Origin of the sequence: Sphingomonas sp. NY01 (genome assembly GCF_038809135.1) — a bacterium.
Classification (GTDB): Bacteria; Pseudomonadota; Alphaproteobacteria; order Sphingomonadales; family Sphingomonadaceae; genus Sphingomonas; species Sphingomonas carotinifaciens.
In genome coordinates this window covers 380,001-435,213 of the sequence record NZ_CP101722.1, presented here as the reverse complement: position 1 = coordinate 435,213, position 55,213 = coordinate 380,001, and the positions used below count along the sequence as shown (strand labels likewise).

Annotated in this window: 56 protein-coding genes, 2 tRNA genes, 2 rRNA genes, 1 pseudogene and 1 riboswitch (2 of these 62 only partly in view); of the genes and pseudogenes, 34 read left to right on the top strand and 27 right to left on the bottom strand. The window is 67.8% G+C overall.

Going from position 1 to position 55,213, the window contains the following annotated elements; genetic code table 11:
• The 9 genes from NPJ82_RS02210 to NPJ82_RS02170 all read left to right on the top strand — a co-directional run.
• Positions 1–1,016, top strand: partial view of an NAD(P)-dependent alcohol dehydrogenase gene (locus NPJ82_RS02210; protein ID WP_342658202.1) — the 3' portion only. Its footprint begins 46 nt before the window's first position; only the last 1,016 of its 1,062 coding nucleotides appear in the window; the start codon falls outside the window, past its left edge; it ends in the stop codon at positions 1,014–1,016.
• A gap of 194 nt (positions 1,017–1,210) precedes the next feature.
• The gene (locus NPJ82_RS02205; protein ID WP_342658201.1) at positions 1,211–2,110 is read left to right on the top strand and encodes a heme o synthase; all 900 of its coding nucleotides are present in this window, start codon (positions 1,211–1,213) and stop codon (positions 2,108–2,110) included.
• Positions 2,107–2,241, top strand: coding sequence for a hypothetical protein (locus NPJ82_RS02200; RefSeq protein WP_260173155.1), 135 nt, complete (start codon positions 2,107–2,109; stop codon positions 2,239–2,241). Before NPJ82_RS02205 ends, NPJ82_RS02200 begins: the two co-directional genes overlap by 4 nt.
• Complete coding sequence (locus tag NPJ82_RS02195) at positions 2,241–2,780, top strand: cytochrome c oxidase assembly protein (protein WP_112381855.1); 540 nt, start codon at positions 2,241–2,243, stop codon at positions 2,778–2,780. Before NPJ82_RS02200 ends, NPJ82_RS02195 begins: the two co-directional genes overlap by 1 nt.
• 54 nt (positions 2,781–2,834) lie before the next feature.
• Positions 2,835–3,746: a cytochrome c oxidase subunit 3 gene (locus NPJ82_RS02190; RefSeq protein WP_149682321.1), complete on the top strand. Its 912-nt coding sequence runs from the start codon at positions 2,835–2,837 to the stop codon at positions 3,744–3,746.
• Positions 3,739–4,125 (top strand): DUF983 domain-containing protein, encoded by a 387-nt coding sequence (locus NPJ82_RS02185; RefSeq protein WP_342658200.1) that lies wholly within the window; start codon positions 3,739–3,741, stop codon positions 4,123–4,125. The genes NPJ82_RS02190 and NPJ82_RS02185 overlap by 8 nt, the downstream gene beginning before the upstream one ends.
• Positions 4,125–4,736 (top strand): SURF1 family cytochrome oxidase biogenesis protein, encoded by a 612-nt coding sequence (locus NPJ82_RS02180; RefSeq protein ID WP_342658199.1) that lies wholly within the window; start codon positions 4,125–4,127, stop codon positions 4,734–4,736. The genes NPJ82_RS02185 and NPJ82_RS02180 overlap by 1 nt, the downstream gene beginning before the upstream one ends.
• An 11-nt stretch (positions 4,737–4,747) precedes the next feature.
• Positions 4,748–6,142, top strand: a complete 1,395-nt coding sequence (gene thrC, locus NPJ82_RS02175) for a threonine synthase (RefSeq protein WP_342658198.1) — start codon at positions 4,748–4,750, stop codon at positions 6,140–6,142.
• The gene (locus NPJ82_RS02170; RefSeq protein WP_112381850.1) at positions 6,139–7,008 is read left to right on the top strand and encodes a class I SAM-dependent methyltransferase; all 870 of its coding nucleotides are present in this window, start codon (positions 6,139–6,141) and stop codon (positions 7,006–7,008) included. The genes thrC and NPJ82_RS02170 overlap by 4 nt, the downstream gene beginning before the upstream one ends.
• A 160-nt stretch (positions 7,009–7,168) precedes the next feature.
• Here NPJ82_RS02170 and NPJ82_RS02165 read toward each other — a convergent pair whose 3' ends face one another.
• Genes NPJ82_RS02165 through NPJ82_RS02155 form a run of 3 tightly spaced genes read right to left on the bottom strand, consistent with a single transcriptional unit; the run spans position 7,169 to position 8,795 of the window.
• The gene (locus tag NPJ82_RS02165; protein WP_342658197.1) at positions 7,169–7,804 is read right to left on the bottom strand and encodes a heme exporter protein CcmB; all 636 of its coding nucleotides are present in this window, start codon (positions 7,802–7,804) and stop codon (positions 7,169–7,171) included.
• Entirely contained in the window at positions 7,801–8,382 is a 582-nt protein-coding gene (gene ccmA / locus NPJ82_RS02160; protein WP_342658947.1) for a heme ABC exporter ATP-binding protein CcmA, read from the bottom strand. The genes NPJ82_RS02165 and ccmA overlap by 4 nt, the downstream gene beginning before the upstream one ends.
• The gene (locus tag NPJ82_RS02155) at positions 8,382–8,795 is read right to left on the bottom strand and encodes a metallopeptidase family protein (RefSeq protein WP_112381847.1); all 414 of its coding nucleotides are present in this window, start codon (positions 8,793–8,795) and stop codon (positions 8,382–8,384) included. The genes ccmA and NPJ82_RS02155 overlap by 1 nt, the downstream gene beginning before the upstream one ends.
• A 55-nt stretch (positions 8,796–8,850) precedes the next feature.
• On the opposite strand from NPJ82_RS02155, the gene NPJ82_RS02150 reads away from it, so the two are divergent.
• Positions 8,851–9,144 carry a 4a-hydroxytetrahydrobiopterin dehydratase gene (locus tag NPJ82_RS02150; protein ID WP_149682328.1) on the top strand — a complete coding sequence of 98 codons (294 nt, stop codon included), beginning with the start codon at positions 8,851–8,853 and terminating at the stop codon, positions 9,142–9,144.
• Between the two features lie 214 nt (positions 9,145–9,358).
• Here the strand turns inward: NPJ82_RS02150 and NPJ82_RS02145 are convergent, their stop codons facing one another.
• Positions 9,359–10,123, bottom strand: a complete 765-nt coding sequence (locus NPJ82_RS02145) for an SDR family oxidoreductase (protein WP_342658196.1) — start codon at positions 10,121–10,123, stop codon at positions 9,359–9,361.
• Positions 10,124–10,191: 68 nt separating this feature from the next.
• Between NPJ82_RS02145 and NPJ82_RS02140 the strand changes: the two genes are divergently transcribed.
• Positions 10,192–10,947 carry an ATP-binding cassette domain-containing protein gene (locus NPJ82_RS02140; protein ID WP_342658195.1) on the top strand — a complete coding sequence of 252 codons (756 nt, stop codon included), beginning with the start codon at positions 10,192–10,194 and terminating at the stop codon, positions 10,945–10,947.
• Positions 10,944–12,530, top strand: coding sequence for an ABC transporter permease/substrate-binding protein (locus NPJ82_RS02135; protein WP_342658194.1), 1,587 nt, complete (start codon positions 10,944–10,946; stop codon positions 12,528–12,530). The genes NPJ82_RS02140 and NPJ82_RS02135 overlap by 4 nt, the downstream gene beginning before the upstream one ends.
• Here the strand turns inward: NPJ82_RS02135 and NPJ82_RS02130 are convergent.
• The 4 genes from NPJ82_RS02130 to NPJ82_RS02115 all read right to left on the bottom strand — a co-directional run bounded on the left by NPJ82_RS02130 (position 12,473) and on the right by NPJ82_RS02115 (position 18,955).
• Complete coding sequence (locus NPJ82_RS02130; RefSeq protein WP_342658193.1) at positions 12,473–15,298, bottom strand: TonB-dependent receptor; 2,826 nt, start codon at positions 15,296–15,298, stop codon at positions 12,473–12,475. The two genes, NPJ82_RS02135 and NPJ82_RS02130, sit on opposite strands and share 58 nt — an antisense overlap.
• Before the next feature lie 105 nt (positions 15,299–15,403).
• A complete protein-coding gene (locus NPJ82_RS02125) occupies positions 15,404–15,772 on the bottom strand; it encodes a ModE family transcriptional regulator (protein WP_342658946.1) in 369 nt (122 codons plus the stop codon).
• Between the two features lie 5 nt (positions 15,773–15,777).
• On the bottom strand, positions 15,778–16,593 hold the full coding sequence (locus tag NPJ82_RS02120) for a ferredoxin--NADP reductase (protein WP_342658192.1): 816 nt from the start codon (positions 16,591–16,593) through the stop codon (positions 15,778–15,780).
• A gap of 64 nt (positions 16,594–16,657) precedes the next feature.
• Positions 16,658–18,955: a TonB-dependent siderophore receptor gene (locus NPJ82_RS02115; RefSeq protein WP_342658191.1), complete on the bottom strand. Its 2,298-nt coding sequence runs from the start codon at positions 18,953–18,955 to the stop codon at positions 16,658–16,660.
• Between the two features lie 83 nt (positions 18,956–19,038).
• On the opposite strand from NPJ82_RS02115, the gene NPJ82_RS02110 reads away from it, so the two are divergent.
• Both NPJ82_RS02110 and NPJ82_RS02105 read left to right on the top strand, forming a co-directional pair.
• The gene (locus tag NPJ82_RS02110) at positions 19,039–19,350 is read left to right on the top strand and encodes a hypothetical protein (RefSeq protein ID WP_342658190.1); all 312 of its coding nucleotides are present in this window, start codon (positions 19,039–19,041) and stop codon (positions 19,348–19,350) included.
• Positions 19,347–21,284, top strand: coding sequence for a PepSY-associated TM helix domain-containing protein (locus NPJ82_RS02105; RefSeq protein ID WP_342658189.1), 1,938 nt, complete (start codon positions 19,347–19,349; stop codon positions 21,282–21,284). The genes NPJ82_RS02110 and NPJ82_RS02105 overlap by 4 nt, the downstream gene beginning before the upstream one ends.
• Here the strand turns inward: NPJ82_RS02105 and NPJ82_RS02100 are convergent.
• Positions 21,196–22,143 carry a glutaminase gene (locus tag NPJ82_RS02100; RefSeq protein WP_342658188.1) on the bottom strand — a complete coding sequence of 316 codons (948 nt, stop codon included), beginning with the start codon at positions 22,141–22,143 and terminating at the stop codon, positions 21,196–21,198. The genes NPJ82_RS02105 and NPJ82_RS02100 overlap by 89 nt on opposite strands.
• Positions 22,144–22,395: 252 nt before the next feature.
• Here NPJ82_RS02100 and NPJ82_RS02095 point away from each other — a divergent pair, with 252 nt between their 5' ends.
• The 6 genes from NPJ82_RS02095 to NPJ82_RS02070 all read left to right on the top strand — a co-directional run bounded on the left by NPJ82_RS02095 (position 22,396) and on the right by NPJ82_RS02070 (position 27,933).
• On the top strand, positions 22,396–24,123 hold the full coding sequence (locus NPJ82_RS02095; protein WP_342658187.1) for a type I secretion system permease/ATPase: 1,728 nt from the start codon (positions 22,396–22,398) through the stop codon (positions 24,121–24,123).
• Positions 24,116–25,444, top strand: coding sequence for an HlyD family type I secretion periplasmic adaptor subunit (locus tag NPJ82_RS02090; protein ID WP_342658186.1), 1,329 nt, complete (start codon positions 24,116–24,118; stop codon positions 25,442–25,444). Before NPJ82_RS02095 ends, NPJ82_RS02090 begins: the two co-directional genes overlap by 8 nt.
• 27 nt (positions 25,445–25,471) lie before the next feature.
• The gene (locus tag NPJ82_RS02085; RefSeq protein ID WP_342658185.1) at positions 25,472–26,026 is read left to right on the top strand and encodes a GNAT family N-acetyltransferase; all 555 of its coding nucleotides are present in this window, start codon (positions 25,472–25,474) and stop codon (positions 26,024–26,026) included.
• A 34-nt stretch (positions 26,027–26,060) separates the two neighbouring features.
• A complete protein-coding gene (locus NPJ82_RS02080) occupies positions 26,061–26,987 on the top strand; it encodes a cation transporter (RefSeq protein ID WP_112381833.1) in 927 nt (308 codons plus the stop codon).
• A 70-nt stretch (positions 26,988–27,057) separates the two neighbouring features.
• Entirely contained in the window at positions 27,058–27,510 is a 453-nt protein-coding gene (locus NPJ82_RS02075; RefSeq protein WP_342658184.1) for a hypothetical protein, read from the top strand.
• Positions 27,511–27,609: 99 nt separating this feature from the next.
• Positions 27,610–27,933 carry a hypothetical protein gene (locus NPJ82_RS02070; RefSeq protein ID WP_342658183.1) on the top strand — a complete coding sequence of 108 codons (324 nt, stop codon included), beginning with the start codon at positions 27,610–27,612 and terminating at the stop codon, positions 27,931–27,933.
• 29 nt (positions 27,934–27,962) lie between these two features.
• Here the strand turns inward: NPJ82_RS02070 and NPJ82_RS02065 are convergent, their stop codons facing one another.
• On the bottom strand, positions 27,963–28,250 hold the full coding sequence (locus NPJ82_RS02065; protein WP_112381830.1) for a hypothetical protein: 288 nt from the start codon (positions 28,248–28,250) through the stop codon (positions 27,963–27,965).
• 111 nt (positions 28,251–28,361) lie between these two features.
• On the opposite strand from NPJ82_RS02065, the gene NPJ82_RS02060 reads away from it, so the two are divergent.
• The 4 genes from NPJ82_RS02060 (at position 28,362) to thiC (ending at position 32,615) form a co-directional block, all read left to right on the top strand.
• Positions 28,362–29,174, top strand: coding sequence for a sterol desaturase family protein (locus tag NPJ82_RS02060; RefSeq protein WP_342658945.1), 813 nt, complete (start codon positions 28,362–28,364; stop codon positions 29,172–29,174).
• Entirely contained in the window at positions 29,083–29,517 is a 435-nt protein-coding gene (locus tag NPJ82_RS02055) for a DUF2141 domain-containing protein (protein ID WP_162843977.1), read from the top strand. Before NPJ82_RS02060 ends, NPJ82_RS02055 begins: the two co-directional genes overlap by 92 nt.
• Before the next feature lie 71 nt (positions 29,518–29,588).
• A complete protein-coding gene (locus tag NPJ82_RS02050; protein WP_211368579.1) occupies positions 29,589–30,476 on the top strand; it encodes a MipA/OmpV family protein in 888 nt (295 codons plus the stop codon).
• Positions 30,477–30,549: 73 nt separating this feature from the next.
• Positions 30,550–30,660: riboswitch (TPP riboswitch) on the top strand.
• A 41-nt stretch (positions 30,661–30,701) separates the two neighbouring features.
• Complete coding sequence (thiC, locus tag NPJ82_RS02045) at positions 30,702–32,615, top strand: phosphomethylpyrimidine synthase ThiC (RefSeq protein ID WP_342658182.1); 1,914 nt, start codon at positions 30,702–30,704, stop codon at positions 32,613–32,615.
• 354 nt (positions 32,616–32,969) lie between these two features.
• On the opposite strand, the gene NPJ82_RS02040 is transcribed toward thiC, so the two are convergent.
• The gene (locus NPJ82_RS02040; RefSeq protein WP_342658181.1) at positions 32,970–33,200 is read right to left on the bottom strand and encodes a type II toxin-antitoxin system Phd/YefM family antitoxin; all 231 of its coding nucleotides are present in this window, start codon (positions 33,198–33,200) and stop codon (positions 32,970–32,972) included.
• Positions 33,201–33,239: 39 nt separating this feature from the next.
• Positions 33,240–33,557, bottom strand: coding sequence for an alkylphosphonate utilization protein (locus NPJ82_RS02035; protein ID WP_342658180.1), 318 nt, complete (start codon positions 33,555–33,557; stop codon positions 33,240–33,242).
• Between the two features lie 136 nt (positions 33,558–33,693).
• Between NPJ82_RS02035 and NPJ82_RS02030 the strand changes: the two genes are divergently transcribed.
• On the top strand, positions 33,694–34,338 hold the full coding sequence (locus NPJ82_RS02030; protein WP_112384235.1) for a hypothetical protein: 645 nt from the start codon (positions 33,694–33,696) through the stop codon (positions 34,336–34,338).
• 58 nt (positions 34,339–34,396) lie between these two features.
• On the opposite strand, the gene ung is transcribed toward NPJ82_RS02030, so the two are convergent.
• Complete coding sequence (gene ung / locus NPJ82_RS02025) at positions 34,397–35,035, bottom strand: uracil-DNA glycosylase (protein ID WP_342658944.1); 639 nt, start codon at positions 35,033–35,035, stop codon at positions 34,397–34,399.
• A 158-nt stretch (positions 35,036–35,193) separates the two neighbouring features.
• On the opposite strand from ung, the gene NPJ82_RS02020 reads away from it, so the two are divergent.
• Both NPJ82_RS02020 and NPJ82_RS02015 read left to right on the top strand, forming a co-directional pair.
• Positions 35,194–35,583 (top strand): hypothetical protein, encoded by a 390-nt coding sequence (locus NPJ82_RS02020; protein ID WP_149682347.1) that lies wholly within the window; start codon positions 35,194–35,196, stop codon positions 35,581–35,583.
• Positions 35,584–35,646: 63 nt separating this feature from the next.
• On the top strand, positions 35,647–36,162 hold the full coding sequence (locus NPJ82_RS02015; protein ID WP_112384238.1) for a ferritin-like domain-containing protein: 516 nt from the start codon (positions 35,647–35,649) through the stop codon (positions 36,160–36,162).
• Between the two features lie 24 nt (positions 36,163–36,186).
• On the opposite strand, the gene NPJ82_RS02010 is transcribed toward NPJ82_RS02015, so the two are convergent.
• On the bottom strand, positions 36,187–36,603 hold the full coding sequence (locus tag NPJ82_RS02010; RefSeq protein WP_342658179.1) for a DUF1810 domain-containing protein: 417 nt from the start codon (positions 36,601–36,603) through the stop codon (positions 36,187–36,189).
• Between the two features lie 68 nt (positions 36,604–36,671).
• Here NPJ82_RS02010 and NPJ82_RS02005 point away from each other — a divergent pair, with 68 nt between their 5' ends.
• On the top strand, positions 36,672–37,205 hold the full coding sequence (locus NPJ82_RS02005) for a hypothetical protein (RefSeq protein ID WP_342658178.1): 534 nt from the start codon (positions 36,672–36,674) through the stop codon (positions 37,203–37,205).
• Positions 37,206–37,220: 15 nt separating this feature from the next.
• Here the strand turns inward: NPJ82_RS02005 and egtD are convergent, their stop codons facing one another.
• The 5 genes and pseudogenes from egtD to gluQRS all read right to left on the bottom strand — a co-directional run bounded on the left by egtD (position 37,221) and on the right by gluQRS (position 41,153).
• Complete coding sequence (gene egtD / locus NPJ82_RS02000; protein WP_342658177.1) at positions 37,221–38,198, bottom strand: L-histidine N(alpha)-methyltransferase; 978 nt, start codon at positions 38,196–38,198, stop codon at positions 37,221–37,223.
• A gap of 1 nt (position 38,199) precedes the next feature.
• Entirely contained in the window at positions 38,200–39,465 is a 1,266-nt protein-coding gene (gene egtB, locus NPJ82_RS01995) for an ergothioneine biosynthesis protein EgtB (RefSeq protein WP_342658176.1), read from the bottom strand.
• Between the two features lie 40 nt (positions 39,466–39,505).
• Positions 39,506–40,066, bottom strand: coding sequence for a cob(I)yrinic acid a,c-diamide adenosyltransferase (locus NPJ82_RS01990; RefSeq protein WP_342658943.1), 561 nt, complete (start codon positions 40,064–40,066; stop codon positions 39,506–39,508).
• Positions 40,067–40,070: 4 nt separating this feature from the next.
• Entirely contained in the window at positions 40,071–40,298 is a 228-nt protein-coding gene (locus NPJ82_RS01985) for a twin transmembrane helix small protein (protein ID WP_112384244.1), read from the bottom strand.
• Positions 40,299–40,308: 10 nt separating this feature from the next.
• Positions 40,309–41,153: pseudogene (gene gluQRS, locus NPJ82_RS01980) on the bottom strand (tRNA glutamyl-Q(34) synthetase GluQRS).
• Positions 41,154–41,248: 95 nt separating this feature from the next.
• Here gluQRS and NPJ82_RS01975 point away from each other — a divergent pair.
• From NPJ82_RS01975 to ppc, 3 genes are all read left to right on the top strand, one after another.
• Positions 41,249–41,815 carry an HNH endonuclease gene (locus NPJ82_RS01975; RefSeq protein WP_112384255.1) on the top strand — a complete coding sequence of 189 codons (567 nt, stop codon included), beginning with the start codon at positions 41,249–41,251 and terminating at the stop codon, positions 41,813–41,815.
• 22 nt (positions 41,816–41,837) lie between these two features.
• The gene (locus NPJ82_RS01970; RefSeq protein WP_112384246.1) at positions 41,838–42,263 is read left to right on the top strand and encodes a hypothetical protein; all 426 of its coding nucleotides are present in this window, start codon (positions 41,838–41,840) and stop codon (positions 42,261–42,263) included.
• Between the two features lie 91 nt (positions 42,264–42,354).
• Entirely contained in the window at positions 42,355–45,030 is a 2,676-nt protein-coding gene (ppc, locus tag NPJ82_RS01965) for a phosphoenolpyruvate carboxylase (protein WP_342658175.1), read from the top strand.
• A 106-nt stretch (positions 45,031–45,136) separates the two neighbouring features.
• Here ppc and NPJ82_RS01960 read toward each other — a convergent pair whose 3' ends face one another.
• From NPJ82_RS01960 to NPJ82_RS01945, 4 genes are read right to left on the bottom strand one after another with little or no spacing between them, the layout of a single operon-like run.
• On the bottom strand, positions 45,137–45,631 hold the full coding sequence (locus tag NPJ82_RS01960; protein ID WP_342658174.1) for a methylated-DNA--[protein]-cysteine S-methyltransferase: 495 nt from the start codon (positions 45,629–45,631) through the stop codon (positions 45,137–45,139).
• Between the two features lie 49 nt (positions 45,632–45,680).
• The gene (locus NPJ82_RS01955) at positions 45,681–46,076 is read right to left on the bottom strand and encodes an acyl-CoA thioesterase (RefSeq protein WP_112384250.1); all 396 of its coding nucleotides are present in this window, start codon (positions 46,074–46,076) and stop codon (positions 45,681–45,683) included.
• The gene (locus tag NPJ82_RS01950; RefSeq protein ID WP_267351373.1) at positions 46,073–46,669 is read right to left on the bottom strand and encodes a DedA family protein; all 597 of its coding nucleotides are present in this window, start codon (positions 46,667–46,669) and stop codon (positions 46,073–46,075) included. Before NPJ82_RS01950 ends, NPJ82_RS01955 begins: the two co-directional genes overlap by 4 nt.
• A complete protein-coding gene (locus NPJ82_RS01945) occupies positions 46,645–48,705 on the bottom strand; it encodes a S9 family peptidase (protein WP_267351372.1) in 2,061 nt (686 codons plus the stop codon). Before NPJ82_RS01945 ends, NPJ82_RS01950 begins: the two co-directional genes overlap by 25 nt.
• Positions 48,706–48,834: 129 nt before the next feature.
• On the opposite strand from NPJ82_RS01945, the gene NPJ82_RS01940 reads away from it, so the two are divergent.
• Complete coding sequence (locus tag NPJ82_RS01940) at positions 48,835–50,628, top strand: aminopeptidase P family protein (protein ID WP_342658173.1); 1,794 nt, start codon at positions 48,835–48,837, stop codon at positions 50,626–50,628.
• 247 nt (positions 50,629–50,875) lie between these two features.
• Positions 50,876–50,950: transfer RNA gene (locus tag NPJ82_RS01935), tRNA-Thr, on the top strand.
• 208 nt (positions 50,951–51,158) lie between these two features.
• Here NPJ82_RS01935 and NPJ82_RS01930 read toward each other — a convergent pair.
• Positions 51,159–51,533: a helix-turn-helix domain-containing protein gene (locus NPJ82_RS01930; protein WP_342658172.1), complete on the bottom strand. Its 375-nt coding sequence runs from the start codon at positions 51,531–51,533 to the stop codon at positions 51,159–51,161.
• Positions 51,534–51,613: 80 nt separating this feature from the next.
• Between NPJ82_RS01930 and NPJ82_RS01925 the strand changes: the two genes are divergently transcribed.
• Positions 51,614–52,348 carry an SDR family oxidoreductase gene (locus NPJ82_RS01925; protein WP_342658171.1) on the top strand — a complete coding sequence of 245 codons (735 nt, stop codon included), beginning with the start codon at positions 51,614–51,616 and terminating at the stop codon, positions 52,346–52,348.
• A 58-nt stretch (positions 52,349–52,406) separates the two neighbouring features.
• Here NPJ82_RS01925 and NPJ82_RS01920 read toward each other — a convergent pair.
• The 3 genes from NPJ82_RS01920 to NPJ82_RS01910 form a co-directional block, all read right to left on the bottom strand.
• Positions 52,407–52,483: transfer RNA gene (locus NPJ82_RS01920), tRNA-Met, on the bottom strand.
• Positions 52,484–52,566: 83 nt separating this feature from the next.
• Positions 52,567–52,681, bottom strand: a 5S ribosomal RNA gene (gene rrf / locus NPJ82_RS01915).
• A 127-nt stretch (positions 52,682–52,808) separates the two neighbouring features.
• Positions 52,809–55,213: ribosomal RNA gene (locus tag NPJ82_RS01910) — 23S ribosomal RNA — on the bottom strand (it continues 419 nt past the right edge of the window).

Here is a 55,213-nt window from a genome sequence, read left to right as displayed (position 1 = left end):
CGCTTGCCCCCTTCTCGTTTGAGCGCCGCGACCCCGACGCCAAGGACGTCGCGATCGACATCCTGTTCTGCGGCGTCTGCCACTCGGACCTCCACACCGCCCGCGCCGAGTGGGAGGGCACGCTGTTCCCCTGCGTTCCGGGTCACGAGATCGTCGGCCGCGTCACCGCGGTCGGCAGCGACGTCACCAAGTTCAAGGTCGGCGATATCGCGGGCGTTGGCTGCATGGTCGACAGTTGTGGCCACTGCGCCTCGTGCAACGACGGCGAGGAGCAATATTGCGAGGGCACCGGTTTCGTCGGCACCTATAACGGCCCCGATCCCGTACTCGGCGGCCACACCTTTGGCGGCTATTCCGACCATATCGTGGTCGATGAGGGCTTCGTGCTGAAGGTCGGCCACGATGAAAAGGATCTCGCCGCGGTTGCGCCGCTGCTGTGCGCCGGGATCACCACCTACTCGCCGCTCAAGCACTGGAAGGTCGGCCCCGGCCAGAAGGTCGGCATCGTCGGGCTCGGCGGGCTCGGCCATATGGGCGTAAAGATCGCCGCGGCGATGGGGGCGGAGGTCTATGTCTTCTCCACTTCGCCGAACAAGCGCGACGACGCCCGGCGGCTCGGTGCCAAGGAGCTGATCGTGTCCAAGGACGCCGACCAGATGGCCGAACATGCCAACAGCTTTGACTTCATCCTGAACACGGTTGCCGCCTCCCATGATCTCGACCAGTTCCTCGGCCTGCTCAAGCGCGACGGCACGATGACGCTGGTCGGCGTGCCGGAAACGCCGCACCCCTCGCCCTCGGTCGGCAACCTCGTCTTCCGCCGCCGCGCCCTGGCCGGCTCGCTGATCGGCGGCATCGCCGAGACGCAGGAGATGCTCGACTTCTGCCAGGCCCATGGCCTGACCGCGGATATCGAGATGATCGACATGCAGGACATCGAGACGGCCTATGACCGCATGCAGAAGAGCGACGTGAAGTACCGCTTCGTCATCGACATGGCATCGTTGAAGAACTGACCCAAACCCCTCTCCCCCACGGGGGAGCATCAGGTGAACGGCGCCCCGCGTTGTTCGGCCCATGCCGGGCGCATGGGCGACCTGATGCTGGAGGGGCCCGCTGCCGCAAGGCAGGGAGAGGGTTGAGGGGGAGCCCCGCCGCGCCGCGGGACGCTTCCCCCGCCCCCCCGCACCGGGTATAGCCGGTGCCGACGATGACCCCGACCCAGCCCCTCCTGCCCCCCGCCGACTGGCGCGACTTCCTCGCGCTGACGAAGCCGCGCGTGCTGACGCTGGTCGTCTTCACCGGGCTGTGCGGCCTGCTCGCCGCGCCGATCATGCCCGATCCGGTGATCGGCTTCACCGCGATCCTGTGCATCGCGCTCGGCGCCGGCGCGGCCGGCACGCTGAACCAGTGGTACGAGGCGGACCTTGATGCCATGATGCGCCGCACCGCGCAGCGCCCCCTGCCCGCAGGCCGCATGGATCGTCAGTCGGCGTTGCATTTCGGCGTCGGGCTCGGCGCGTTCTCGGTCATCCTGATGGGGCTGGCGGTGAACTATACCGCCGCGGCGATCCTTGTCGTCTCGATCCTGTTCTACGTCCTCATCTACACCGTCTGGCTGAAGCGGCGGACGCCGCAGAACATCGTCATCGGCGGCGCCGCCGGTGCCTTCCCGCCGCTGATCGGCTGGGCGGCGGCGACCGGGCATGTCGCGCTCCTCCCCTTTCTGATGTTCCTGCTCGTCTTTTTGTGGACGCCGCCGCATTTCTGGGCGCTCGCGCTGTTCGTGAAGACCGATTACGCCAATGCCGGCGTGCCCATGCTCCCCGTCGTCGCGGGCGAGGTGGTGACGCGGCGCCAGATCGGTCTGTACACCATTCCCATGGCCGCCGCCGCGGTGCTGCCCTGGCCGCTGGGCCTGACCGGCGCGATCTATGGCGGCGTCGCCACCGTCGGCACCGCGCTGTTCGCCTGGTATGCGCTGATCGTCGCCACGCGCCGCACGCAGGCGGACGATGCGATGAAGCCGGAAAAGCGGCTGTTCAAATATTCGATCCTCTATCTTTTCCTCCTTTTCGGCGCGCTGGTCGCCGACCGGTGGCTGGCATGACCCCTGACGATCCCGATCTGATCCGCAAGCGTCGCCAGGGGCGCTCGCTCGTCATGGCGCTGCTGCTTGGCGCGCTTGTCATCCTGATCTTCTTCGTCACCCTGTCGAAGATCCGGGCGGGGATGCACTGATGCGCCTTTCCCGTCAGGCACGTACGGTCGTCTTCGCGGTGCTGGGCGTGGTGTTCATGACGGGCCTCGCCTGGGGCAGCGTGCCGCTCTACCGCCTGTTCTGCCAGGTCACCGGTTTCCAGGGCACCACCCAGCGCGGCGACGAGGCTCCCGGCAGCGTGCACCACAAGATCCGCGTCGATTTCGACGCCAATGTCAGCCCGCATCTGCCCTGGAGCTTCAAGCCCGAGAATCCCAGCGAGACGATCGACATCGGCGCGCGCGACATGGTGTTCTTCACCGCCACCAACCGTTCGGACAAGCCGGTGACGGGCACCGCCACCTTCAACGTCACGCCGATGCAGGCGGGCAAATATTTCACCAAGATCCAGTGCTTCTGCTTCACGCAACAGACGCTGAAACCGCACGAAACCGTGCGCATGCCGGTGATCTTCTTTGTCGATCCCAAGATCCTTTCGGACCCGGATGCGCAGGGCGTGGAAACCATCACGCTTTCCTACACATTTTACCCGGTGGATTCGGGCGCGCGCACAAGCTAGCATCGCCACCAGAACAGAAGCGACGATACCGCTACAGACAGGGATTGAGGAACCATGGCCGGCGCCAAGAACCACGATTATCACATCCTGCCTCCCAGCCCCTGGCCGCTCGCGAGTTCCTTCTCGGCGCTGCTGATGGCGGCGGGTGCGATCATGTGGATGCACGAGGCACCGGGCGGCGGCTGGGCATTCCTGGCCGGCCTCGCCGCGGTGCTGTTCTGCATGGGCTCCTGGTGGGCCGATGTGGTGCGCGAGGCGCATGCCGGCGACCATACCCCCATCGTCCAGCTGCATTTCCGCTACGGCATGATCCTGTTCATCGCCTCCGAAGTCATGTTCTTCGTCGGCTGGTTCTGGGCATTTTTCGACTTCTCGCTGTTTCCCACCGCAATGAGCTTCGTCGACGGCCAGGTGGAACGCGCCACCGAGGGCGCCGCCGCCATCGCCGCGCAGTGGCCGCCCCAGGGGCTGGAGGTCATCAACGCCTTTGAACTGCCGCTGCTCAACACGCTGATCCTGCTGACCAGCGGCACCACCGTCACCTGGGCGCACCATGCGCTGATTCACAACCAGCGCGGTGGCGAGAAGCGCGGCCTGTGGGGCATGCTCGGCGTCGGCGACCGCGACGGCGTGCTCAAGGGTCTGTGGCTGACGGTCGCGCTCGGCGTGATCTTCTCGTCGATCCAGGCCTATGAATACATGCACGCGCCCTTCCCGTTCAAGGGGATCAACTACGGCGCCGCCTTCTTCATGGCGACGGGTTTCCACGGCTTCCACGTCCTGGTCGGCACCATCTTCCTGATCGTCTGCCTGATCCGCGCCTATCGCGGCGACTTCACCCCGCGCCAGCATTTCGGGTTCGAGGCGGCGGCCTGGTACTGGCATTTCGTCGACGTCGTCTGGCTGTTCCTGTTCGTCACCATCTATGTCTGGGGTGGCTGGGGCGCGCCCGTCCACGGTGGCTGATGATGTCGAACCGCCCGGCCCGTCCCTTGGCGCGGTCGGGCTGAAGGGCCTGTGCCCGCGCTGCGGCGCGCCCACGCTGTTTGCCGGCTGGGCGCGTTTCGCCGATCGTTGCGGCCGATGCGGGCTGGACTATGAACAGTTCAACGTCGGCGATGGCCCGGCGGCCTTTCTCACCCTCATCATCGGCACGATCATCACCGCGCTGGTGATCGCGCTGGAGTTGACCGTCCACCCGCCGCTGTGGCTGCACATGCTGATCTGGGTGCCGGTCACGGCTGCCGGCGTCCTCTACGCGCTGCGCCTTGCCAAGGGCGCGCTGCTCGCCGCCGAATATCGCAATGCCGCCAAAGAGGGCCGCATCCGCCAGGACGCCTCCTGATGCGCCGCGTGCCCATCGTCCCCACCCTTATCGTCGGCGTGCTGATCGCAGTTATGCTCGCCCTCGGCTTCTGGCAGTTGCTGGACCGCGCACCGAAAAAGGAAGCGTATCTCGCCCAACTGGCGCAGAACCCGGCGCGCGCCCCCGTCGCCTTTCCGCAGGCTCCCGACGACCGCCTGCTCTTCCGCCGCACTACCGCCACCTGCCGACCGCCGGTCACGATCCGCCGCGCTGGTGCCGGCTCGGCGGGCTTCCGCCTGATCGCCGAGTGCCGGGGCGGCATGCTCGTCCAGCTCGGCACCAGTCGCAACCCCCGCGCCGAGGTGCCGTGGCAGGGTGGCGCGGTTTCCGGCTATATCAGCCACGCCCCCGATCACCGCTCGATGATCGAGTCGCTGATGCGCCCCCGGCCGCAACCGATGCTGCTCGTCCTCGACCTGCCGGTCGCCGGCCTGTCGGCCAATCCGCGCCCCAGCACCGATGCCGTGCCCAACAACCATGTCGCCTATGCGGTGCAATGGTTCCTGTTCGCGCTGGCTGCCGCAATCATCTATGGTCTGGCGCTGCGCAGACGCAATCGCGCGGTTGTGGAGCGTGCCCGCCCCCGCTAATCCGCCGGATCATGCGTTATCACAGCACCCGCGGCACCGCCCCCGTTCTCGACTTTCGCGGCGCCACGCTCGCCGGCCTCGCCTCGGACGGCGGCCTGTATATTCCGGAGGCGTGGCCGACGCTGTCGACCGACGCGATCCGCGACCTTGCCGGCCTGCCCTATGCCGAGACCGCGGTGCGCGTCATGCTGCCTTTCGTCGGCGATGCGCTGACCGAGGCCGAGCTGCGCGAACTGTGCACCGCCGCCTATGGCCGCTTTTCCCACGCCGCCGTCACCCCGCTGGTCCAGCTCGATCATGACCAGTGGCTGCTGGAGTTGTTCCACGGCCCCACGCTGGCGTTCAAGGACGTCGCGCTGCAACTGCTCGGTCTCCTGTTCGAGCGGTTCCTGACCGGCACCGACAAGCATCTGACCATCGTCGGCGCGACCAGCGGCGACACCGGCTCGGCGGCGATCGACGCGGTGGCCGGGCGTGAGAAGATCGACATCTTCATGCTCCACCCCGCCGGCCGCGTCACCGACATCCAGCGCCGCCAGATGACGACCGTCCTCGCCCCCAACGTCCACAACATCGCGATTGACGGCAATTTCGACGATGCGCAGGCCCTGGTGAAGGCGATGTTCAACGACCGCGCCTTTGCCGACCGCTACAGCCTGTCTGCGGTCAACTCGATCAACTGGGCGCGGCTGATGGCGCAGGTGGTCTATTATTTCTACGCCGCCGTACGCCTCGGCGCGCCGGAGCGGTCGGTCGCCTTCTCGGTGCCCACCGGCAATTTCGGCGACGTGTTCGCCGGCTATGTCGCGGCCAGGATGGGCCTGCCGGTTGCCAAGCTGATCGTCGCCACCAACGTCAACGACATCCTCCACCGCGCGCTGTCCGCCGGCGATTATTCCAAGGGGCAGGTGCAGGCGACGCCCACCCCCTCGATGGACATCCAGGTGTCCTCCAACTTCGAACGCCTGCTCTACGATCTGGGCAACCGCGACGGCGCAGCACTCGCCGCGCAGATGGCCGGGTTCGAGGGCACCGGGGCGATGCGGCTGACCAACATGCAGAGCCAGGGCGCCGCCGCGCTGTTCGGCAGCGACCGGGTCGATCTGGACGACATGACCCGCGCGATGCGCTGGGCCGCCGATCGCGCCGGGCAGATCATCGATCCGCACACCGCGATCGCACTCGCCGCCGCGCGCCGCCTGGACAGCGACGTGCCCGTCGTCACGCTGGCCACCGCGCACCCCGCCAAGTTCACCGACGCGGTGGAGCGCGCCACCGGCACCCGCCCGCCGCTGCCCAACCGCGTCGGCGACCTGTTCGAGCGGGAGGAGCGCTACGAATCGCTCCCCGGCACCTTTGACGCGGTCACCGGCTTCATCGCCGCGCACGCACAGGCCTCCGCATGAAGCTCGACACGCTGATCGGCGAACCCTGGGCCGATTACGGCCTGGTCGATTCGGGCAATGGCAAGAAGCTGGAGCGCTACGGCCGCTTCCGCTTCATCCGTCCCGAGCCGCAGGCGCTATGGGCCCCCGCCACCGACGACTGGCGCGCCGCGGGCGAGTTCGTCCCCGGCTCGGACGAGGAAGGCGGCGGCCGCTGGATCCATCACGAGCAGACCCCGCGCGAGGGCTGGCCGCTGCGCTGGAGGGAGGTCAGCTTCACCGCGCAGACCACCCCCTTCCGCCACCTCGCCTTCTTTCCCGACATGGCCCCCGTCTGGGGCTGGATGCGCGAGCGGCTGGAGGGCACCACGTCGCCCGAATGCATGAACCTGTTCGGCTATACCGGCGTCGGCACGCTGGCCCTGTCGGCGGCGGGCGCGCGCATGGTGCATGTCGATGCGTCCAAGAAATCGGTGGAGGCCGCGCGCGGCAATGCGGCATTGTCGGGCATGGCCGATGCGCCCATCCGCTGGATCGTCGACGATGCGGTCAAGTTCGTCGCGCGCGAGGTGCGTCGCGGCCGCCGCTATGACGGCATCCTGCTCGATCCCCCCAAATATGGCCGCGGCCCCGATGGCGAGATCTGGCGGCTGGAAGAGGATCTGCCCGACCTGATCGCCGATTGCCGCCAGCTGATCGACGCGGATTCGCGCTTCCTGTTCCTCACCGTCTATGCGGTGCGCATGTCCGCGCTCGCCATCGGCGAGATGCTGCGACAGGCCTTTGCCGACCTGCCCGGCACGGTCGAGGCCGGCGAACTCGGCGTCCGCGAGGAGGCCCGCGGCCTCACCCTGCCCACCGCCATCTGGGCGCGCTGGAGCCGGTAAAAGGGAACACCCGCGCGCGCCGGCTCGTTCGCCTGACCTGTATGAACAGGAGAATGGCATGAAGCGCGGTTGTTTGTTGTGGTTGTTCGGCGTTCCCCTGCCGGTCGTGTTGTTGCTCTACTTCCTGTTCTTTCGCTGACGGTTGCGGCGGGGGCGGCGGTTACCGCATCCCCGCCCGGATCGCCCCGCCCGCCACGAACGGCGCCCCCGCCACCAGCAGCAGCGAGACCGCGGCGAGCAGCTTGAACGCGCCCGCCCCGCCCTCCAGTGCGCCGGCGCCGAAGATCAGCACCGGCACCGCCAGCGGCAGCATCACTATCCCCGCCAGCGCGCCCGCCCCGCGCAGCGACGCGGTCAGCGCGCCCGTCGCCACCCCCAACGCCGCCAGCCCCGGCGTGCCCAGCAGCAGCCCCAGTTCGACCCGCAACAGCGTCGCCGCCGACAGGTCCAGCAGCCCCGCCGCCGCCACCGCCGCCACCATCATGAGCGGCGCGAACCCGATCCAGTGCGCCAGCACCTTCGCCGCCGCCACCGCCACCAGCGAATGTCCCCGCACCGCCAGCTGATCGAACACCCCCGCCTCCAGATCGGGCGCCACCAGCCGCTCCACCGGCAACAGCGCCGCCAGCAGCGCCGCCGCCCAGATCACGCCCCCGCCGACCCGCGCCAGCACCGCGCCGTCCGGCCCGATCGCAAAGGGAAACAGGATGATGACGAGCAGGAAGAAGCCGATCACGATCGTCGCGGTTCCGCCGCTCAGGCCCCGGCGCACGTCGCGCAGGATCAGCGCGGTCACGCCGCGCCGCCCAGGCGCACCGCCACCGCATCGCCCAGGTCGATCGGCTGATGCGTCGCCACCAGCGCCACGCCGCCCGCCGCCCGGTGGCGGGCGACCAGCGCCGCCAGCATCGCCACGCCGTCCGCGTCCAGCCCGTTGGCCGGCTCGTCCAGCAGCCAGATCGGCGCCCGCGTCGCCACCACCCGCGCCAGCTCCACCCGCCGCCGCTGCCCCGTGGACAGCAACCGCACCGCCAGATCCGCCTTCGCCGCCAACCCCACCGCCGCGACCGCCCCGGCGACGCGCGCGTCCATATCCGGCTCCCCGTCCAGCCGCGCCCACATCGCCAGCGCCTGCGCCACCGTCCGCTCCCCGTCCAGCGCCGCCCCCTCGGCGAGCAGCGCGACCCGCCCGCCCCGCTCCACCGTGCCGGCGGCAGGCGGCAACAGCCCGGCCGCGATCCTGAGCAGACTCGATTTGCCGATCCCGTTTGGCCCCGTCACCACGCCCGCCCCGCCCGGCGCCAGCGCGATGTCGACGCCCTCGAACAGCATCCGCTGCCCGCGCGCGCCCGCCACGCCGCTAAGGGCCAGCATCACGCGTCCGCCACCGCGTCTTCCAGCGCGTGCATGTCGTCGTCCGACAGGCCGAAATGATGCCCGATCTCGTGAATCGTCACATGCGCGACCAGCTCGTCCAGCCGCACGCCGGTTTCGATCCATTCGTCCAGGATCGCGCGGCGATACAGGTGGATGCGGTCGGGCAGCGCGCCGGAGTCCATCGACGATTTCTCGCCCACCGGCCGTCCGTGATACAGGCCGGTCAGGTCCAGCGGATGTTCGATCCCCAGGCTCGCCAGCGTTTCGTCATCGGCGAACTCCTCGATCAACAGCACCACGTCGCCCAGATGCTCGGCAAAGGCTCGCGGCAGCTTGGCGATCGTCGCGCGTGCCAATGCCTCGATCGTGTGCGCGTCCGGTGCCGCGCCGATGCCGTCTTGCCCGCCCATGCATCAGGCCATACCCGTGGCCCGCCGGAACCGGCAAGCGATATAGGGGATTGGGATGATCGAGCCGCTCAGCGAAATGGATCGGGCCGAGGCACTGGACGGCCTGCCCGACTGGGATCACGACGAAGCACGCGATGCGATCACGCGCACGGTGGTGTTCGCCGATTTCGTGGAAGCGTTCGCCTTCATGACCCGCGTCGCGCTGATCGCGGAAAAGATGGACCACCATCCCGAATGGAAGAATGTCTGGAACCGCGTCGACATCCTGCTGACCACCCACGACGCCGGCGGCCTGTCGGGCCGCGACATCGAACTCGCCGAGGCGATCGACGCGATCATGGGCGAGTGAAGGGCTAAGAAAAGCCCTCTCCCCTTCGGGGAGAGGGAGGGGCCCGCCGCGCAAGCGGTGGGAGGGTGAGGGGCAGCCCAGCAGCGCAGCACCGTTTGTCTGCCCCTCACCCTACCCACGGCTAAAGCCGCGGGTCCCCTCCAGCATCAGGTGAACAGCGCGGGGCGCTGTTCACCTGATGCTCCCCGGTTGGGGAGAGGGCTCAGCAGAAACCCTACCGCACCCCGCGCATCTGCCGCCGCAATCTCCCCGGCATCCACCGCGCCGCGAACATCATCCGCCGCGCCGTCCGGCCCACCGGGGTCAGCACCCGGTCGCCATGCACCGCGTCCCATGCCGCCTGCGCCACCACCTCAACGGGGGTGAATTCCAGCCCCTGCGCCCGCACCCGCTCGCGCGCGGTGCCCTTGCCCACCACGGCATCCAGAAGCGGCGTATCGATGAAACTGGGCATGATCGCGCGCACCTTGATCCCGTCCGCCGCCCATTCGCCGTCCAGCGCCTCGGTCAGCCCGCGCACCGCGAACTTCGTCGCCGAATAGGTCGCCAGCCCGGCCGATCCATAGATGCCCGACGCCGACGACGTGTTGAGCAGGCACGATCCCGGCGTCGCCTTCAGATGCGGATAGGCGACCCGCGCGCCGTAGACGAGGCCGCGGAAATTGATGTCGATCACCCGGTCCAGCGCATCGATGTCGATCGCGCCGAACGGCCCGCCCGCGGCGATCCCGGCATTGTTGAACAGCACGTCCAGCCGCCCGCCCGCGATCATGAAGCTGGCCAGCTCGCTTTCCCACGCGCCGACGTCGCGCACGTCCATCACATGCGTGCTGTGCAGCCCGCCCAGGCTCGCGGCGACCTCCGCCAGCCCCGCCTCGTTCCGGTCGGCCAGCCCGACGCGCCACCCGGCCTTGGCGAACAGCGTCGCGGTGGCCCGCCCGATGCCCGATGCGGCACCGGTGACGAAGATCGCCTGCATATCCTCTCCTCTTGTGATCGCCGCCAATCGTTTGACGTTTCGGGCATCATTCCGCATCATCGCCGCCGATGCCAGCCCCGATCATCGCGCTTGACCGCGTCACCCGGCGTTTCGGCGCAACCACCGCGGTGGACGACGTATCGCTTGCCATCGCGCCCGGCGCCTTTGTCGCGCTTGTCGGCACCTCGGGCTCGGGCAAGTCGACGCTGCTCCAGACGATCAACGCGCTGGTCCGCCCCGACGCCGGCACCGTCCAGGTCAAGGGGCGCGACATCGCGGACGGCCCACCCCATCTGCTGCGCCGTCGCATCGGCTATGTTTTTCAGGGCGACGGCCTGTTCCCGCACATGAGCGTCGCGCGCAACATCGCGATCGGCCTGCGCCTAGCCGGTACGCCCACGGGCGACCGCGTCGCCGAGATGCTCGATCTGGTCGAACTGCCCCGCGACCTCGCCGACCGCCGCCCCGACCAACTCTCCGGCGGTCAGCGCCAGCGCGTCGCCATCGCCCGCGCGCTTGCCCCCTCGCCCGCCATCCTGCTGCTCGACGAGGCGCTTGGCGCGCTCGATCCCGTCACCCGCGACGGCCTCGGCACCCGCCTGCGCGCGCTGCATGATCGTCTCGCCCTCACCACGGTCCTCGTCACCCATGACATGGCGGAGGCGCTGCTCCTCGCCGACCGGGTGCTGGTGATGGCAAAGGGTCGCATCGTCGCCGACGCCACGCCCCGGCAGCTCGCCACCGGCGGCGGCGGTGAGGGGGCGCAGGCGCTGATGGCGGTTCCCCGGCATCAGGCCGAACGGCTGGCGGCGCTCAGCCGATGAGCGCGTTCCTCGATGCGCTGGCCCGCGTGCCCCCGCTGCTCGCCCAGCACGTCCTGCTCGCCATCGCCGCGCTCGCGCTCGGCATGGTCGTCAGCCTGCCGCTCGCGCTGCTCTCCGCCCGCCAGCCGAAGCTTGGCCGCATCGCGCTCGCCCTCGCCAGCCTTGTGCAGACCATTCCGTCGCTGGCGTTGCTCGCGCTCTTCTATCCGCTGCTGCTCATCCTGTCGGGGCTGGTCGGCGGGCGCATCCCCGCGCTCGGCTTCCTGCCCTCGCTGCTTGCCCTGTCGCTCTATGCGGTGCTGCCGATCCTGCGCAACGGCGTCACCGGGCTGACCGGGCTCGACCCCGCCGTCACCCGCGCCGCCGATGCGGTCGGCATGACGGCTGCACAAAAGCTGTGGCAGGTGGAACTGCCGCTCGCCGCCCCCGTCCTCGTCGCCGGTATCCGCACCGCCGCGGTATGGACGATCGGCGCCGCCACGCTGTCCACCACCGTCGGCCAGCCGAGCCTCGGCGACCTGATCTTTGCCGGGCTGCAGACCCAGGCCTGGGCGCTGGTCCTCGCCGGTTGCCTTGCCGCCGCCGCGCTCGCGCTCGGCGTCGATGCGGTGATCGGCATGATCGAACGCGGCCTTGCCCGCGGCCGCCGTGCCGTCTGGCTGACCGGCGTGGCGCTGCTCGCCGGCGGGCTCGCGCTGGCCACCGCGCCGCTATGGCCACGCGGCGAGGATCGCACGGTCGTGATCGGCGCCAAGAATTTTTCCGAGCAATATATCCTCGCCCGCCTGATCGGCGACCGGCTGACACAGGCCGGTTACCGGGTCCGCTACCGCGACGGCCTCGGCTCCGCGGTGATCTTCGGTGCCGCCCGTGCCGGCGATGTCGATGTCTATGTCGAATATGCCGGCACCTTGTGGACCACCGCGATGCACCGCAGCGACGTGCCGCCGCGCGCCGCCATGCTTGCCGACCTATCCCGCTGGACGGATGGTCAGGGCGTTCGGCTGCTCGGCCCCCTGGGGTTCGAGAATGCCTATGCCTTTGCGATGCGTGGCGCCGATGCGCGCCGCCGGGGTATGGCCACCCTGTCCGACCTGTCCGTCGCCGCGCCCGCGTTGCGTCTGGGCAGCGACCTCGAATTTCTCGACCGGCCGGAATGGGCGGCGGTGCGGGACGCCTATGGCCTGCGCTTCGCGGCGATGACGCCCTACAGCCCGACCTTCATGTACCGCGCGCTTGCCAGCGGCCGGGCCGACGTCATCTCCGCCTTCTCCTCCGACGGCCGCATCGCCGCGGACGGCCTCACCGTCCTTACCGATCCCAGGCGCGCGATCCCCGGCTATGACGCCGTCCTGCTCCTCGGCCCCGCCCACGCAACGGACCCCCGCCTTCTCGCCGCCCTCCGCCCCCTCCTCCACCGCATCCCGGTCGACGCCATCCGCCAAGCCAATTACCGCGTCGACCGCGACGCCGGCAAACAGACGCCGGAGGCCGCCGCCCGCTGGCTCGCCGGGCGAATCGGGCTTCAGGAAAACAGCTTGCGCACCGACAGCCGCACCGTCCGCCCCAGCGGGTCCAGATAACCGGGCTGGTACCGGTTCGGCACCACGCCGGTGGCATCCCGCACCTCCTGCCGCTGGTTGAACAGGTTGTTGACGTATAGGCTGACCCGCACCCCGCGCAGCCAGGGCCGTTCGCGCACCAGATCCAGCCGCTGGCCCAGATCGGCGAACAGCCGCAGGTTCGCCGTCGCCAGACTGCCGAAGGTCAGCGCCTCCGGCGCCTCCGCCGTGCCGCCGTTCACCCGCGTCGTGCTCTGCCAGTTGCCGGACAGGCGCGCGCCCAGGCCGTTATTGCTGTACCCGGCCTGCAATTCGACCTGATGGCGCGGCGATCCGCCGCCATTGCCGATCGCGCCGCCGTCCAGCAGGTCCAGCACCGGCCCGCCATCCGCCAGCACGCGCCGGTCCTTGAACGCCACCGTGTGATAGAGCGCGAACTGGATGCGCCCGCCGCCCTGCCCGCCACCCGGCCCCCGGCCGCCAAAGCCGCCCGGACCGCGAAAGCCACCACCGGGCCCGCCGGGCGGAGGCCCGCCCTCCGCGCGGGGGCCGTCGCCATCGCCGCGCGCCGGCGCATCCCCTTCGCGCGACGTCGGCGGCCGGTCGCCGTCCGCGCCGCCGCGCCGCCGCTCGCCGCCCGGCGGGCGCAGTCCTTCGAACGGATTGGGGCCCTGACCGGCGCGATAGGCCTCGATCTGCCGCTGGATCTGCGACTTGATCGGCTTGGAGAAGTTGAACCCCCAGCGCAGTTCGGACCGCTCGGTCCGCGCGAAATTGATCGGCCGGGTATCCAGCCGCACCAGCGCCCCCGTCTCGTCGCGCAGGAAACGGTCCGGGAAGGCGGCGGCGATCTCGGCAGTCACCGCCGTCAGGTCGATGACCGGATCGTCGGTCCGGCTGTTCACGAAGCTGGCGGTCAGGTTGAGATCGGTCTGGCTCCACGGCTTCAGCGTCAGGCCCAGCCGCTCGACATGCCGGTTGCTGGCGCGCAGCAGCGGATTGCCGCCGCCGATGGTCGTCACCGTCGCGGTTTCGCCGCGCACATAATCGAACACGCGGACGTTGGGCGTGGTGATCTGCGGATTGCCGAGCTGCGTGGGCGACGGCGCGCTGTCGGCATCGGTGACGTTGGCGATCAGCCGCAGCCCCTCGATCGGCGACCAGTTCGCGCCGTAGCCGATGGTGGTCAGCGTGCCGAAATCCGATACCTCGTTCACGCCGGCGTTCAGGTTCAGCGACAACTGCCGGAGCGGCGACAGCACGCCGCGCGTCCGGCTGGCGATCGGCAGGTCCAGGTTCACCTGCCCGTTCACCGTATCGCGCGAGATGTCGGCGCTGCGCAGTTCGCCGAAGCGGAAGGAGCGGCTGTCCACCGAATTGGTGTCCGCCCCCACCTTGATGCTGGTCGAAACGTCGCCCGCGGGCAGGCTGAACAGCCGGCCGTTCAGCAGCGCGTCGACCGATCCGGTCTGGGCGGTCGAACGCGCGAAGTTGCGCGCCGCCAGTGGCAGGTCCACCGGGGTCAGCGGCCCGAACGGGTTGGCGCCCGGATCGCCCGCCACCAGCCGCTCGTTGAAGTCGCCCGCATCCAGCCCGGTATCGGTCGCCACCCGGCTTTCGCTGCGATCATAGGCGCCCGTCAGCGTCCAGCGCCACCGCCCCAGCTCGCCGTTCAGCGCGGCACCCAGGCGCCCGGTTAGCGCGTTGTTGCGCTGGCGCAGGGGCGAGAAGTCACCGTCGAACCCGCGCGCGACCACCACGTCGGTCCCGAAGGGCGAGAAGGGGTTGCCCGACGGCAGCGCCAGTTGCGCGGTGGGCAGGCCTTGCAGGCTGGTGCTCTGCGTCGTCTGCACCTGCGCGTTGATCGAGGCGGAGATGTTGCCGAAGATCGGCTGCGCATAGGTCACATTGGTGCCGAACTGCCGCTGCGCACCCTGCAGGGTGCGGAAACGGGTGGCGTCCAGCAGATCGGCCGGCGTGCCGGCGAACTGCGCCAGCGTCGGATCGGCGACTCCTGCGGGCACCCCGACGATCGTCGTCGCGGTGCCGGTCAGTGCGCTCAGCGCCGGGTCGATCTCGCCGCGCCCGCCCGCGCCCAGCACATTGCCGCTCAAGCCGAAATTGGTCTGGGGCGCCGTGATGCCGCGCTCCGCCTCGGTCAGGGCGGAGCTTTCCTGATATTCGGTATGCAGGCTGAACCGCTTGTCGCGCCGGATCTGCACCAGATCCACCTCGCCCTCGCCAAACACCTGCCCGCCTTGTGTCGGCACCCGCCCCGTCGCCTCCACCACCGTCGAGCGGAAGCGGTTGCGCAGCACGAAGTTCACCACCTTCTGGTCCGCGCTATAGCCATATTTCAGCGCGACCTCCTCGGGCAGGATCTCGACGCGGCTGATCGCCTCGGTCGGCAGGTCGCGGATTTCCTGGAATCCCGAGATGCGCTTGCCGTTCAGCAGCACCACCGGCGCGCCGCCGCGTCCGCTCGTCGTCTGCGGCGTCAATTCGGTCAGCAGGTCGGCGATCGAACTGACGCCGTATGAGCGCACGTCCGCCGGGCTCAGCGTCTGGTCGGGGGGAATGTCGCCGATCACGGAGCCGCGCGGCCGGGCACCGGTGACCACGATATCCGCCTCGCCGTCCGCGGCCTCCTCGGCGCCGCCCGCACCATCGGCGCCGTCCTGCGGATCGCTCTGGGCCGCGGGTGTCGTGGTCGACGGTGTCGCGGGCGCGGTCTGCGCGGTCGCCATGGCCGGCCATGCCACCGCCCCCATCAGCATCGCTGCCATCATGCTCCGCATCGTCACACTTCCCCGAACTGATAATCGAGGTGCCGACTAGGGGCGATTTGTCGCAGAATTATGCCCGGCGCCCACAAACGGGCAAAACTGTAAGAATCAGTCGCGCGGTGCCTCGCGCAGCATCGCCTCCAGCGTGGACCGCGCCGCGCTGTCCGCGGCGGAGGCATCCACCACCCCCTCCAGCGCGCGGTACGCCGCCAGCACGCGCGCGCCCTCCGGGGTCAGCCGCGCCCCGCTGTCCGCCCCGCCGCCGCGCGCGGTGGCGACCAGCTTCGCCGACCAGCAGCGATTCATCTCGTCCACCAGCAGCCAGGTCCGGCGGTAGCTCATCGCCAGCGCGCGCCCCGCCGCGGAGATCGACCCATGCTGCCGGATCGCCTCCAGCAGGTCCGCCTTGCCGGGGCCCATCGCGATCACCTCGCCGCACAGGATCTGCAGCTTCAGCTTCAGCGGGCCCCGGCGCACCGACATTATCCGGCAAAGGCCTTTTCGATCACGTACGCGCCCGGCTGCGCGTTCGACCCTTCGGGGAAGCCCATCGCCTCGAACTGCGCGCCCAGGCTCTTGATCATGTCCATGCTGCCGCACATCATGATCCGGTCCGTCTCCGGGTTGAACGCGTGCCCGCTCGGCAGGTCGGCGAACAGCCGCCCGCTCTCGATCAGCGCGTCGATCCGCCCCGTCGTGTGGAACGGCTCGCGCGTGACGGTGGGGACATAGTGGAACTTCTCCGCCGCGACTTCGCCGACCAGCGGATCGTCGGCCAGCCTGGCGGCCAGCTCGTCATGATAGGCCAGATCGCTTACCCGGCGCACCGAATGGACGATCACCACCTCGTCGAACAGGTCATAGATGTCCGGATCGCGCGCCACCGACAGGAAGGGGGCCAGCCCCGTGCCCGTCGACAGCATGAACAGCCGCTTGCCCGGCAGCAGCGCGTCGGCGACCAGCGTGCCGGTCGGCTTGCGCCCCAGATAGATCTGGTCGCCCGGCTGCACCTTTTGCAGCTTGGAGGTCAGCGGGCCGTCCGCCACCTTGATCGACAGGAAATCCAGCTTCTCGTCATAGGACGGGCTGGCCACCGAATAGGCGCGCAGCAGCGGCTTGCCCGTGTCGCCGGGCAGGCCGATCATCACGAACTCGCCGGACCGGAAGCGGAAGCTGTCGGGACGCGAGATGGAGAACGAGAACAGATGCTCGTTCCAATGGTGAACGCTTTGCACCGTCTCCACGCTCAGCGCCGCGGTGGGCGCCAGTTCGACCTTGGTTTCCGTCAACACACTCATGCTCCTTGGGACCGGCGCCGGGCGCCGTCCTCCACTTCTCGATCCTGCAAGCGATGACGCGCCCTTACCATGCGAAGCGCAGGCTGCCCACAAAGGTCCGCGATGCACCGAAATAGCAACTGTTGTTGAAAAAACAGGAGGCGATGTGCCGCGTGTCGAACAGATTGTTCACATTGGCGGTAAAGGTCAGCCCGGTCATCGCCGCATCCAGCCGGCCCAGGTCATAGCCCAGCACCGCGTCCGCCAGCACGAAGCCGGGCGACCGGAACCGCTCCACCACCGTCTGGTTGGCGCGCACGAAGCTGGCGGTGCCGTCCGATTCGCCGACATAGCGGACACCGCCGCCGATGGTGATGCCGCCCAGCGGCCCGGCGACGCCCGCCCTGGTCAGGTCGTAGCTGACGAAGCCGGACGCACTCCATTTCGACACGCCCAGCGGGCGCGTTCCGGTGACGCCGGCCAGTTGCGCGCCGCTGCCGACCACCGGCGTGCCGCGCGTCACCAGCGGATCGGTGTAGGTGCCCGCCACCGTCACATCCAGGCCCGGTGCGATCTCGCCGCGCCCGTCCAGTTCGATGCCCTTCACCGCGACCTCGCCTACCTGCACCTGCGCGCCGGTCGGTATGCCCGCCACCACGCCCGCACGCGGATCGCCCACCGGCACGTTGCGCCGCCGCAGGTCGAAGAAGGACAGGGTGAACAGCGCGCTCGTGCCCGCCGGCTGGTATTTCAGCCCGCTTTCATATTGCCGCCCGGTCACCGGCACGAACGGCGCCGTCGTCACGCTGCCGCCACCAATCGTGTAGAGCACGCCGGCCTGCGGCTCGAAACTCTCCGAATAGCTGAAGAAGGGCGACAGCCCGATCTTCGATTCATACAGCGCGCCCAGCCGCGTCGTGAACGCGGTCTGCGACAGGCGGGCCAGCGCATTGGTGTTGCCCGGCGCCAGATTGCGGTTGATCGTCGCCTGGTTGTACCAGTCCCACCGCCCGCTCGCGATCAGCTGCAACCGCCCGATCGCGATCTGGTCCTGCAGATACAGCCCGACCTGATCGATCGCGCGCCGGTTGCGCGTCTGGAGCAGCGGGAAGTTCGGCTGCACCCCGCCATAGACCGGGTTGAACAGGTTCAGGTTCGCAATGCTGGTCGCCGGGTTGTTCGTCACCCCGGTGTTGAACTGCTGGTCGTTCACACCCCGGTTGTTCTGCCAGTCGACGCCCGCCAGCAGCGTATGGCCGATCGGCCCGGTGCCGACGCTGGCGGACAGGTGGTTGTCGATGGTGATTGTCCGGAACGATTCGTCCGATCCGCCACCGCCGCGCACGATCGTCGAAAAATCGGTCTGCCGCGCAGCACCCGCGCCCGTGGTCGCAAAGGCGGACAGGTAGATTTGCCGGTAATGCAGGTCGACATCGAAATAGCGCGCATTGGTCGTCCAGCGTACCGCATCGGACAGGTCGTGGCGGACCAGCAGCGTCGCCGACTTCTGCTTGCGGTCGAACGCCTCGTACGCCGGCTCGGACACGTTCAGGTCGATCGGAAACCGCCCGAACGGATTGGGCAGCGCCGATCCGTAAACCGGCACGCCGCTATAGGATGCCGCCTCCGGATCGCGCTGATAGCTCAGCAGCAGCGAGATGCTGGTCCGGTCGTCCGGCGCGAAGGTCAGCATCGGTCGCGCATAATAGCGCCGGTTGCGCGTGCGGGCGACGAAACCGTCCGACTGCTCGGCCCCCGCGATCACCCGGAACAGCCATTTACCGTCGCGGTCCAGCGGCTGGTTCACGTCGATCGCCGAGCGGACCAGGTCGAAATTGCCCCCGGCCAGCTCGATCCGCCCGCCCGCCTGCGCATAGGGCAGCTTGCTGGTCAGGTTCACCAGACCGCCCGGCGTCGCGCTGCCATACAGGACCGATGCCGGCCCCTTGATGACGTCGACGCTGTCGACCAGGTGGAAGTCGATCTGCGGGCTGGAATAGACACCGCCCTGCAACCGCATCCCATCCATGAAGATCGCCGGCGAGAAGCCGCGCACGAACAACTGGTCGTACCGGGTGGCGACATTGCCGCGCTGGTTGGGCGATACGCCCGCGACATAGCTGAGCGCCTGGTTGATCGACAGCGCGTTGCGCCGGGTCAGTTCCGCATTGTCGATCGCGGTGATCGTCTGCGGCGTCGCGATCAGCGGCGTGTCGGTCTTGGTCCCCGATTTGGCCGATGTCTCGCCGCGCTGGCCGTTCACCACGATCTCTTCGGCAGAGCGCGTCTGGGTGTCCTCGTCCGGGGCGATCGGATCGGCGCCGGCCGGCGCCATCACCATGCCGGCCAGCATCGTTCCCGCCAGCCATCCCGCCAGGCGCATAAATTTTCCCCCGTGATATTGATAATGACTCGCAGAGGCTGCTAAAGAGAGCCGATCACCGTGACAAGGAAAATTCGCTGCCCATGTCCGCCGGCCCCGTTCCTGCCCCTCGCCATGCCGCCGCGCGCCACAGCGCCGGCGTCGTCTGGCGCTGCGTGACGGTGCTGTTCGGTGGCTACGCCTTTGCCGCAGTCGCCGTGACGCTTCTCGCCCGGCTGCTGCCGATCGACCGGGCGGAGGCGACCGGATGGGGCATGGTGCTCAGTTTCCTTGTCTTCGTCTCGGTCGGCCTGTGGGGGCTGCACGACCACCGGCTGGGCCGCGTGTCGCTGGTGATCTGGGGCGGCGCGGCGCTGGGGTTCGCCGCGCTCCGCCTGCTGGGCGTCCGTCCGTGAGTGCCGCGGCGATCGGCCTGCGCCAGTCGATGGCGACGATCCATGGCTGGCTGGGCCTTCTTGCCGGCTGGATCCTGTTCACGATGTTCCTGACCGGCACCGCCAGCTATTTCCGCCCGGAAATCACCCAATGGATGCAGCCGGAGATCCGCCCCGCCGCCGTCTCGCCGTCGCAGGCCGCGGGCGCCGCGGTCCGCCGTTTGAACGCGGACGGGCCGGACGATGTGCAATGGTATATCTACCTGCCCGACGATCGCACCGTCGCCACCCGCGCCTTTCGCCTGCTCGCCCCCGGCCCCGACGGCAAGCCGCAGCGCGGCCCCGGCGAGATCACGCTCGATCCCGCCACCGGTGCCGATCTCCACGCCCGCGACACGCGCGGCGGCGAGCATTTCTACCGCTTCCATTTCCAGCTTCAGCTGCCGCACCCCTGGGGCCGCTGGCTGGCCGGGCTGTGCGCGATGTTCATGCTCGGCGCGATCATCTCGGGCGTCATCACCCACAAGCGCATCTTCGCCGACTTCTTCACGCTGCGCTGGAACAAGGGGCAGCGGTCGTGGCTCGACGCGCACAACGTGTCCGCCGTCCTCGCCCTGCCCTATCATGCGATGATCACCTATACCGGGCTCATCACGCTGGTCGCGATGTACATGCCCTGGCCGGTGGCGGCGAACTACGCCAGGCCGCTCGCCTTTGCCGAGGCCGCCTATGGCCTGCCCGCCGAGGGCGAGGCGAGCGGCCGCCGCGCCCCGCTGGTCGATGTCGCCGCACTGGTGCGCGATGCGGAGGGGCGCTGGGGCAAGCCCGCCACCCGCCTCGTCGTCCGCCACCCCAACGACGCCGCCGCCACCGTCACCGTCAGCCGCCACACCCGCGGATCGATCAACGCGCGTACCCCCTCCATCACCTATGACGGCGCCACCGGCCGCGTCCTCGCCATCGCCCCCGACGCCGGCCCCGCGCTCTCCACCGCCGGCGTCATGCTCGGCCTGCATATCGCCGGGTTCGCCGGGCCGGCGCTGCGCTGGGCCTATTTCGCGCTCGGCCTGACCGGTGCGGCGATGGTCGGCACCGGCCTGCTGCTCTGGACCACCAAGCGCCGCCGCCCGAACGCCGCGCCCTTTTTCGGCCTGCGCCTGGTCGAACGGCTCAACATCGCCGTCGTCGCCGCCTTTCCGATCGGCATGGCCGCCTATCTGCTCGCCAACCGCCTGATCCCGGCGCAGGCGGAGGGGCGCGCCGCCACCGAGGTATCCGCGATGTTCTGGGTCTGGGGCATCCTGTCCCTCGTCCAGCTTGCCCGCCCCGCCCGCCGCGCCTGGGCCGAGCTCTTCGCGCTCGGCGCGCTGGCCTGGGCGGCGATCCCCATCGTCGATGCCGCGACCACCGACCGCGGCCTGTTCCACGCGCTGGCCACCGGCGACATGGTCTTTGCCGGCGTCGACATCGCCACCCTGGTCATCGCCCTCACCCTGGCGCTCGCCGCTTGGCGCGCCAGCCGCCGTCCCCCGCGCCGAAAGAGCGCCGCACCACCGCCCCCCGACAGGAGCAGCTCGTCCATGCCTGACGCCATCCTCTTGAGCTTTCTCGGCCTGTGGCTGATGGCCGCCGCCTCGCACAAGCATTGCCGGGAGGCCGGGGTCTGCGATCCCCGCGCCAAGCGTGCGCTGCGCTTACTCGGCAGCCTCGCGCTCGTCCTCGCCTTCACCACCTGCGGCACCGAACTCACCGGCGAGCGCGTCGTCCGCGCGCTGGGTGCCGCCTCGGTCGCGGGTGTCGCGCTCGTCCTGCTGCTGTCCTTCCGCCCCGCGCTTGCCTTTGCGCCCCTGCGCCGGGCACTGGCGCTCAGCCGGGGTCGAACACCGACCAGCCCGTCCGCTGCACGAGCCGTTCCAGCGCGAGTGTCCCTAGCTGCGAATTCCCGCGGGCGTTGAGCCCCGGCGACCACACGGCGATCGATGCCTTGCACGGCGCGATCGCCAGGATGCCGCCGCCCACGCCCGACTTGCCGGGCAGGCCGACGCGAAAGGCGAACTCGCCCGATCCGTCATAATGGCCACAGGTCATCATCACCGCATTGATCCGCCGTGCCCGCTGCGGCGACACCACCGATCGCCCCCTTTCCCCGGCGGTGGCGCCGGGCTGCACCCCGCGCGCCATCAGGTAGCGCCCCGCCAGCGCCAGTTGCCGGCAACTCATCGCCAGCGCACATTGGTGGAAATAGAACCCCAGCACCCGCTCGACCGGGTTCTTCAGGTTGCCGAAGGCGTGCATGTAATGCGCCAGCGCCATGTTGCGGTGCCCCGTCTCCATCTCGGCGGCGGCAACGGCGCGGTCGACGATGATGTCCTCCTCCCCCGCCAGCCCGCGCACGAAGCGCAGCATCTCGCCGATCGCCTCGCGCGGTTCGTGCCGGCCGAGCAGCACGTCCGACACCACGATCGCGCCGGCATTGATGAACGGGTTGCGCGGGATGCCGTGTTCGGTCTCAAGCTGCACGATCGAGTTGAACGCGGTGCCCGACGGCTCCCGCCCCACCCGCGTCCACAACTGATCGCCCACCGCGCCCAGCGCCAGCGTCAGGGCGAAGACCTTGGAAATGCTCTGGATCGAGAACGCCTCTTCCGCGTCGCCCGCCAGATGGCACGTCCCGTCCATCTCGATCACCGCTATCCCGAACCGCGCCGGATCGACGTCGCGTAAACCCGGGATATATTGAGCCGGCACCCCCCGGTCGGGCGCCGCCTTCATCTCGGCGGCGATCTCGGCAATGACGGCGGACAGGTCGACCATGCCCGATCCTAGGGCATCGATATCCGACCCACCACCTCCGTTCGATATCAGACCCACCACCTCCGTTCGTGCTGAGCGAAGTCGAAGCACAGGCGCAGACGCTTGGCCTTCGACTTCGCTCAGGCTGAACGGAGGTGTTGATGGATCGCGCGGTGGTGCGGCAGCCGCTCCTCAACCCCAGCGCAAGCACCTGTCGACCGCAAATACCCCCCTTGGGTCACCCCCTTCGATGGTGTACGCTCCAACCCATTGATGTCGCCCGGTTCCGACAGCCCGATGCGCGCCGCCCTCGCGCAATGCCGCCGCCATTTCGCCGCGGCGGCGGTGTTCAGTGCGCTGCTCAACCTGCTCTATCTGGCCCCCACCCTCTACATGCTGCAGGTCTATGACCGGGTGGTGCCGACCCGCGGGGGGCAGACCTTGCTCTTCCTCACCCTGGTGCTGCTCTTTGCGCTGCTGACGCTGGCGCTGCTCGATCGCACCCGCACCCGCCTGCTCACCCGCGCCGGGGTCGCGCTCGACGCCGCGGTGGCCCCGCATCTCCTCGACGCCACGCTCGGCCGGCCCGAGGCGCCTGAGGCGCGGCAGGCCCTGCGCGATTTCGACCAGTTCCGCGCCACCCTTACCGGCCCGGCGATGCTGGCGCTGTTCGACGCGCCGTGGCTGCCCTTCTACATCCTCGTCTGTTTCGTCGTGCATCCCTGGATCGGCGCGGTCGCGCTGCTCGGCGGCATCGCCCTGCCGCTGATCGCGCTCGCCAACGAACGTGCCACCCGCCCCCGGCTCGATCAGGCACAGGCGATCGCCGCGCGCACCTATGCCGCGCAGGACGCCGCGCTGTCCTCGGCGGAGGCGGTGCGCGCGCTCGGCATGCGCCGCGCCCTTGTCGCCCGCCAGCAGCGCGAGCGCGATGCGATGCTCGTCGCCCAGACCGAGGCGGGGCTGGCCGGCGGCAGCTACCTGACGGCCACCAAATTCACCCGCCTCGCGCTGCAAAGCCTGGCGCTCGGCCTTGGCGCGCTGCTCGCCATCGACGACATGATCTCGGCCGGCGCGATCTTCGCCGCCTCCTTCCTCATCGCCCGTGCGCTCGCCCCCATCGAACAGCTCGTCGCCACCTGGCGCAGCATCGCGCAAGCCCGCAGCAGCTACGCCCGCCTCGACACCATGCTCGGCCAGGCCCACGCCCAGCCCTCGCCCACCACCCTCCCCCCACCGCGCGGCGCGCTCGCGGTCGAGGGCGTCACCGTGCTCGCCCCCGGTGGCGACCGCGCCGTCCTCACCAACATCTCCGTCTCCATCCTGCCCGGCGAGGTCGTCGCCGTCGTCGGCGCATCGGGCGCGGGCAAGTCCACCCTCGCCCGCCTCCTGGTCGGCGCCATCCGCCCCGATCGCGGCATCGTCCGCCTCGACGGCGCCGACCTCGCCGACTGGGACCCCGAACGCCTCGCCCGCCACCTCGGCTATCTGCCACAGGACACCGCCCTCTTCGCCGGCACCGTCGCCCAGAACATCGCGCGTTTCGCCGGTGACTTGGGGGAGGACCGCGCCACGGTCGACGCCGCCGTCATCGCCGCCGCCGATGCGGTCGGCGCGCGCGACCTGATCCAGCGGCTGCCCCACGGCTTCGACCACCGCCTGTCGCTCGGCGGCCGCGGCGTCTCGGCCGGACAGGCGCAGCGCATCGCGCTCGCCCGCGCCCTTTATGGCGACCCCGCGCTGCTGGTCCTCGACGAGCCCAACGCCCATCTCGATTCGGATGGCGATGCCGCCCTTGTCGCCGCACTCACCCGCGCCAGACAGGCCGGCCGCACCGTGGTCGTCGTCTCGCACAAGCTCAGCATCCTGCCCGCGGTCGACAAGCTGCTCGTCCTGCGCGACGGCCGTGTCGACCTTTACGGCCCGCGCGACGAGATATTGCCGCGCATCACCCCGCCCAAGCTTCGGGCCGCGCCCGCCCCGCCCGCCATCCATGGCTGACCCCGCCGCCCCGCCAATGGCCGATCCCGGCCGCGACATCCGCACAGGCGGCATCGTCGCCGTGCTGTTCTTCGTCCTGTTCCTCGGCTGGGCCGCCTTTGTCCGCCTCGACGCCGCCGCCTATGCCCCCGGCACGCTGGTCGTCTCCGGCCAGCGCCAGACGGTGCAGCACCGCGACGGCGGCGTGCTGCGCCAGATCCTGGTCCGCGAAGGGCAGCGGGTGGCCAAGGGCCAGCTTCTCGCCAGCCTCGCCGCCGCCGACGTCGTGGCGCAGGAACGCGCGCTCTCCGCACAAGCCATCCGCCTGCTCGCCCAGCGCGCCCGGCTGGAGGCCGAACAGCTCGGCGCCACGACCGTTGCCGCGCCCGCCGAATATGCCACGCTGATCCCGGAGGATCGCGACGCCGCCCGCCTGGCGCTGCGCCTGCAACAGACCGAACTCGACGCCCGCCGCGCCACCCTCACCGCGCAGCGCCAGGCCCTTGGCCAGCGCGCCGCGCAGTCGGGGGAACAGGGGCGCGGCTACGGCACCCAGGTCGCCTCCGCCAGGGAACAGCGGCGACTGATCGACGCGCAACTCGCCGCGCTCCGCCCCGTTGCGGAAAAGGGTTTCGTCTCGCAGACCCGCCTGCGCGAGCTGGAGCGTCAGCGTGCCGAGATGATCGGCCAGCAGGGCCAATATGCCGCCAGCGTCGCGCAGACCCGCGAGGCCGCCCGCGAAAGCCGCTATCAGGTGCTGGAGGCCGAGCGCACCTTTCGCGAACGCACCGCCGCCGACCTGCGCGAGGTGGAGACGAGCCTGGGCGAGATCCTCCCGAAACTCGCCGCCGCGCGCGACCAGCTGGCCCGCACCGAGATTCGCGCCCCCGTCACCGGCGCCGTCGTCGGCCTGTCGGTCTTCACCCCCGGCGGCGTCATCGCGCCCGGCCAGACGCTGATGGACATCGTGCCCGAGCGCACCCCGCTTCTGATCCAGGTCCGCATCAGCCCCGACGATGCCGACGATCTTGCGGTGGGTCAGGCGACGCGCGTGAAGTTTCCCGGCCTGCACGACCGCGCCCTGCCCGATCTCGACGCCCGCCTGACCCGCCTGTCCGCCGACGCGCTGACCGACGAGAAGACCGGCCAGAGCTTCTTCACCGGCGAGGTCACCGTGCCCGATGCCGAGCTCGCCCGGCTGCGCGACGCCACCGGCAAGGCGTACGATCTGCGCCCCGGCATGCCCGCCGAGGTCCTTGTGCCGCTCCGCCGCCGCACCGCGCTCGATTACGCGCTGGAACCGCTGGTCGGCGCCTTCTGGTCCTCTTTCCGCGAGCATTGACGCGCAAAAGCGCGCTACGCTGCTCCGATGACCCAGGCCCCCACGCTTCACACCGACCGGCTGACCCTCACCGCCCATCACCCGGACGATCTCGACGCGCTCGCCGCGATGTGGTCCGAACCCGCGGTGTACGCGATGATCGGCGGACAGCCGCGTTCGCGCGAAGAGGTGTGGCTCCGCCTGCTCCGCTCGATCGGCCAGTGGCAGGCGTTCGGCTATGGCTCGTGGGTCGTGCGCGAGCGCGGCGGCGGCCCGCCGATCGGCGATATCGGCCTGCTGGAGGCGCGCCGCGCGATCGATCCGCCGCTGGACGCGCCCGAACTCGGCTGGGCGCTCGCCCCCGCGGTGCATGGCCGCGGCTTTGCCGGGGAGGCGCTTGCCGCGATCCTCGCCTGGGCGGATGGTCACGGGGCCGACGGCTGCGGCATCGCGCGCACCTGCTGCATCATCGATCCCGCCAACGCCCCCTCGCTGCGCCTCGCCGCCCGCCTCGGCTACCGCCCCGCCCGCGACGCGCTCTACGCCGGCCACCCGGTCCACATCCTCACCCGCCCTTCCCCCGCCACCGCGAACCGCGCATAATCCGCCGCGCAATCGTTTTCGGGACCCACCGACCATGAACGGCGAGCAGCGTCTTCTGCGCAACTCGATGATCGTCACCGTCATGCTGGCGGGGGTCGGTGTCGTTGTCGGCACGATCGCCGGGTCGGACGCGATCGTGTTCGACGGCATGTATTCGCTCGCCGATGCGGCAATGACCGCGCTGGCGCTCGGCGTCGCGCGGCTGATCGCCGCCTCCAACGCCGCGGATGCCGCGGGCGGGCGGCTGCACGAGCGGTTCACCATGGGCTTCTGGCATCTGGAGCCGATCGTGTTGGGGCTGAACGGCGTGCTGCTGACGGGCGCGTCCATCTATGCGCTGGTCAATGCGATCACCGCCCTGCTGTCGGACGGGCGGCCGCTCTCCTTCGGCCCGGCCATGGCCTATGCCGCGATCGGCACCGCCGCCGACATCGCGATGGCGGTCTATGTCACCCGCGCCAACCGCACCGTCCGCTCGCAACTGGTCGCACTGGACGGCAGGGCATGGATCATGACCTCGGCGCTGGGCGCCGCGCTGTTCGTCGCCTTCGCGCTCGGCGCCATGCTCCAGGGCACGCGCCATGCCTGGATGACGCCCTATGTCGATCCCGCCGCGCTTGTCGTCATCTGCCTCGTCATCATCCCCGCCCCCTTTCAAACCATCCGCGCCGCCGTCTCCGACATCCTTCTCGTCACGCCTCCCGCGCTCAAGCTGCGTGTCGACGGCATCGCGCAGGCCACCGTCGACCGCTACGGCTTCGTCTCCTACCGCGCCTATGTCGCGCGCGTCGGCCGCGGCACCCAGATCGAACTGAACTTCATCGTCCCCCCCGACACCCCCGCCCGCCGCCTCGAGGAATGGGACGCGCTGCGCGACCGCATCGGCGAGGAGCTGGGCGACGATACCCCCAATCGCTGGCTGACCATCGTCTTCACCACCGATCCCGAATGGGCGGTGTAGGGAAATACCCGCAAGATATTCCGAACAGGATCCACACCTTATTTCTGGCGACGGATAGATATATCCGAACATGTCCGCATTTTCCCTGCCATCGCCCTTGCACACGACTTCACCGCTGAACATGATGCCGCCATCAACAAGGGGAAGGATCATCATGCGTCGCAGTTTCGCAGCATTGGCCATTGCTTTGGGCGCGGTCGCACTTTCCCCGGCAAGTGCCGCCGATAGCGGCAAATTCGGCGATGCTCTCAAGAAAATGCTGACGGGTACCGCCGCAGGCGAATGTCCCGCCGACGTGATGGGCGATGCCCTGCTCGCCGCCTGTCGCGAACAGCTCCCCGCCTTGCAGCCCAGCCTCGCCGCCGCCGGCCCGATCAAAGCCATGACCTTCGTCGCCGCCACCGGCAACGATGCCGACCGCGTCGAAACCTACACGGTAACCTTCGAAAAGGGGGAGCCCTCCACCTGGCAGATCGGCCGACCGAACAAAGGCAAGTTCGACATGGCCTATTCCGCCGGCTGAAAACGACGGATCGCCCGCCATTCTTCGCCGCTAATCTTACGTTTACCGACGGGATCTAAGCCGCCTGCCATGACGGACGGGGCAAGGCTGATCCTGGGCATGACCGCCACGGCGATGATGTTTCCGCTGGCCATCATCATGTCGAGCATCCCGGCCTATGTTCCCGACGCGCGTCTTGCCGAGATCGCGCGCACGAACACCGACTCTCTATCGGCCCGCGCGGACATGCTGGAGGCGTTGCGATACTGTGCCCGGCGGCGCGCCAACTGTCCGCGCGCCTCGATGGACACGCTCGGCACGTCCAAGCGCCGGTTCTTCTCGTGGCAGAACAATGCCGGCCTGTTCGCCGTCACCTATATCAACTGCCCAGCGCAACAGGCTTGCACCGTGCGGGGCAATGCCTTGATTCCGCTTCCCAGATGATGCCGCTTCCTGGCGGGCCTGCGTACCCGTCAGGAAGGATGCCCTTCCGCCTCGTTCCCGTCCACCGCCTGCACGCGGGCCTCGGCATCCGCGTCGCGGTCGCCCGCATCCACGCCGGTATCGATCGGCGCATTGGGCGCGGTGCCGGCGGGCGTGCGGCCCGATCCGCTCAGCACATCGGCTGCCGACGCGCCGCCCAGACCACCGCCGCCCGGCGCGCTGTCCATCTGCGGATCTGACAGGATCGCCGCCGCGCTGCCTTCCTCACGCGGGGTCTCGGGCACGTCCTGCGCGTTGTTCGGCTCGCTGGTTGCCATGATCCATCTCCTGCATCTGTTCGCGTGGCTGAACGATCGGCACCGGCAAGCCGTTCAATCACGGTCGATCAATCATTCAATCCCGGCCCGCGATCGGCTACACTGGCCGGCGTGATCCTCGCCATCCTCCTGTCCGCGCTTGCGATGACTGCGATCGTCGGCATCCGCTACCTGATCGTGTCGGGGGCGTTCGCCTTTGCCACCCGCGTGCGCCACCCCCGGCTATATGCCGGGCTGGACACGCAGATGCGGCGCGAGATCGCATGGAGCCTCTCCTCCGCCGCCATCTACGGCCTGCCTGCCGGCATCATCGCCTGGGGCTGGCAGAATCACGGCTGGACGCGGATCTACAGCGACCTTCATGCCTGGCCGCTCTGGTACTGGCCGGTCTCGGTGCTGCTCTACCTCTTCGCGCATGACACCTGGTTCTACTGGACGCACCGCTGGATGCACCGGCCAAAGGTGTTCAAGCTGGCGCACGCCGTCCACCATGCCAGCCGCCCGCCCACCGCCTGGGCGGCGATGGCCTTTCACCCGGTGGAGGCGGTGACCGGCGCTGTGGCAATTCCGCTACTGGTCTTCGCGATTCCGATCCATGTTAGCGCACTCGCCTTGGTCCTCACTGTCATGACCGTTATGGGGGTGACGAACCATATGGGCTGGGAGGTCTTTCCCCGCGCCGTGTGGCAGGGGCCGCTGGGGGGCTGGCTCATCACCGCCAGCCATCATCAGCGGCACCATGAACAATATGGATGTAATTATGGCCTCTACTTCCGCATCTGGGACCGGCTGTGCGGCACCGACCGGGGGCTGGGCGATTTCGCCCGCGCGCATGCGCAGGCTGAGCGGCGCGGGCGCGCTGCTGGCGGCGGCGGGCCTGATACTGGGCGCGGCACCCGTGTCGCGGCTCGACGTCGGGGTTGATCACCTCCGCTCGGCCAAGGGGATGATCCGCGTCTGCCTGACCGCGGACCCGGACAATTTCCCCGCCTGCGTCGACGATGTCCGCGCCGTCACCCGCTCGGTCCCCGCCGACCAGAGCAGCATCCATTTCGATGGTCTTCCCCGCGGCGCCTATGCGCTGGCCGTGATCCATGACGAAAACGGCAATGCCAAGCTCGACACCATCGCCGGCATCCCGCGCGAGGGCTTTGGATTCTCGCGCAATCCCGCGATCCGCTTCGGCCCGCCGCGCTTTTCGGCGGCGCGCTTCACCCTAGCCGATGTGACCGATCGGCAACAGGTACGGATGCGTTACATCTTCTGACGGAAACGCGGCGGACACAAACCGATTGCAGGGCGTTGCGCCCTGGATAATCGTACAGGGAGTTTTCCGTCTTGCGCTCCGCCGCCTTCCGTTTCCTTGTCCCGGCGCTCGCGCTCGTGGCCGCCACGCCTGTCGCCGCGCAGGACGCCAGCACCCCGCCGGACGCATCGCGCGCCCCGACCGGAGTCGATCCCGAAGACTTCGACCGCGACACTGTCACCGTCGCGGTGGCCGCGGCCCTCATCACCGACTACGAAGGGTCGAACGATTACCAGTGGACGCCCGCACCCGGCGTTCTGGGCTCGGTCGGCGGCTACAACTTCACCGTCATCGGCAACCGCGCCTCGATCGACCTGATCCCCAACCGGCCCGGCCCCAACTGGGATTTCCAGGCCGGTCCGATCGGCGTCATCAACTTCAACCGCAACAATGTCGACTCGATCGACGACGCGCGCGTCCGCGCGCTGGGCGAGGTGAAGACCGCGATCGAACTCGGTGGCTTTGTCGGCATCGGCAAGACCGGCGTCATCACCAGCCCGTATGACCGCCTGTCCGTCTCGCTCAGCTACCGCCACGATGTCAGCAATGCCCATGACAGCGCGATCTGGCAGCCGACGATCAACTATTTCACCCCGCTCAGCACCAAGGCGGCGGTGGGCCTGTTCGCCTCGGCCGAGCATGCCGGGGCCGGCTATGCCCGCACCTATTTCTCGATCGATCCCACCCAGAGCGTCGCCAGCACCCTGCCCGTCTATAATGCGCGCAAGGGCTGGAAGAACTGGGCGCTCGGCGCGATGGGCACCTATTCGATCACCGGCAACCTGCTGAAGGGCTGGAAGGTCGTCGGCGGTGTCGTCTACCGCGACATGCTCAACGACTTCGCCGACAGCCCCGTCGTCTCGATCGCCGGCAAGCGCAGCCAGTGGATCGGCGCGCTCGGCATCGGTTACACCTTCTGATCTTTCGAAAGGGGCCGTCCGTCCGCGTCGGCCCCTTTTTGTTTGGTGTTCAGGCGCCGACCCCCTATGCTCCACGCCATCCCCGGGGGACCGCCGATACTGCGGTTGAGAGGGAGCGAGGACGCTCCGACCCGCCGAACCTGATCCGGTTGACACCGGCGTAGGGAGTGGAAGTCGGCGCAACCCCTCCGGGTCACCCGTCTCCCTCCCCAAAGGAGAGAAGAGATGGCAGACGTACCCGCCCGTACCGAAATTGGCGTCACCACCGGCCCGATCCGCGGATCGAAGAAAATCCATGTCGGCCCGCTGAACGTCGCGATGCGCGAAATCCATCTCGACCCCTCCTCGGGCGAGCCGCCGCTTCGCGTCTACGACACCTCCGGCCCCTATACCGACCCGGACGCCCGCATCGACATCATGGCCGGCCTGCCGCAACTGCGCCGCAACTGGATCGAGGCGCGCGGCGACGTGGAAAGCTACGACGCCCGCGAAATCCGCCCGGAGGATAATGGCCAGCTCGGCCCCGACCGCTCCGGCGGCGTTCCCCAATTCCCCCGCCTGATCAAGCGCCCCTTGCGCGCAAAGCCCGGCGCCAATGTCAGCCAGATGCACTACGCCCGGCGCGGCATCATCACGCCCGAGATGGAATATGTCGCCACCCGCGAAAATCTCGGCCGTCAGATGCTGAAGGACTATGTCCGCGACGGCGAAAGCTTCGGCGCGGCGATCCCCGACTATGTCACCCCCGAATTCGTCCGGGACGAGGTCGCCCGCGGCCGCGCGATCATCCCCAACAACGTCAACCATCCCGAATCCGAGCCGATGGCGATCGGCCGCAACTTCCTGGTCAAGATCAACGCCAATATCGGCAACAGCGCGGTCGCCAGCAACGTCGCGTCGGAAGTCGACAAGCTGGTCTGGTCGATCCGCTGGGGCGCCGACACGGTGATGGACCTGTCGACCGGCCGCAACATCCACGACACGCGCGAATGGATCATCCGCAACAGCCCCGTGCCGATCGGCACCGTGCCGATCTACCAGGCGCTGGAAAAGGTCGGCGGCATCGCCGAGGACCTGACCTGGGAAATCTTCCGCGACACGCTGATCGAACAGGCCGAGCAGGGCGTCGACTATTTCACCATCCATGCCGGCGTCCGCCTGCCCTACATCCCGATGACCGCCAAGCGCGTCACCGGCATCGTGTCGCGCGGCGGCAGCATCATGGCGAAATGGTGCCTGGCGCATCACAAGGAGAGCTTCCTCTACGAGCGCTTCGACGAGATCACCGAGATCATGAAGGCGTATGACATCGCCTATTCGCTCGGCGACGGCCTGCGCCCCGGCAGCATCGCCGACGCCAATGACGAGGCGCAGTTCTCCGAACTCTACACGCTGGGCGAGCTCACCCACCGCGCCTGGGCGCAGGACGTGCAGGTGATGATCGAGGGCCCCGGCCATGTGCCGATGCACAAGATCAAGGAAAACATGGAGAAGCAGCTCCAGGTCTGCGGCGAGGCGCCCTTCTACACCCTGGGGCCGCTCACCACCGACATCGCGCCCGGCTACGACCATATCACCAGCGGCATCGGTGCCGCGATGATCGGCTGGTACGGCACCGCGATGCTCTGCTACGTCACGCCCAAGGAGCATCTGGGCCTGCCCGACCGCGACGACGTGAAGGTCGGCGTGGTGACGTACAAGCTCGCCGCCCACGCCGCCGATCTCGCCAAGGGCCACCCGGCCGCGAAACTGCGCGACGACGCCCTGTCGCGCGCCCGCTTCGACTTCCGCTGGCGCGACCAGTTCAACCTGTCGCTCGATCCCGACACGGCCGAAAGCTACCACGACCAGACCCTTCCGGCCGAAGGCGCCAAGACCGCGCATTTCTGCTCGATGTGCGGCCCCAAATTCTGCTCGATGAAGATCACGCAGGAGGTTCGGGAATTTGCCGCGTCCCGCGCGGCAAATAGCGACCTGCTGGGGGCAGGTCGCGATCCCGAACCTCAGGGATTTGCCGCCAAGCAGAACGCGCCGGTGGAAACCTTCGTCGCCACCGAGGAAGCGGAAGCCGGCATGGCGAGGATGAGCGAAACGTTCCGCGAGAAGGGCAGCGAGGTGTATCTGCCCGCAGCGGAGTAAGCCGCCTCGAACATCCCTCCCCTTCAGGGGAGGGGCCGGGGGTGGGGGTGGGGCCTGTCCACGGGCGGATCGCTTGAACCGCCCCAGGTCGACGCTGATGGTTTCACACTTCTAGCAGGTCGTACCGGCTTCAATAATGAAACCATAACTGACGTGCGCGCCAATCCGCCCCCACCCCGTTCGTCCCGAGTAACTATCGAGTAGCGGCCGTCAGGCTGCGTATCGAGATGGTGTATCGAGGGACAGGGCAGCGCACGGTACAATGCCTCGATACGCGCCCTCGATACGGCTTCTTGCGAAGCCTACTCGGTCGCTACTCGGCACGAACGGGGACAAGTGGCGAGCAAGACATGCTCACCCCCACCGCGCATCAAATCCCGCCACAGCGTCCAGCAACCGCCGCGCGTTGTTCGGCGAGGACAGCAGGTACAAGGTCTCCTGCATCCCCGCCCATGTCCGGGCCGATGCAACCACCACATCCTCGCCATCGTCGCAGACGATCCGAACCGGCGCGCCACGGGCAGCGACCATGTCCATCACCGCCCCGAAATCATCATCCGCCTCGGCAAAGCTGATCCCGCGCATCCACGAAGATTGAGCCCGGCGCGCCCAACCGGCGCCCCCTCATCGCTTCCGCACAAATTCCGCCCTAAGCACCAGCCCGCGGATCCCGTCGAACTTGCAGTCGATCTCCTGCGCATCGCCGGTCAGCCGGATCGACTTGATCAGCGTCCCCCGCTTCAGCGTCTGGCCTGCGCCCTTTACCGTCAGGTCCTTGATCAGCGTCACCGCGTCGCCATCCGCCAGCACGTTGCCCACCGCGTCGCGCACCTCGACGCCGCCATCGTGATCGCCGCCCGGCGCCCGCGCGGCGGCATCGGCCGCACTGATCCATTCGCCGCTCGCCTCGTCATAGACATAGTCGTCCGTGCCATCGCTCATCGTCATGCTCCTTCGCGGCCCTCCATGCCCTGATGGATGCCAAAGCGCCACACTCCCGGAACGAAACGCGAACCAATCCAACAATCGACCGCGCGGGGCTGTCCTACACACCCGCATCCGGTGTTCATTCCCGCGCATGAGCAAGCGCACCGAACCGCCCGCCGCCGGGGATTTCGACCCCGTGCCCGTCCGCCCCCGCGTCGATGGCTGGACGCCCGAGCGCCAGACCGGCTTTATCGAGGCGCTCGCCGCCACCGGCAATGTCGAGGCGGCGGCCAAGGCGGTCGGCATGGGCACCACCTCCGCCTATATGCTGCGCGCCCGCCCCGACGCGGCCAGCTTTCGCGAGGCGTGGGGGATCGCGCTCGACTGCGCGGTGCAGCGCCTGGCCGATGCCGCGCTCGACCGGGCGATCAACGGCGTCGCCACGCCCATCTTCTACAAGGGCGAGCAGATCGGCGAGCGCCGCCGCTTCGATGAAAAGCTGACCATGTTCATCCTGCGCCTGCGCGATCCCAAGCGCTTCGGCAAATGGCGCGAGGACCGCGTCCCCTCCTTCCACCAGGATGGTGCCGCGATGCTGCTTCAGGTCGCGATGAACCGGGTGGAGAACGACGCGCACGACATGGAGGCCGGCGTCACCCCGCCCCGGCACAAGCCGCTGCCCGAATTGCGGCTGATCACGCTGGAACAGGAAGAGGCGGTGACGATCCTGCGCGGCGAGCATCTGGCCGCGATCCAGCGCCGCCGCGAATATGAACGCTGCTATGCCGCGGACTAAGTGGAGGCGCGAGGGGGGATGTAGTGTCCACTTCCGCGACCGGCGGCGCGGTGCCCCCTCAAACCTCCGGCAACGCCCAGTCGATCGGCGCTTGCCCCTGTGCTTCCAGGAACGCGTTCGTCCGCGAAAACGGCCGCGACCCGAAAAAGCCGTGCCGCGCCGACAGGGGCGAGGGGTGGGCGGAGCGGATCACCAGATGCCGCCCGCCATCCTCGTCCAGGAACGCGGCCTTTTTCTGGGCATGCGCGCCCCACAGGATGAACACCGCCGGCTGTTCCCGCGCCGCCACCGCATGGATCACCGCATCGGTGAACGGCTCCCATCCGCGCTTCTGGTGCGAGGCGGCGGCGCCCTCACGCACGCTCAGCACGCTGTTGAGCAGCAGCACGCCCTGCCGCGCCCAATGGTCGAGCAGGCCGTGGCGGCTGCGCGCCACCCCCAAGTCGCCTTCCATCTCCTTGAAGATGTTGACCAGGCTCGGCGGCGGCCGCACCCCCGGCCGCACCGAAAAGGCCAGGCCATGCGCCTGCCCCGCGCCGTGATACGGGTCCTGCCCCAATATCACCACGCGCACCCGGTCCAGCGGGGTCAGCTCCAGCGCGCGGAACCGGTCCTCCGCCGGCGGGAAGATCGCCTGCCCCTGCCGTGCCTCGTCGTTCAGGAACGCGGCGAGCGCGGCAAAGCGCGGCCCCTGCATCTCCACCTGCAACGCGGTCTGCCAGTCGGCGGGAAGCGCGGGCATGCCGGGGGGCGTGTGTGTGGCTTGGGTCATATCGCACCGGCCATGCCGCCTTCGTTACGATGGGGCAACCACATCGGCGGCAGCGCGTTGAACCGCCCGACAGGAGGAACCCGATGAACCGTTCGACGCTCACCGCCCTTGCCGCCCTCGCGCTCGCCCCCCTCGCCGCCTGCGGGCAGAGCGACACCGCGGCCGACAACGCCACCCCCGTCACCAATGCCGCGGAAACCGCCGCGGCGGAGGGCATCGACTATGGCACCCGCATCCGCGACCTGCCGGAGGGGCAGCGCCGCGGCGTCCTGTTCCGCGCGATCCGCGATTCCGGGCAGGACGGCGCCTCCTGCCAGGCGGTGACGTCGATGAACGAGGCGGCACCGACCAATGGCCTCGCGACCTGGAACGCGGTCTGCGACAACACCGCGCGCTGGGCGATTGTCTTCGCCAATGACGGCACCGCCACCGTCACCGGTCCGCTGGCGGCGCAGCCCGCGCGCTCATCGTAAATCCGCAACCATGCCGCGCGCCGCCCGTTTGGGACCGCGGCAACCCTATCCAGGAGAGAGACGATGGGCCTGTTTTCCAAGGACATCCAGACGCTGCAGGATCTCTACATCCACCAGCTCCAGGACGTTTATTACGCCGAGCAGCAGATCACCAAGGCGCTGCCCAAGATGATCGAAAAGGCCACCGACCCCGAACTGCGCATGGGCTTCGAAACCCATTTGCGGGAAACCGAGGGCCAGATCGCCCGGCTGAAGCGCGTGTTCGAACTGGAAGGGCTGGAGCCCAAGGGCGTCACCTGCCCCGCGATCGACGGCATCATCAAGGAAGCCAACGAAGTCGCCGGTGAGGTCGCGGACAAGGCGGTGCTGGACGCCGCCCTGACCGCCGCCGCCCAGGCGGTCGAGCATTACGAGATCAGCCGCTACGGCACGCTGATCGCCTGGGCCGACCAGCTCGGCCGCAGCCAGTCCGCGCAACTGCTCGGCGAAACGCTGGCCGAGGAAAAGGCCACCGACGAGAAGCTGACCAAGTTGGCCTCGTCCAAGGTGAACGCCAAGGCCGAACTGGCCGGCGCCTGAGGCATCGGGGCGGTCGCGGCGTCGTTACAGGCGCCGCACCGTCTCCCCGTCCTCCCGCCCGCCATAGAAGCGGTCGAGCACGGCCCGGAACACCGCACCGTCCTCACCGGCGGCATGCGCGAACAGCGTCATGGAGGACCGCAGCTTGATCGCATCGATCCCCCCCATGATCGCCTCCGCGCTGCCCGGCGCCGCCAGTATCGCCGCACCCGCCTCGCGCAGCCGCGGCCCCAGCACCGGATGCGCCAGATAGGCCCGCGCCTCCCCGATCGAGCCGATCGCATAGGCTCGCGCCATCGCGCTCTGGCCCAGCCCGGCAATCTGCGGAAACACGAACCACATCCAGTGGCTTCGCTTGGCGCCCGCCTTCAACTCGGCCAGCGCACGGTCGTACGTGCCCGCTTGCGCCGCGACGAAACGTTCGAGATCATGGTCGTCCATCCCCCGCAACCGCCGGCACAGGCGGAGCGTTCCAAGGATCGGGCCAAAGGTCAGGAGAGAGAAGCCTCATGCGCCATGCGTCGTTGCCGCGATCGTCCGCCGCCATCATCCTCGCCGCGCTCGCCCTGGCCGGCTGTGGCGGCGGCGGCACCAGCGAGGATGCCGATCGCGAGGCCGTGGCCGCCAACTTCACGCCCCCCACCACCGCCCGTCCCACGCCCCTCCCCGGCCAGGAACATGGCCAGCCGCTCACCGCCTATGTCGGCCATTATCCCACCGATGCGGTGTCGGGCGTCACCTTCTACAACCGCAGCGAGGTGGCCGACGCCCTCAACCGCGCGGTGGGCGATCAGGCGGTCCGCCGCCAGATCGTCGCCACCAACGCGGTCACCACACCCATCGTGCTGACCGGCGGCCGCCTGCTCGCCCATGGCTGCGAACCGCACAATTGCGGCGACAACAACTGGACCTTCCTGGTGACCCCCGATGGCGAAAAGGCGGAGGCTTGCCACCACAATGCCGACACCATGGGCAACACCAGCCGCTGGTATCGTGGCGCCGCCCCCGAAACCCGCCCCGGCGATTGCCCGCAAGGGAGTTGAGGGGGCGGCAGGCTTTTAAGGCGCCGGCCGCTCCCCTTGCGCCTCGGCCAGATAGACGCCGAACAGCCCATCGGGGTCGGTCCATTCCGCCACCGGCGTCCACCCGCCGGCACGCATCAGGATGCGGGCATCGCGAGCGCCGTATTTATGGCTGTTCTCGGTGTGGATCGTCTCCCCTGCCGCCATGGCGAACGGCCGTCCGTCGACGGTGAAGTCGACGTCCCTCGTCGCCTCTAGGTGCATCTCGATTCGCGCCCGGTCGTCGTTCCACACCGCCTTGTGCCGGAACGCCGCCACCGGCACGTCGCCGTCCAGTTCGCGGTTGATCCGCTCCAGCAGGTTCAGGTTGAACGCCGCCGTCACCCCCGCCGCATCGTCATAGGCCGGCACCAGCACGTCGGCCGCCTTGATCCGGTCCATCCCGATCAGCAGCATCGCCCCCTCGCCCAGCGATGCGCGCATCGCCCGCAACAGGTCGGTCGCCATCAACGGCGTCATGTTGCCGATCGTCGATCCGGGAAAGAACCCCAGCTTGGGGCTGTCCGCCACCGCGGCGGGCAGCGCGATCGGCCGCATGAAATCGGCCTCCACCGGATACATGGACAGGTCGGGGAACCGCTCCGCCAGCACGCGGGTCGACGCCCGCAGGAAGTCGCCGGAAATGTCGATCGGCACATAGGCCGATGGATCGGCGCAGCGCAGCAGGATCGGCGTCTTGGTGGACGATCCCGATCCGAACTCCACCACCGCCCGCCCCTTGCCGACGCGCTCCGTGACCTCGGAACAGATCGTCTCCAGGATCGCCGTCTCGGTCCGGGTGGGATAATATTCGGGCAGGTCGGTGATCTGCTCGAACAACTCGGAGCCGTGCCGGTCATAGAACCAGCGGGCGGGGATCGCCCGCGGCCGCCGCGCCAGGCCGCTCACCACATCGGCGCGAAATGCCGGGTCGGCCAGCGACGCCTGACCGTCCTCGATCTCGGGCTTCAGCATCCTACAGGTCCTTTGCCAGACGCACGCCGGTGAACTGCCAGCGTTGATGGGGGTAGAAGAAGTTGCGGTACGATGCCCGCACATGACCGCGCGGCGTCGCGCAACTGCCACCGCGCAGCACGAACTGCCCGCTCATGAACTTGCCGTTATACTCGCCGACCGCGCCCTCGGCCGCCCGGAAGCCGGGATAGGGGCGGTAGGCGCTGCCGGTCCATTCCCACACATTGCCGAACAGTCCGGGGCCGCTCGCCGTCGGCCGCGGCTCCACCGCGCCGGCCTCGTCCATCTGGTTGCCGCCCGCCGGGTCGTGCGCCTCGGCCGCGGCTTCCCATTCCGCCTCGGTCGGCAACCGCGCGCCCGCCCAACTGGCAAAGGCATCCGCCTCGAAGAAGCTGACATGGGTCACCGGCGCGGCCGGATCGACCGCGCGCCGCCCGTCCATCCCAAAGCGCGTCCAGCCGCCGTCGCCTTCTTCCCAATAGAGCGGCGCGGCGATCCCTTCCGCCTTCACCCATGCCCAGCCATCGGCCAGCCAGTGTCGCGCATCGCGGTATCCGCCGTCCGCGATGAACTGGGCCCATTCGCCATTGGTGATCGTCCGGTCTGCCAGTGCGTGCGGCGCCAGCAGCGCGGCATGCCGCGGCCCCTCGCAATCGAACGCGAAGCCCGCGTCGCCATGCCCGATCTCCACCACGCCTTCGCGCCCCGCGATCCAGCCGATCGGCCCCGGCATCGCCACGGGCACCTTGCGCGCCGCCGGGTACCAGGCCGGCTCCAGCGGGTTCTCGCTGAACAGGTGCAGCATGTCGGTGACGAACAGTTCCTGATGCTGCTGTTCGTGATGGCAGCCGAGATCCACCAGCGCGGCAACGTCCGGCGCTAGGCCGGGGATCGCCGCCACCATCGCCGCATCGACATGGGCACGATATGCCCGCACCTCGTCCAATGTCGGCCGCGTCACCATTCCGCGGCGGTGTCGCGCGTGCCGCTGCCCTTCCGCCTCGTAATAGCTGTTGAACAGGAACGGCCAGCGCTCGTCGTGCAGCCGGTATCCCGGCACATGATCGCGCAGCACGAAGGTTTCGAAAAACCAGGTGGTATGCGCAAGATGCCATTTCGCGGGCGACGCATCGGGCATCGACTGCACCGTCGCGTCGGCATCCGACAATCGCTCGGCCAGTGCCAGGGTCAGTGATCGTACGGCAATAAATCGGTCCGCCAGGCCCAGCGAGGCGGCGGCAAATGGATAGGCGGCATCGCTGGCCATTCGGGTGCTCCCACCCGAACGCTGACTGGCTTTGATTAACCTAGCGCAAGCCCCCGGGCACCCACAGAACGTCCCCGGCGCCGTTTTGGTTCACTGCCCGGCTGGCGACAAACAGCCAATCCGACAAACGATTTAGATAGCGCAACGCCTCCGGGTTCAGCGGCTCGTCGACCGCCACCGCCGCCCGCTCCGCCCGGCGCACGATCGCACGCGCCAGATGCAGCGCCGCCGCCGCCGCACTGCCGCCGGGCAGGATGAAGCTGGTCAGCGGCGCCAGCCCCGCGTTCATCGCGTCGATCTCCGTTTCCAGCCGGATCACCTGCGCAGCCACGATGCGCAGCACCATCGCCGATGGCGCAAAATCGTCCCCCGGCGTCGCCAGATCGGCACCCAGGTCGAACAGGTCGTTCTGCACCCGCATCAGCGCCGCGCGCATCCCCTCGTCGGCCAGGGTCGCGGCAACGCCGATCGCGCTGTTCGCCTCGTCCACTTCGCCGATCGCGCTCATCCGCGCATCCGCCTTCGACCGGCGCGATCCATCGACCAGCCCCGTCGTGCCCGCATCCCCGGTGCGCGTGTAGATCTTGTTCAGCTTGACCAGGGGATCAGGTCCGGCCGGCCAGGAACAGAATCAGCACCACGATCAGGATCGCCAGCGCCTGGAAGAAGATGCGCATCTGCATCATCCGATTGGACTTCAGTGCCGCCGCACTCGGCCCATCGCCCTTGGCCTGCATGGTCGCTTCCTGAAGAAACGAGACGATGCCGCGCACCATCGCCACCACGGTGGCGATCATTGCCGCGATCAGCAGGATCACGAGAAAGGTGTTCATGTCGATGAAGCTAAGCCTTCCCCAGCGAAAATCCAGTGGGCAGAATATCCCGCCGCAAGTCCGCCGCCAGCGCGACTCCATCCACGCCCCGGCCCCGCATGTCGGCCAGCGCCGGCGCGCCGTGCCGCTTGGCCAGCCGCTGCCCGTCCGCGCCCAGGATCAGCGGATGATGATGATAGCGCGGCACCGGCAGGTTCAGCAGCGCCTGTAGCAGCCGGTGAACATGGGTCGCGTCGAACAGGTCGGCCCCGCGCACGATATCGCTAACCCCTTGCGCGGCATCGTCGACGCTCACCGCCAGATGATAGGAGGACGGCGCGTCCTTGCGGGCCAGCACGACGTCGCCCTGCAACCCCGGCACCGCCGTCACCCTTCCCGCCGTGGCGTCATGCCACGTCAGCGGCCCAGCGATCGCCACCGCACGCGCCATGTCCAGCCGCCAGCAATGCGGCCTCGCCATCCGTCCCGCTCGCTCGGCCGGCGCCAGGGTCCGGCACGTCCCCGGATAGACAGGTGCCATTCCATGCGGCGCCGATGCACTCGCTGCAATTTCGGCCCGCGTACAGAAACAGGGATAGACCAGCCCGCGCCCGCGCAGATCGTCCAGCGCCGCCGCATAACGCTCCAGCCGCTGCGATTGGAACGACAGGCCGTCCCAGTCCAGCCCCAGCCAGCGCAGGTCCGCCAGGATCGTCTCGATATGCTCCGGGCGGCTGCGCGTGCCGTCGATATCCTCGATCCGCACCAGGAAACGTCCCCCGCGGCCCGCGCCATGCCATGCGCGCGCACCGCCGAAAGCGCATGGCCCAGATGCAGCCGCCCGGTGGGGCTCGGCGCGAAACGCGTGACGATCATCGCGTCGCCCCTTGACCCCAAATCATTGCCCGTGCTGTCATGCGCCTGTCACGCCGTTGGGCGAAGATGTCCACGGCACCATGAAGGGAGGAGCCGTGTTTCATCCCGACCTGATGCGGCATCCGGACAGTTGCCCGGCGCTGGTCCTGAATGCCGATTACACGCCTTTGTCTTATTATCCGCTGTCGATCTGGCCCTGGCAGACGGCGATCAAGGCCGTGTTCCTCGACCGTGTCGATATCGTCGCGCACTATGAACGCGCCGTGCGCAGCCCGACCGCGACGATCCAGCTTCCTTCGGTCATCGCGCTCAAGCAATTCGTCCGCCCCTCGCAATTTCCCGCCTTCACCCGCTTCAACCTGTTCCTGCGCGACCGTTTCGCCTGTCAATATTGCGGCGCGCACCGCGACCTGACCTTCGATCATGTCGTGCCGCGCGCGCAGGGCGGCCGCACCACATGGGAGAATGTCGTCACCGCCTGCGCACCCTGCAACCTCAAAAAGGGCGGGCGTACGCCCAGACAGGCCGCGATGCCGCTCCATATCGAACCGATCCGCCCGACCAGTTGGCATCTGCAGGAACATGGTCGCAGCTTCCCGCCCAATTATCTGCATGAAACATGGCACGACTGGCTCTATTGGGACGTTGAACTGGACGCGTAACGACAAGGGAAGCACGGCGGAAATGCGGCTTGCGACGATCGGCTTGGCTCTCGGTACGGCATTGCTGGCCACCGCGTGCAACAACCATAGCGAGGAAAAACAGGAAGCGGATCAACGCGCTGCCGCTGCCGGTTTCGTGCCGCCCTCGGTCACCTCGCGTGTCGATTTCGGCGGCATGATGGACCGTCGCTTCCGCACGCTCGACCGCGACGGCAACGACATCATCACGGCCGACGAGATGCCCAGCGGCAATTCCCGTATCCGCGAACTCGACCGCAATGGCGATGGCGAGGTCACGCACAGCGAATTTTCCGAGGGGACGCTCAACTGGTTCGACCGCATGGACCTGAACCGCGACGGTGCCGTGACGTCGGAGGAACGCGAAAGCTCGCGTACCGAGCGCCCCACCACGCCGACCAACCCGGTGGCGCTCAACAACGCCAACTGATTGGTTCCCACCGGGTCGGCGGCACGGCAAAAGAAAATTACGCGCGGCCACCGGTTGACCTTCCACCTGTTGCGTTGCAGCATCAGCCATCATGGCCAGTCTTCCCCCGATCGCGAACAATCCCGACATCCGCTTCCTCGGCGCACAGCTCGGCGAGGTCATTCGCGCCTATGGCGGCGAGCGCCTGTTCGAAGCGACGGAGGCGATCCGCCGGGCCTCGGTCGAACGGCATCGTGGCATCGGTGACGGTGCCGCCGTCGACCTGCAACTGGAACAGCTCGATCTTGGCGAGACGCTCGATTTCGTGCGTGGCTTCATGCTGTTCTCGATGCTCGCCAATCTTGCAGAGGATCGGCAGGGCATCGCCACGGAGCAGGGTGCGGACCTGACCGCGGCACTGGCCCGTCTCGCGGACGAGGGTATCGATCGCAAGGCGGCCTCTGACTTGCTGGCTCGCGGGCTCGTCGCTCCCGTTCTCACCGCGCACCCGACCGAGGTGCGCCGCAAGAGCATGATCGATCACAAGAATCGCATCGCCGATTTGATGGAGATGCGCGATCGTGGTCGCGAGGTGACGCCGGATGGCGATGCGGTGGAGGCCGCGATCGGTCGCCAGATCGCGCTGCTCTGGCAGACGCGGGTGCTGCGCCGCGAACGCCTCTACGTCACGGACGAGGTGGAAACCGCGCTATCCTATCTGCGCGACGTCTTCCTGCCCGCATTGCCCGCCCTCTACCAGCGCTGGGACAAGGCGTTCGGCCACCGCATCGCCAGCTTCCTGCGGCCCGGCAGCTGGATCGGCGGCGATCGCGACGGCAACCCCTATGTCACCGCGGATTCGCTGCGCACCGCCCTTGCCCGCGCCAGCGAGGCGGCGCTCGGCTATTATTGCGACGCGGTCCATGCGCTCGGCGCCGAACTGTCCATCTCCACCGAACATGCGCAGGTCGACGAGGCCGTGCTTGCGCTCGCGGAGGCGAGCGGCGACACCGCCGCCAGCCGCGCCGACGAACCCTATCGCCGCGCGCTGTCGGGCATCTACGCCCGCCTTGCCGCCACGCATCAGGCGCTGACCGGCAAGGCCTCTCCGCGCCCCGGCCGCCTGACCGGCGAACCCTATCCCGACCCCCGCGCCTTTCGTGCCGACCTGATCGCCATCGCCCGCGCGCTGGCCGGCTCCGGCGGCGGCGCACTGGCATCTGGCGGTGCGCTCGGCCGGCTGATCCGCGCGGTGGAGACGTTCGGCTTCCATCTCGCCACGCTCGACCTGCGTCAGAACTCCGCGGTGCACGAGCGCGTCGTCGCCGAACTGCTCAAGGTCGCCGGCGTCGAGGCGGAGTATGCCGCGCTGGACGAGGATGCGCGCGTCGACCTGCTCCGCCGCGAACTCGCCAATGCCCGCCCGCTCGCCTCGCGCTTCGCCAGCTATTCGGAGGAGACGACCGGCGAACTCGCCATCGTCGAGGCTGCGGCGGAGGCGCATGCCCGGTACGGCCCCGGCTGCATCACCAACTACATCGTCTCGATGGGCAAGTCGGTGTCCGACCTGCTGGAGATCAACCTGCTTTTGAAGGAGGTCGGCCTCTACCGCCCCGGCGCGGAGCCCGGCGCCGCGATCATGGCGGTGCCCCTGTTCGAGACGATCGAGGATCTGGAAGCCGGTCCCGACATCATGCGCGCCTATTTCGCGCTGCCCGAGATCGCCGCCATCGCGCGGGCGCGCGGGTATCAGGAAGTGATGATCGGCTATTCCGACTCGAACAAGGACGGCGGGTATCTCACCTCCACCTGGTCGCTGTCCAAGGCCTCCACCGCGCTTGCCCCCGTGTTCGAGGAAGCCGGCGTCGCGATGCAGTTGTTCCATGGTCGCGGCGGCGCGGTCGGGCGCGGCGGCGGCAGCGCCTTTGCCGCGATCCGCGCGCAACCGCATGGCACCGTGCAGGGCCGCATCCGCATCACCGAACAGGGCGAGATGATCGCCGGCAAATACGGCACCCCCGCCACCGCCATGGCGAATCTGGAGGCGATGGCGTCCGCCACCCTGCTCGCCAGCCTGGAGCCCGAGCATCTGTCCGCGCCCGACAATGCGCGGTTCGGCGCGGTGATGGACCAGCTGTCGGACACCGCCTTCCATGCCTATCGCGATCTCGTCTACGGCACGGAGGGTTTTCGCACCTTCTTCCGCCAGATGACGCCCATCGCCGAGATCGCGGGCCTGAAGATCGGCAGCCGCCCGGCCAGCCGCAAGAAGTCCGACGCGATCGAGGATCTGCGCGCCATTCCCTGGGTGTTCAGCTGGGCCCAGGCGCGCGTCATGCTGCCCGGCTGGTACGGCGTTGGCCACGCCATCGCCGGCTGCCGGGACAAGGCGCTGCTCGCCGACATGGCGGAAGAATGGCCGCTGTTCGCCGCGACGCTCGCCAACATGGAGATGGTGCTCGCCAAGTCGGACATCGGCATCGCCGGCCGCTACGCCACGCTGGTCGAGGACAAGGCCCTGCGCGACACCATCTTCGGCCGCATCCGCGATGGATGGCAGCGCACGCATGACGGCCTGCTGGAGATCACCCGCCAGTCGCGCCTGCTCGAAAAGCATCCCGCGCTGGAAACCTCGATCCGCCTGCGCCTGCCCTATATCGAGCCGCTCAACCTCCTTCAGATCGAATTGATGAAGCGCCACCGCGCCGGTGAGGACGATGCCCGCATCGGCGAAGGCATCCTGCTGTCGATCAACGCCATCGCCACCGCATTGCGCAACTCCGGCTGATGACTTTCCCTCTCCCCTCCGGGGAGAGGGAAGGGGCCCGTCACCGAAGGCGATGGGAAGGGTGAGGGGCCGCCAAGCAGCGCAGCACTGCTGGCGTCCCAATCCCCTATAGCAACGCCACCCCACCCCGCTCCAACCGCAACAACCGCTCCTTCACCGCCAGCCCGCCCGCAAAGCCGGTCAGCGCACCGCTGGCTCCCACCACCCGGTGGCAGGGGGCAATGATCGAGATCGGATTGCGCCCATTCGCCGCCCCCACCGCGCGCGACGCGCCGGGTCGCCCGATCGTCGCGGCCAGCGCACCGTAACTGCGCGTCTCGCCATAAGGGATCGCCAGCAGTCCCGCCCACACCGCCTTCTGGAAATCCGTCCCCACAAACCCGAGCGGCAGGTCGAAGACGCGCAACCGGCCCACGAAATAGGCCTGCAACTGCGCCACGGCCTCGCGCAGTACCGGGTGATCGTCCGCCCGCGTCACCGCGCCCGTCCGCACCCGCGCCGGATCATCATCCTCCCACAGCACCGCGTGCAACGCATCGTCGCTGGCGACCAGCGTCAACGCACCGACGGGTGAAGGCAGGATCGTGAAGCTTTGTGTCATCCCGTCACCCTAGCGCGGATCGGTGGCGCGGGCGTCCCGCCGCTTGCGCTCAAACCGCCAGGAACGGTGCGGCGATCTCCGGCGTCACCCGCAACAACCGGCCGCTCGCCCGGTCGATCAGCGCCCAGGTGGTCACCGCATCCACCTTCACCCGCCCATCCGCGCCGGTAAAGCGCATGTGCCGGTCGAACCGCGCGCCCTTGGGCGCTTGCGGTACCCAGGTTTCCGCCGTCACCGCCTCGCCGGCGCGTACATTGCCGCGATAATCGATCACGTGCCGCGTCACGACCCAGACATAGGCGTCCAGATGCTCAGGCGGGGCCGCTGCCGTCCAGTGGGCGGTCGCGACATCCTGGATCCACCGGACCCAGACCGCATTGTTCACATGGCCCAGTTCGTCGATATCGTCGTCGCGGGCGACGATCGTGCAGCTATACCGGTTCATGCCTCACCCTCGCCCTGCGCCTGCCGGCGTCGCCACCACCACCCGATCGCGCCGGCCACGATGACCAGCGCCGCCGCGGCCAGAACATGCACCGCGCGCGGCCGCCACCGCCCCAGAAGCTCGGTCAGTCCTTCCCCGAACAGGTAGCCGATACCGGTGAACGTCGCCCCCCACAGGCATGCCGCCGCCAGGTTGACGCCCAGGAACAACCGCGCCGGCACCGTGCTCGTCCCGATCGCCACCGGGCTGATCGTCCGCAAGCCATAGAGGAAGCGAAAGGCGAAGATGAACCCGATCGGATGCCGCTCCAGCATCCCCATCACCCGGCCATAGACCTTGCTCTCGCGCAGCCGCCGCACCCAGCGGACCTCGCGAAACCGCCGCCCGGCGGCAAAGAACGCCTGGTCCGCCACGAACGAGCCCGCCGCCGCTGCCGCCATCGCTCCCGGCAGCGAGACGAGTCCCTGATGCGCCAGCAATCCGCCGGCGATCACGGCCGTCTCGCCCTCCAGCCCGGCCCCCAGGCCGATCGCGGCGACGCCCCAGCGGGCAACGATCGCCTCGATGCTCAGCTTTCGATCCCCATCTGCCACAGCACGAAGGCATGCTCCTCGGCCGCCTCGCGCAGGCTTTCGAACCGGCCGGACTTGCCGCCATGCCCGGCCCCCATGTTGGTCTTCAGCAGCAGCAGGTTGTTGTCCGTCTTGGTGGCGCGCAGCCGCGCCGCCCATTTCGCCGGCTCCCAATAGGTGACGCGCGGATCGTTCAGCCCGCCGGAAATGAACATCGGCGGATAGGCATGGGCAGCCACATTGTCATACGGGCTGTACGACCGGATCAGTTCGAACGCCGCCCTGTCCTCGATCGGATTGCCCCATTCCGGCCATTCGCCCGGCGTCAGCGGCAGGTCGGCATCCATCATCGTGTTCAGCACGTCGACGAACGGCACGTCGGCGATCACCGCGCCCCAGAGTTCGGGGTCGGAATTGACCACCGCACCCATCAGCTCGCCCCCCGCCGAACGCCCGGCGATCGCGATCCCGCCCTCATGCGTCCAGCTATCGGCGATCAGGCCGCGCGCCACATCGACGAAGTCGTTGAAGGTGTTGGTGCGCTTTTCCAGCTTGCCGTCCAGATACCATTGCTGGCCCAGATCGTCGCCCCCGCGAATATGCGCGATCGCATAGGCAAAGCCGCGATCGAGCAGGCTCATCCGCCCGGTCGAGAAACCCGGCGGGATCGCATAGCCATAGGCACCGTAGGCATAAAGGAACAGCTTGCCCGTCCCGTCGCGCGGAAAATCCGCCGGATAGACGATCGAGACCGGCACCGGCGTTCCGTCGCGCGCCGCGATCTTCAATCGCTCGGTCCGGTATTTGGCCGCGTCATACCCCGACGGGATCTCCTGCACCTTCAGCGTGGTGCGCTCGCCCGTCGCCACGTCATAGTCGTACACCGTCCCCGGCGTGACCATCGATTCATAGCCCAGCCGCAGCACGGACACGTCATATTCGGGATTGTCGCCCAGCCCTGCGGTATAGCTCGCCTCCGGAAACGCGATCCGCTGCGGCACCGTCGGCGCGTCGTAGCGGTGGATCGCGATCCGATCCAAACCGTCCTCGCGCCCTTCCACCACGAAGAAGCCCGCATAGCATTCCACACCCGTCATGTAGAAATGCGGGTCCGGGGCGATCAGTTCATGCCAGTCGCCCGGCGCCTCGATCGCGGCGGTGCACAGCCGCCACATCGGATCGATGTCGTTGGTGTGGATGAACAGCGTGCCGTCATGCTCGTCCACGTCATATTCGCGCCCCTCCTTGCGGGGCGCGACCAGGATCGGCTCGGCCAGCGGATCGTCGGCGGGCAACAGCCGCACCTCGCTCGTCACATGGTCGCCCGTGCCGATCACGATCCATTTGCGCGACGATGTTTCCGCCACCGCGACCCGGTAGCCTTCGTCCGCTTCGGTATAGAGCACGACATCGTCCGTCACCGGCGTGCCGATCCGGTGGAACCGGGCATTGTCCGTCCGCCACTGGTCATTGGCCAGGCCGTACAGGAACCCGGCATCGTCCGCGGTCCACACGATGTCGGACAGCATGCCCGGAATCACCTCGGGCAGATGCTCGCCGGTGGTCAGGTCCTTGACCCGCACCTCGAACCGCTCACCCCCCGTATCGTCGATCGCATAGGCGAGCAGCCGGCCATTGTTGCTGACCGCAAAGGCGCCCAGCCGGAAATATTCCTTGCCCTCGGCCAGCGCCGGCTCGTCGAGCAACAATTCGTCGTCGCCACCGCCGACGGGTTTGCGCCACCATTTGCGATACTGGCCACCGGTCTCGAACGCGGTCCAGTACAGCCAGTCGCCATCCTTTTGCGGCACGGAGGACTCGTCCTCCTTGATGCGCCCCTTCATCTCTTCGTACAGCCGGTCGACCAGCGGCTGGCGCGGCGCCATCATCGCCTCGAAATAGGCGTTCTCGGCCTCCAGATAGGCCAGTACGTCGGCATCGGCCACCTCCGGATAATCCGGGTCCTTCAACCAGGCATAGGGGTCTTCGATCGTGATGCCATGCGCGGTGAAGCTGTGCGGCCGCTGTTCGGCGACGGGGGGCGTCGGTTCGGTCATTTCCTTGCCTTAGCGGTTCGTCGCGGGTGCGGTCGAGGCGGTTTTCCGCATCAACGGGAATGACCGGCGGGCGGGCACGCGAAAGATCGGGGACTGTTGTGGCTGGATTGTTTCTGCCAAACCGCCGCCATGTCTCTGCATGCCGACCGCCTCGCCCAGCTTCGCACCCGCCTCGCCGTCATCGGCCTGGACGGGTTCATCGTCCCGCTCACCGACGAACATATGAGCGAATATGTCGGCGACTATGCGCAGCGTCTCGGCTGGCTGACCGGCTTCGGCGGCTCGGCGGGCAGCGCGGTCGTGCTGGCGGACCGCGCGGCGATCTTCACCGATGGTCGCTACACGCTGCAGGTCCGCGAACAGGTCGCGGCCGACGACTGGGACTATGTCGGCGTGCCGCAGGACAGCCTTGCCGGCTGGCTCGCCGTCCACGCGCCGGAGGGGGGCCGCATCGGCTATGACCCCTGGCTCCACACCCGCACCCAGGTGCAGGATATGGCCGATGCGCTTTCCACCCGCGGTGCGATCCTGGTGGCGGTGGCGGAAAACCCCGTCGACGCCGTCTGGACGGATCGGCCGCAACCCTCGCCCGCCCCGCTCGTCGTGCAGGACAACGCGCTGGCCGGCGCGACCTCGGCTGAAAAGCGCGCGCGCATCGCCGACTGGCTGGTCGAGCAGCGCGCCGACGCGGTCGTGTTGTCCGCGCTCGACTCGATCGCCTGGGCGCTCAACATCCGCGGCGCGGACGTCGCGCACACGCCGGTCGCCCTGTCCTATGCGGTCGTGCACGCCAGCGGCGAGACCGATTTCTACGTCGCCCCGTCCAAGCTGACCGATGCGGTGCGCCAGCATCTCGGCAATGCCGTGCGCCTTCACGACCGCGCAGACTTCGACACCGGGCTGCGCGGCTTTGCGGGCAAGCGCATCGTCGCCGATCCCGAGCGGGCGGTGGCCGCGATCGCCCAGGCGCTGGAGGCCGGCGGCGCCACCGTGCTCGCGCTGCGCGATCCTGTGGTGCTGGCCAAGGCGATCAAGAACCCGGTCGAGCTGGCCGGCCACCGCGCCGCCTCGCTGCGCGACGGTGCCGCGATGGTCCGTTTCCTGCGCTGGGTGGAGGAGGAATGCCCCGGGGGCGGCCAGACCGAGCTGTCCGCCGCGGCGCAGTTGCTCGCCTGTCGCCAGGCGACGGGGCGATTGCGCGACATCAGCTTCGCCACCATCTCCGCCACCGGCGCGCACGGCGCCAGCCCGCATTATCACGTCACCGAGGAATCCAATGCCCCCATCGTGCCGGGCCAGCTCTTCCTGATCGATTCCGGCGGCCAATATGATGACGGCACCACCGACATCACCCGCGTCATGCCGATCGGCGATCCCACGCCTGAGATGCGCGACCGCTTCACCCGCGTGCTCAAGGGCCATATCGGGCTGGCCACGGCCGTCTTTCCCGATGGGACGCTGGGCGGCCATATCGATGCGCTGGCCCGCCGCCCGTTATGGGAGGCTGGTCTCGATTACGCGCACGGTACCGGCCACGGCGTCGGCGCCTATCTATCGGTCCATGAGGGGCCGCAGCGCATCGCCGCGCCCAACTATCCCGGCGGGGCCGCCATGGAGCCGCTGCGCGCCGGCATGCTGCTCTCCAACGAACCCGGCTATTACAAGGCCGGCGAATACGGCATCCGCATCGAAAACCTCGTCCTGGTCGAACCCCGCGACATTCCGGGCGCCGATCGCGCCATGCTGGGGTTCGAGACGCTGACCTTGTGCCCCATCGAGCGGACGCTGATCGACGCGGCCCTGCTTACGGATGGCGAACGTGCATGGGTCGACGCCTATCATGCGCAGGTCGCTCAGGCACTTGGCCCCGACTTGGCCGAGGACGACCGCGCCTGGCTGCACGCCAAGTGCGCGCCCCTCTAATCCCGATCCTCGGACACCGGGGGCGACACCGCCCCGCCCCCTACGTCGCCCCCCGCCTCACCCTCTGCCTCCCCCCCGCCGCAGCCCGCGCCTGCGCCTTCCGCCGCCGCAAATTCTCCCGCAACCGCGCTGCCAGTCGCGCTGCCTTGTCATCTTCTGTCATGCGTTCTGCATAATCCTTGCAACAACCGCTTGACAATGACGCGCCAATCCGGTCTAGGCGCGCTTCCCGCGTTGCAACGCGAGTGCTGCCGTAGCTCAGTGGTAGAGCGCATCCTTGGTAAGGCTGAGGTCGTGAGTTCAATCCTCACCGGCAGCACCATTTTCTTCCGACGTTAACGTCGGCAAAAGGGGCAAATCTCAGCCCCGTGCCTCTCCCGGAGCGGGATACCACGCACCTGACGCACCGCGTCCAGTCCCGATGAGCGAAGATCAAGCTCCGGCAATTGCCACGATCGAATGACCGGCCGTTTTCGTATGCAGATGGACGATGCGTCGGGTCGTCATGCTTCACCACGACTCAGCAGCGGCTAGCCAGACGGGCCGTTCTTCCAGGCCTCCCGTTCGGCCAGAACGCGCGCCACCGCGTCCATATTCTCTACGCCCCATATGCATAGCGGCTCCAGCGCCTCTGCTAGGCTGCGCCCCAGCGGGGTAAGTGTATAATCGACCCGTGGCGGTACCTCCTTGTGATCGGTACGCAGCACGACGCCATCGCTTTCCAGTTCCTTCAACTGCTGGATCAAAACCTTGTCGCTTACGCCGCGCACGGCACGCTTCAACGCGCCGTAGCGATTGGGGCCTTGCCGCAGGAAGTAGAGGATCAGCGGCTTCCATTTGCCAGCGATCACTCTGAGCGTCGCATCGAGTCCGCAGGAGAAACCGGTGGGCGCGGTGTTTGTCATCGTCAGCTACTTACCAAAAGGTGCATACTTGTCGATAGGTGCACAGCTTGTCACCTCTGCCGCGCTCAAGGAGGCATGATATGAAGAGATTGGACGGCAAAACGGTGGTGGTGACCGGTGGCGGAAGCGGCATCGGGCTGGCGACCGCGCAGCGGTTCGTGAACGAGGGCGCATTCGTCTTCCTATACGGCCGCAGGCAGGACGTACTCGACCGTGCGGCCGCACAGCTGGGCCCGAATGTGGTGGCCGTACAGGGGTCCGTGACGGACCTCGACGGTCTGGATCGGCTTTATGCCGCCGTTCAGGCACAGCGAGGATCGCTGGACATCGTGTTCGCCAATGCCGGCACGGGCGCCCTGGTGCCACTGGGAGAGATTACGCCCGAACATTATGCCAACACCTTCGACACAAATGTGAAGGGACTGATCTTCACGGTGCAAAAAGCACTGCCGCTAATGAACGCCGGCGGGTCGATCATCCTGACGGGTTCGAGCACCGGCGTGATGGGTACGCCACGCTTCAGCGTCTACAGCGCCAGCAAGGCCGCGATCCGCAACCTGGCGCGTAGCTGGACGCTCGATCTGGCAGGGACGGGCATCCGGGTAAACGTGCTGTCCCCGGGTCCGACGCGGACCGATCTGGCAGCGGAGGTAGTGGGTGCATCGGACATGGAGGCTTTGAGTGCGATGACGCCCCTGGGCCGGCTTGGCGATCCGGCGGAGACGGCATCGGCTGCGGCCTTTCTGGCGTCGTGTGACAGCAGTTTCATGACGGGGGCTGAGGTGTTTGTCGACGGGGGGCTGGCGCAGGTTTGACGGGCTGTGGACGCGAAAGCGCCCCGGGAGCGTTGGCTACCGGGGCGCTTTTGGAGTTTGGTTGCGGGGACAGGATTTGAACCTGTGACCTTCAGGTTATGAGCCTGACGAGCTACCGGGCTGCTCCACCCCGCGGTGGTGAGGTTTTGTTCTTGCGCTGTGTGCGGCGCAAGAGGGATGTGAATGGGTTCTTTGTGTGCATGTTCGCGGGCTTCAATGCCTGGCGACGACCTACTCTTCCATCGCTTGAGCGATAGTACCATTGGCGCGGTCGGGTTTCACGGCCGAGTTCGGGATGGGATCGGGTGGGACACCGACGCTATGGCCACCAGGCAATGGAGCCTGCGAGCATGCGGTTGTGTTGGGTTAAAATCGATGCACCTTGGAGGTTTTATCTGGCTGAGAGTTATTTCCATCCACCCGTTCATCTAGCCCAGGGCTGATGGTGGGGGTGTGGAGCTCTCAAGCGCGACCAGAGCAATTAGGACCGGTTAGCTCCATGCGTTACCGCACTTCCACATCCGGCCTATCGAGGTCGTGGTCTTCGACCGCTCTTGATGAAATCTTATCTCGAGGGAGGCTTCCCGCTTAGATGCTTTCAGCGGTTATCCCGTCCGTACATAGCTACCCTGCTGCGCCGTTGGCACGACGACAGGTACACCAGAGGTACGTTCAACCCGGTCCTCTCGTACTAGGGTCAACTCCTCTCAAATTTCGACGCCCACGGCAGATAGGGACCAAACTGTCTCGCGACGTTCTGAACCCAGCTCACGTACCACTTTAATTGGCGAACAGCCAAACCCTTGGGACCTGCTCCAGCCCCAGGATGTGATGAGCCGACATCGAGGTGCCAAACAACCCCGTCGATATGAGCTCTTGGGGGTTATCAGCCTGTTATCCCCGGCGTACCTTTTATCCGTTGAGCGATGGCCCTTCCACGAGGGACCACCGGATCACTATGACCGACTTTCGTCTCTGCTCGACTTGTCAGTCTCGCAGTCAGGCTGGCTTATGCCATTGCACTCTAACAGCCGGTTTCCAACCGGCCTGAGCCAACCTTCGCGCGCCTCCGTTACTCTTTAGGAGGCGACCGCCCCAGTCAAACTACCCGCCACAGAGGGTCCCTGTACCGGTTTCACGGTACGAGGTTAGACAGTAGACAACAACAGGGTGGTATTTCACCTATGGCTCCACATCAGCTGGCGCCGATGCTTCAAAGCCTCCCACCTATGCTACACAGTTCTTGTCCACTGCCACTCTGAAGCTGCAGTAAAGGTGCACGGGGTCTTTCCGTCTAACCGCGGGTACTCCGCATCTTCACGGAGAATTCAATTTCGCTGAGCATGTCCTGGAGACAGTGGGGAAGTCGTTACGCCATTCGTGCAGGTCGGAACTTACCCGACAAGGAATTTCGCTACCTTAGGACCGTTATAGTTACGGCCGCCGTTTACCTGGGCTTCATTTCAGAGCTTGCACTCCTCCACTTAACCTTCAGGCACCGGGCAGGCGTCAGGCCCTATACGTCGTCTTGAAGCCGACTTAGCAGAGCCCTGTGTTTTTGCTAAACAGTCGCTACCCCCTGGCCTGTGCCCCCCACAAAAGCTTGCGCTCATGTGGGGCCTCCTTCTTCCGAAGGTACGGAGGCAATTTGCCGAGTTCCTTCAGGACACTTCTCTCAAGCGCCTTGGTATACTCTACCTGACCACCTGTGTCGGTTTCGGGTACGGTCTATACGGTGGGGCTATTTCCCGGGACAGTTTCGAAGCACGGCCAATCCGTTAAGGCCGTACAACACACACCATCCGTCACACACCACCAGGCCCACGAATATTAACGTGGTTCCCATCGACTACCCCCTTCGGGCTCGTCTTAGGGGCCGGCTCACCCTGCGCGGATTAGCCTTGCGCAGGAACCCTTGGTCTTTCGGCGAGAGGGCATCTCACCCTCTTTATCGCTACTCATGTCTGCATTCGCACTTCCGATACCTCCACGACCCATTACCAGATCGCTTCACAGGCCTACGGAACGCTCCGCTACCGCGTGTACAAAAGTACACACCCTAAGCTTCGGTGCACGTCTTGAGCCCCGTTACATCTTCGCCGCAGAAACCCTTGTTTAGACCAGTGAGCTGTTACGCTTTCTTTAAAGGATGGCTGCTTCTAAGCCAACCTCCTGGTTGTTTTGGGATTTCCACATGCTTTCCCACTTAGACGTGACTTGGGGACCTTAGCTGTAGGTCAGGGCTGTTTCCCTTTTGACGACGGACCTTAGCACCCGCCGTCTGTCTCCCGAGTATCACTCATAGGTATTCGGAGTTTGGTTAGTGTTGGTAGATCTCGCGACCCCCGCAACCATCCAGTGCTCTACCCCCTATGGTGTCCGCTCGAGGCACTACCTCAATAGTTTTCGCGGAGAACCAGCTATTTCCCGGCTTGATTGGCCTTTCACCCCTAAACACAACTCATCCGGTAACTTTTCAACGTTAATCGGTTCGGACCTCCAGTGCGTGTTACCGCACCTTCATCCTGGTCATGCCTAGATCGCCGGGTTTCGGGTCTAATACTTCAAACTAAAGCGCCCTATTCAGACTCGCTTTCGCTGCGCCTACACCTATCGGCTTAAGCTTGCTTGAAACATTAAGTCACAGACCCATTATGCAAGAGGTACGCTGTCAGGCCTCAAAGGGCCCTCCAACTGCTTGTAGGCAATCCGTTTCAGGTACTGTTTCACTCCCCTCATCGGGGTGCTTTTCACCTTTCCCTCACGGTACTAGTTCGCTATCGGTCATGTACGAGTATTTAGGCTTGGAGGGTGGTCCCCCCATGTTCAGACAGGATTTCACGTGTCCCGCCCTACTCGAGTCCT

Coding starts and splice junctions, on each gene's coding strand:
- NPJ82_RS02205 (WP_342658201.1), top strand. CDS start 1,211: ATGACCCCGACCCAGCCCCTCCTGCCCCCCGCCGACTGGCGCGACTTC.
- NPJ82_RS02200 (WP_260173155.1), top strand. CDS start 2,107: ATGACCCCTGACGATCCCGATCTGATCCGCAAGCGTCGCCAGGGGCGC.
- NPJ82_RS02195 (WP_112381855.1), top strand. CDS start 2,241: ATGCGCCTTTCCCGTCAGGCACGTACGGTCGTCTTCGCGGTGCTGGGC.
- NPJ82_RS02190 (WP_149682321.1), top strand. CDS start 2,835: ATGGCCGGCGCCAAGAACCACGATTATCACATCCTGCCTCCCAGCCCC.
- NPJ82_RS02180 (WP_342658199.1), top strand. CDS start 4,125: ATGCGCCGCGTGCCCATCGTCCCCACCCTTATCGTCGGCGTGCTGATC.
- thrC (WP_342658198.1), top strand. CDS start 4,748: ATGCGTTATCACAGCACCCGCGGCACCGCCCCCGTTCTCGACTTTCGC.
- NPJ82_RS02170 (WP_112381850.1), top strand. CDS start 6,139: ATGAAGCTCGACACGCTGATCGGCGAACCCTGGGCCGATTACGGCCTG.
- ccmA (WP_342658947.1), bottom strand. CDS start 8,382: ATGCTGGCCCTTAGCGGCGTGGCGGGCGCGCGCGGGCAGCGGATGCTG.
- NPJ82_RS02155 (WP_112381847.1), bottom strand. CDS start 8,795: ATGGGCGGGCAAGACGGCATCGGCGCGGCACCGGACGCGCACACGATC.
- NPJ82_RS02150 (WP_149682328.1), top strand. CDS start 8,851: ATGATCGAGCCGCTCAGCGAAATGGATCGGGCCGAGGCACTGGACGGC.
- NPJ82_RS02145 (WP_342658196.1), bottom strand. CDS start 10,123: ATGCAGGCGATCTTCGTCACCGGTGCCGCATCGGGCATCGGGCGGGCC.
- NPJ82_RS02140 (WP_342658195.1), top strand. CDS start 10,192: ATGCCAGCCCCGATCATCGCGCTTGACCGCGTCACCCGGCGTTTCGGC.
- NPJ82_RS02135 (WP_342658194.1), top strand. CDS start 10,944: ATGAGCGCGTTCCTCGATGCGCTGGCCCGCGTGCCCCCGCTGCTCGCC.
- NPJ82_RS02130 (WP_342658193.1), bottom strand. CDS start 15,298: ATGATGGCAGCGATGCTGATGGGGGCGGTGGCATGGCCGGCCATGGCG.
- NPJ82_RS02120 (WP_342658192.1), bottom strand. CDS start 16,593: ATGAGTGTGTTGACGGAAACCAAGGTCGAACTGGCGCCCACCGCGGCG.
- NPJ82_RS02115 (WP_342658191.1), bottom strand. CDS start 18,955: ATGCGCCTGGCGGGATGGCTGGCGGGAACGATGCTGGCCGGCATGGTG.
- NPJ82_RS02110 (WP_342658190.1), top strand. CDS start 19,039: ATGTCCGCCGGCCCCGTTCCTGCCCCTCGCCATGCCGCCGCGCGCCAC.
- NPJ82_RS02100 (WP_342658188.1), bottom strand. CDS start 22,143: ATGGTCGACCTGTCCGCCGTCATTGCCGAGATCGCCGCCGAGATGAAG.
- NPJ82_RS02095 (WP_342658187.1), top strand. CDS start 22,396: ATGTCGCCCGGTTCCGACAGCCCGATGCGCGCCGCCCTCGCGCAATGC.
- NPJ82_RS02090 (WP_342658186.1), top strand. CDS start 24,116: ATGGCTGACCCCGCCGCCCCGCCAATGGCCGATCCCGGCCGCGACATC.
- NPJ82_RS02085 (WP_342658185.1), top strand. CDS start 25,472: ATGACCCAGGCCCCCACGCTTCACACCGACCGGCTGACCCTCACCGCC.
- NPJ82_RS02080 (WP_112381833.1), top strand. CDS start 26,061: ATGAACGGCGAGCAGCGTCTTCTGCGCAACTCGATGATCGTCACCGTC.
- NPJ82_RS02075 (WP_342658184.1), top strand. CDS start 27,058: ATGTCCGCATTTTCCCTGCCATCGCCCTTGCACACGACTTCACCGCTG.
- NPJ82_RS02070 (WP_342658183.1), top strand. CDS start 27,610: ATGACCGCCACGGCGATGATGTTTCCGCTGGCCATCATCATGTCGAGC.
- NPJ82_RS02065 (WP_112381830.1), bottom strand. CDS start 28,250: ATGGCAACCAGCGAGCCGAACAACGCGCAGGACGTGCCCGAGACCCCG.
- NPJ82_RS02055 (WP_162843977.1), top strand. CDS start 29,083: ATGCGCAGGCTGAGCGGCGCGGGCGCGCTGCTGGCGGCGGCGGGCCTG.
- thiC (WP_342658182.1), top strand. CDS start 30,702: ATGGCAGACGTACCCGCCCGTACCGAAATTGGCGTCACCACCGGCCCG.
- NPJ82_RS02040 (WP_342658181.1), bottom strand. CDS start 33,200: ATGCGCGGGATCAGCTTTGCCGAGGCGGATGATGATTTCGGGGCGGTG.
- NPJ82_RS02035 (WP_342658180.1), bottom strand. CDS start 33,557: ATGAGCGATGGCACGGACGACTATGTCTATGACGAGGCGAGCGGCGAA.
- NPJ82_RS02030 (WP_112384235.1), top strand. CDS start 33,694: ATGAGCAAGCGCACCGAACCGCCCGCCGCCGGGGATTTCGACCCCGTG.
- ung (WP_342658944.1), bottom strand. CDS start 35,035: ATGCAGGGGCCGCGCTTTGCCGCGCTCGCCGCGTTCCTGAACGACGAG.
- NPJ82_RS02020 (WP_149682347.1), top strand. CDS start 35,194: ATGAACCGTTCGACGCTCACCGCCCTTGCCGCCCTCGCGCTCGCCCCC.
- NPJ82_RS02015 (WP_112384238.1), top strand. CDS start 35,647: ATGGGCCTGTTTTCCAAGGACATCCAGACGCTGCAGGATCTCTACATC.
- NPJ82_RS02010 (WP_342658179.1), bottom strand. CDS start 36,603: ATGGACGACCATGATCTCGAACGTTTCGTCGCGGCGCAAGCGGGCACG.
- NPJ82_RS02005 (WP_342658178.1), top strand. CDS start 36,672: ATGCGCCATGCGTCGTTGCCGCGATCGTCCGCCGCCATCATCCTCGCC.
- egtD (WP_342658177.1), bottom strand. CDS start 38,198: ATGCTGAAGCCCGAGATCGAGGACGGTCAGGCGTCGCTGGCCGACCCG.
- egtB (WP_342658176.1), bottom strand. CDS start 39,465: ATGGCCAGCGATGCCGCCTATCCATTTGCCGCCGCCTCGCTGGGCCTG.
- NPJ82_RS01985 (WP_112384244.1), bottom strand. CDS start 40,298: ATGAACACCTTTCTCGTGATCCTGCTGATCGCGGCAATGATCGCCACC.
- NPJ82_RS01970 (WP_112384246.1), top strand. CDS start 41,838: ATGCGGCTTGCGACGATCGGCTTGGCTCTCGGTACGGCATTGCTGGCC.
- ppc (WP_342658175.1), top strand. CDS start 42,355: ATGGCCAGTCTTCCCCCGATCGCGAACAATCCCGACATCCGCTTCCTC.
- NPJ82_RS01960 (WP_342658174.1), bottom strand. CDS start 45,631: ATGACACAAAGCTTCACGATCCTGCCTTCACCCGTCGGTGCGTTGACG.
- NPJ82_RS01955 (WP_112384250.1), bottom strand. CDS start 46,076: ATGAACCGGTATAGCTGCACGATCGTCGCCCGCGACGACGATATCGAC.
- NPJ82_RS01945 (WP_267351372.1), bottom strand. CDS start 48,705: ATGACCGAACCGACGCCCCCCGTCGCCGAACAGCGGCCGCACAGCTTC.
- NPJ82_RS01940 (WP_342658173.1), top strand. CDS start 48,835: ATGTCTCTGCATGCCGACCGCCTCGCCCAGCTTCGCACCCGCCTCGCC.
- NPJ82_RS01930 (WP_342658172.1), bottom strand. CDS start 51,533: ATGACAAACACCGCGCCCACCGGTTTCTCCTGCGGACTCGATGCGACG.
- NPJ82_RS01925 (WP_342658171.1), top strand. CDS start 51,614: ATGAAGAGATTGGACGGCAAAACGGTGGTGGTGACCGGTGGCGGAAGC.